This is a genomic window from Paenibacillus sp. J22R67 (assembly GCF_059692175.1).
The window spans coordinates 286,056-343,726 of sequence record NZ_JCAUAX010000001.1 but is presented as its reverse complement, the minus strand read 5'-3'; the positions used below and the strand labels follow the sequence as shown (position 1 = coordinate 343,726).

Below are 57,671 nucleotides of genomic sequence, written 5' to 3'. Positions count from 1 at the left end.
GCGTCCATTCCCAGGCGATCCACGCGCTATCTTGAAAAATGCGCTTAAACAAGCGGAAGAACTTGGTTACACAGCGATGAATGTTGGTCCTGAACCTGAGTTTTTCTTGTTCAAAACCGATGAAAAAGGCAATCCAACGACAGAACTGAACGATCAAGGCGGATACTTTGATTTGGCTCCGATGGATCTTGGTGAGAACTGCCGTCGCGATATCGTGCTAACGCTTGAAGAGATGGGCTTTGAGATTGAAGCTTCTCACCATGAAGTGGCTCCAGGTCAGCATGAAATCGACTTCAAATATGCGGATGCGATTAAAGCGGCTGATCAGATTCAAACGTTTAAACTTGTTGTCAAAACCGTAGCAAGACAGCATGGTCTACATGCTTCCTTCATGCCTAAACCATTGTTCGGCATGAACGGTTCAGGCATGCACTGTCACCAATCTTTATTCAAAGGTGATACTAATGCGTTCTACGATGAGTCTGACAAGTTAGGTTTAAGTAATGTTGCAAGACATTATATGGCAGGTGTGCTTCGCCATGCACGTTCTTTTGCAGCGATTACGAACCCAACAGTTAACTCCTATAAACGTCTCGTTCCTGGTTACGAAGCACCTTGTTACGTAGCATGGTCTGCGAGCAACCGTAGTCCGATGATTCGTATCCCGGCTTCCCGCGGCTTGAGCACGCGCGTTGAAGTTCGTAATCCGGATCCGGCTGCGAACCCATACTTGGCGCTTGCGGTCATGCTTGCAGCTGGTCTGGATGGCATCAAAAACAAAATGCAGCTGCCTCCTCCAACGGATCGCAACATTTATGTGATGACGGAAGAGGAAAGAGAAAACCAAGGCATTCCAAGCTTGCCACTGAACTTGAAACAAGCTTTGGACGAGTTGCTGCGTGATGATGTGATCTGCGATACACTTGGCGAACATGCTTTGGCCCATTTCTATGAGCTTAAAGAAATCGAGTGGGATATGTACCGCACACAAGTTCACCAATGGGAAAGAGATCAATATCTGTCCCTATACTAGGATGTTCAGAAGCATTTGAAAACTAGATACGAAAGCCCGTCATGATTCAGGACTTCCTGAACTGATGGGCTTTTTCATGCGAAGGAGTAAGAACTCATATGGATAACTTTTTAGTCAACTTAGAGAAATATGCTGAACTCGTTGTTAAAATTGGCGTTAATTTGACCAAAGGTCAAGACCTTATGATCGAGTCACCAATTGAATGCTTGGACTTGACGCGCCTAATCGTTAAGAAAGCCTATGAAGCTGGAGCGAACTATGTTCAGGTCAACTGGCAGGATGACTTCTTGACACGTGCCCGGTTAGAAACGGCTCATGATGATGCTCTCGACTACTACCCAGTGTGGTACACAGATATGCTTGAGCGTTTTGTTGAGAATGGCGGTGCATTGCTGAATATTAAAGTGCCAGATCCTGATTTGTACGCCGGTATTGACCCCAGCGTAATTTCCAGAGCTTCCAAAGCGATGGCAACAGCTCGTTCCAAGTATCAAAATTATGTAAGAACAAGTACGTTCAGCTGGTGCTTGATTAAGGCTCCGACTGCGGCTTGGGCTTCCAAAGTGTACGCAGATTTTCCTGAAGAAGAGCGAGTGGATGCAATGTGGGACGCTATTTTCCGGTTCAATCGTGTATACGAAAATGATCCAGTTAGCGCGTGGCGTGCACATATTGAGCAGTTGAAACGCGTTCGCAAGGTGCTGAACGATAAGCAATATGCAGCGCTGCAATATCGGGCTGCAGGAACTGATTTGCGCGTAGAGCTGCCAGATGGCCACATTTGGCTAGGCGGGGATAAGGCGAACGCAAGCGGGATTCGCTTTGTTGCGAATATGCCGACGGAAGAAGTGTTTACGATGCCCAAACGGACAGGCGTTAACGGGACGGTATCTAGTACGAAACCGCTCAATGTGAACGGAGCATTGGTTGATAAGTTTTCGTTCAAGTTCGAGGACGGTAAGGTCGTGGATTATAAGGCAGAAGTGGGCTACGAGCATTTGACGAGATTATTGGAAATGGACGAGGGTGCTCGTTATTTAGGCGAAGTTGCACTTGTTCCTTATGATTCGCCGATATCTAATGTGAATCGAATTTTCTACAATACAGGCATTGATGAGAATGCTTCCTGTCACCTTGCTTTGGGCAGCTGTTATCCGATAAATATGAAGGATGGGGCTACTTTATCCAATGAAGAGCTGAAAGTAAGAGGCGGGAACACAAGCTTAATCCATGTGGACTTCATGATCGGGACGGCTGACCTGGAGATTGACGGTGTGCTGCAGGATGGCAGTTTGGAGCCTATTTTCCGTGAAGGTAACTGGGCGCTAGCGTTTTAGTGTCAGCGTGAGCAGAATTAAGCCTTTGAGCAGTAAAAAAAACCGAGGGACGAATTGTCCTTCGGTTTTTTGTCTTTCTAGGGAACTATAGCCCCTTATTTACTGAAAACGCACATTATCCTATCGTGAGGGGAACTACAGTTCGCTATTTTGTTGATTTAACTGGAAAAACGAGCCAAGGAGATCAAATAAGGGCCTGTAGTTCTTCTTCTGAATAAAACAGCTTGTTTTTCTCTAAATAGAGTATTCCAGTTCCCATTAATTAACCTTAGCTGGATTTGCGGGTGCAGATAAGATCGAATAAGGACCATCAGGATTCACCTGACGGTCCTTATTAGTCTTACATATCACGGAATAGTCCGATAACACGGCCGAGAATCGTAACATTCTTCAGTAGGATCGGTTTCAAAGCGGAGTTTTCCGGTTGAAGACGGATATGATCCTTCTCTTTGTAAAAGCGTTTGACCGTAGCTTCATCGTCTTCTGTCATTGCTACAACGATGTCTCCGTTGTTCGCTGTTTGCTGTTGTTTGACGATGACATAATCGCCGTTATGTATGCCAGCTTCGATCATACTGTCACCCATGACGCTTAGCATGAACACGTTGTTATCGCCAACCATACTGACAGGAAGCGGGAAGTAGTCTTCAATGTTCTCAGTCGCCGTAATTGGCACCCCAGCGGTAACTTTACCTACGAGCGGAACGCGTGCAACGGAAACTGCGAAATGGGTTTCAGCACCGTCTAAGCCAAGGATCTCGATGGCACGAGGCTTTGTTGGGTCTCGACGAATTAACCCTTTCTTCTCAAGACGCTCCAAATGCCCGTGAACGGTTGAACTGGAGGCTAGTCCGACAGCCTCGCCGATTTCACGTACAGAAGGCGGGTAGCCCTTATCTTTCACTTCGTTCTTAATGTATTCTAAAATAGCTTGTTGACGCTGTGAAATCTTACTCAATAGTTATCACTCCAATGCTGGGAATCATTACCCAAAGTATAACATAGAACCCGAGTTCGTACAAACATAAGTTCGAATAAATCGTTGACACAAACATGTGTTCGTGTTAATCTAATAACAGAACAAATGTTTGGGGGATGATTATTCATGTATATGGCCTACTCACACACTAACAATTCACGCACACCTCATAGATCAACTACGGCATCCAAAGGGATCGCAACTAAATCACGTTATACGAAAGCTATCGTTAGGTTTCTATTCATTGCTTTAATTCTGGGGACAGTGTTCTCTTTTGGTGCCATGGTACAAGCTTATGCGGCAGCATCTTCCCCGACGAGCAGTTTGTCAAATCACGCTGAGACTAAGACAATTGTTCCGGCGCAAGTCGTCATTCAAGAAGGCGATACGCTATGGGACATTGCAGCAACTCATAAGAAAAGCAGAGAGAACATTCGTTCCTATATAGATAAAATTAAGACGAAGAATCATTTAACTACGAGCTCTTTGAATGAAGGACAGGTTTTGTTGCTCCCTTAATCATTACTTTCCTATGAAATGGAAATAGACTTTGAGAGGCTAGGAATTGTTCCTATGCCTCTTTTTGCTGTTTTCTTGACATTCCACTAGAGGGATGGCAAAGTAGTACTCATATTGAATTTTTGAACTAGGAGGGTCATTATGAGTGACAGTATGGAAAAAAATATCGAGCGCATTAATGAGCTTGCTCGTAAAGCCAAAACGGTTGGTTTAACAGATGCAGAAATCGATGAACGAAATGAATTGAGAAAAAAATATATTGAGGCGTTCCGAGGCAATCTTAAAGTTCAACTTGATTCCATCAAGTTCACGGACGAAGAGTAGTTGCTTTTCACATAGAAACAACATTCAAAGGGGAAATGAATGATGACGCTCAAGGCTGTACTTTTTGATTTAGACGATACACTTCTATGGGATGACCGCAGTGTACAAGAAGCTTTTGAAGCAACTTGTGCCGAAGCAGCCAAACACGCGGATGTAAATCCGGAGGAGCTGGAAGCCGCTGTTCGTAAAGAAGCCCGTGCTTTATACGAATCTTATGAAACTTTTTCATTCACCAAAATGATCGGCATTAACCCGTTTGAAGGACTGTGGGCTAATTTCACACAAGGTGAAAATGAGAATTTTCGCAAATTGGAAAAATTAGCGCCAGGCTATCGCACGGAATCGTGGACCCGCGGGCTTCGCGCGTTAGGCGTAGAAGATTCAGAGCTTGGTTATAAGCTCGGTGAGCTTTTTCCTGCAGAACGCCGCAACCGACCATATGTGTATGAAGAAACGTTCCGTGTGCTAGATGCCTTGAAGGGAAACTACAAGCTGCTTCTACTAACAAATGGATCCCCTGATCTTCAAAAAGAAAAATTAGCTGGCGTACCAGCCATTTCGTCCTATTTTGATCATATTGTTATTTCTGGAGAATTTGGAGTAGGTAAACCGAATGTTTCAATTTTCCATCATGCGCTGGAGCTTCTGGGAATTCATCCGGAAGAAGGAATCATGATCGGTGATAAATTGACAACGGATATTCTTGGTTCCGGACGTGTAGGTATGCGCAATATTTGGATCAATCATCATGGTCTGCAAAGTGGAGATGAGATTGTTCCGGCTAATGAGGTATCGCGCTTAGAGGAAGTTTTACCGATTATCGCTAATGCTTAATGCAGCATAACGAGAAAGCCCAACGGCTGTTAGGACGAGAAGTCCTTCGCTGTTGGGCTTTTGTCTAAATAAGGAATTAAGCTTTGATGAAAGCAGGATCATCCACGTTGTATGCAACCCATCCATCTTTTTCAATGAAAAGGCGAACAGCAACGATTTGGCGATTATCCATCAAAGTGAAGAAGTGGTTCGTGTTCTCAGGAACCGAGATAACATCCCCCGGTTCAAGTTCAACATCGAAATAGCCGATTTCTTCGGATTTAATGATGAAGATACCTTTTCCAGAAACGATTGCGCGAATTTCATCTTCCGTGTGTGTATGAACTTGCTCAAATTTCTTAAGCAGATCTTCGATACTCGGAGTCGCATCGGAAAGGGAGATAACATCCCAAATTTCGTAACCGCGTCTAGCCGCTAAATCACGGATTTCGGACTCATAAGTGCTAATGATTTGAGCTTTCTCTTCATCACTAAGCACGAATTTCTCGCGAAGTGCCTCAGGAAGTTTGTTCGCATCCCAGTGTTCATATACAACTTGTTGGCTATCCAAGAAGGCTTTGACTTGCTCTTCGCCTTCGATTCGTTCGTTGGTATTGCGAATTCTAATTTGTGCCATGCAGCATCCCTCTTTCTTAGTAAATATACTTGTATTATAGTGGAAATGATGTGCGCTGTCGATGCAAGATCATAAGATTACCCGATAAAACCTATAGGTATTTATGATAATTCAAATTCTTTTCATAGAAGCCGTATTCTGTTACACTAAATCTTAACATAATTTGTCGATTATTTATTATTTATCGCTTTAGGATAAGTTGAAAGGGAGTCAATTCATGTCTAAACCACCGATTCAAGAGCAGCTAAAGAAAAAGATCATGATCCTCGATGGCGCCATGGGTACCATGATTCAGCAAGAGAATTTAACCGCTGAAGATTTCGGAGGCGATGATTTAGATGGCTGTAATGAAATTCTATGCGTAACTCGCCCAGATGTGATTCGTAAGATTCATGAAGCTTATTTCGCCGCAGGCGCGGATATGATAGAAACGAACACGTTCGGAACCACAAGTGTAGTACTTGCAGAGTATGATTTGCAAGACCGTCACCGCGAGTTGAACCTCGCTGCAGCCAAGTTGGCTATCGAAGCAGCAAACAAATATTCAACACCAGAATGGCCACGATATGTCGTAGGGGCAATGGGGCCAACGACCAAAACCTTATCCGTGACTGGGGGCGTTACGTTCGACCAGCTGGAGGAGAGCTACTACGAGCAAGCTTTAGCATTATGTGAAGCTGGTGTTGACGCGATTCTACTGGAAACATCACAAGATACACTTAACGTAAAAGCGGGAAGCATTGGTATTCGCAGAGCTTTCGAAACGTTGGGCTTTGAGCTTCCGATTATGATTTCGGGAACGATTGAACCAATGGGAACAACCCTGGCCGGGCAAAATATCGAGTCGTTCTATATTTCACTTGAACATTTGAAACCCATTTCAATGGGATTGAACTGTGCAACGGGTCCTGAATTTATGAGGGATCACATTCGAACGCTGTCGGGAATTGCAGAAACCGCAATCAGCTGTTATCCGAACGCTGGATTGCCAGATGAGAATGGTCATTATCATGAATCGCCAGAATCCTTGGCTAAGAAAATGGCCGGTTTTGCCGAGCAGGGTTGGCTCAATATTGCTGGTGGATGCTGTGGAACAACACCCGAACACATTCGTGCCATGGCAGAAACACTTAGCGAATACAAACCAAGAACGGAATATGGTACACATTTACCTGCTGTCTCGGGGATTGAAACTTTATTTATCGAACCTGAAAACCGTCCAATCATGGTCGGCGAACGAACGAATATTTCGGGATCGCGTAAATTCAAGCGCTTGATTAAAGAAGGCAAATTTGAAGAAGGTTCAGAGATTGCTCGTAATCAAGTGAAAAACGGTGCACACGTCATCGATATCAATTTACAGGATACGGATATTGATGAGGCTTACGCGGTAGAAGAGTTCATGCAGCAGGTGGTCAAAAAGGTGAAAGTTCCTTTGATGATTGATTCTACGTATGATCACATTATCGAGCTTGGGCTTAAATACTCGCAAGGTAAAGCGATTATTAACTCCATTAACCTGGAGGACGGCGAAGTGAAATTCGCTGGGATTTTACCTCTGATTCATCGATATGGGGCTGCCGTTGTTTGTATTCTTATTGATGAACGGGGCCAGGCGGTCTCGCGTGAAGCGAAGCTTGAAGTGGCAACTCGTTCTTATGAGCTATTGACAGGGAAATACGGGATGAATCCCGAGGATATCATTTTTGATCCGAATATGTTCCCTGTAGGATCGGGGGATCCTCAGTATATTGGTTCTGCTGTGGAAACGATCGAAGGAATTAAACTGATTAAAGAGAAATATCCAAGAGCCAAAACCATTCTCGGTTTGAGCAATATTTCATTCGGATTGCCGGATGCTGGGCGTGAAGTGTTGAACTCGGTTTACTTGTACCATTGTACGAAAGCGGGTCTCGATTATGCGATTGTGAACACAGAGAAGTTGGAGCGTTATGCCTCTATTTCGGAGGAAGAGCGTCAACTGGCTGAGGAACTGATTTACAATACAAATGACGAGACTTTGGCGAAATTTGTCGCCCATTTCCGTGAGAAGAAGGTCGAGAAGAAGGAGAAGATCTCCAATCTGTCCTTGGAAGAACGACTTGGTTCTTATGTGGTAGAAGGGACGAAGGAAGGGCTAATTCCAGATCTAGAGATTGCGCTGAAAACATATTCGCCTCTTGAAGTAATCAATGGACCGCTAATGAGAGGGATGGAAGAAGTAGGCCGCCTCTTCAATGGTAATGAATTGATCGTTGCGGAAGTACTTCAAAGTGCTGAGGTCATGAAAGCCTCCGTTAATTATCTGGAACCCTTTATGGAGAAATCCGAAACAGCTGTCAAAGGTAAAATCATCTTGGCTACCGTCAAAGGCGATGTGCATGATATCGGTAAAAATCTAGTCGAAATTATCCTGTCGAATAATGGCTATAAGATTATAAACCTTGGGATAAAAGTACCGCCAGATCAAATTGTTGATGCACAGCGCAGAGAGAATGCAGATGCGATCGGCTTATCCGGTCTATTGGTTAAATCCGCACAGCAAATGGTCATTACCGCACAGGATTTGCGTACTGCAGGTGTAGATGTGCCGATCCTTGTAGGTGGCGCCGCGCTGACACGTAAATTCACCAAAACACGTATTCAACCGGAATACGAAGGGGCAGTGCTCTACGCGAAAGATGCCATGGACGGTCTGGATATTGCCAACCGACTAAGCGATCCTGAGCAGCGTAAACGTCTTATTCAGGAACTAAGAGAAAGTCTGGAATCTGATGTCATGGATACAGGCAAGAAGGAAGAGAAACAGCCTCAGCTAACGCGTGTGAGTTCGTCTGCTGTGTCCAAGGATTTGCCTGTGCAAATGCCGCAAGATACGGATCGTCATATCATGAGAGATTACCCAATTAGTCATCTTATGCCATATGTGAACATGCAAATGCTGCTCGGCCACCATCTAGGCCTCAAAGGGAAAGTTGAGGCACTGCTTAGCGACAAGGATACGAAGGCCCTTCAGCTTAAAGATACGGTCGATTCCATTCTGTATGCTGCTCAAAATGACGGCATCATTAAAGCTCATGGGATGTATCGCTTCTTCCCAGCGCAATCAAGCGGAAACGATGTAATCGTCTACGACCCGCAAGATCACAGCAAAGTTCTTGAAACCTTCACGTTCCCGCGTCAAGACAAAGAGCCGTATCTGTGTCTAGCTGACTATCTGAAGTCCGTAGAGAGCGGGCAGATGGATTATGTGGGCTTCCTGCTTGTGACAGCTGGGCATGATATCAATGAGCTGGCTAAGGATTGGCGCGACAAAGGGGATTACTTGAAATCTCATGCGCTGCAGGCGACAGCATTGGAAGTTGCCGAAGGCTTTGCAGAACGAATCCACCATATTATGAGGGATGTTTGGGGGATCGCGGATCGCGTTGATATGACCATGCAAGAGAGATTTGGAGCCAAATACGTCGGACAACGATTCTCCTTCGGTTATCCGGCGTGTCCTAATCTCGAGGATCAAGCCAAGTTGTTCAATCTTTTGAAACCAGAAGATATTGGCGTGGAACTGACAGAGTCGTTCATGATGGAGCCGGAAGCATCGGTTTCAGCAATCGTGTTTGCCCACAAAGAAGCGCGTTATTTCAATGTAGGCTAAGAAAAAAATATTGCATAAAGCGAGGCAGCTTGCCCGGACACGATGTTCGGCAGTGTCCTCGCTTTCGGTGTTACCAACAGTGATTTTCAGAGAGATTGGGGTTTTAGATCGTGGAACTATATTTTTTGGGAACAGGGGCAGGCATGCCTTCCAAGCAACGCAATGTCACATCGATTGCTCTTAACTTACTGGATGAACGGGGTACTTTTTGGTTATTTGACTGTGGAGAAGGCACTCAGCAGCAGATTATGAACTCTCCCGTGAAACTCGGGCGTACGGAGATGCTGTTCATCACCCATTTGCATGGGGACCATTTATACGGATTGCCAGGACTGTTAACAAGCCGCTCATATCTGGGAGGGGATACACCGCTTACATTGTTTGGCCCGCCAGGGCTTAAACGATTTGTTGATACGGCTCTGGAAGTTAGCGGCGCGCATCTGACCTACCTACTAAAGATTGTGGAAATCGTGGAAGAGGGACCTCTTTTCGAAGATGAAACATTTAAGGTTGAAACTGCGCGTTTGGAGCATCGAATTGAAAGCTTTGGTTTTCGGGTTATTGAGAAGGATCAACCCGGCAAGCTGATGCTTGATAAGTTGACAGCGCTCGGCATTCCAGCCGGTCCGATCTATGGTAAGCTCAAGCAAGGGCAAACGGTTCAGCTCGAGGACGGGAGCACGCTGCATGGCGCCGATTTCCTTGGTGCGCCGATTCCCGGACGCATCGTCGTTATTCTCGGCGATACCCGTTACTGCAGCGGGGCTCAGCTTTTGGCACGAGACGCCGATGTGCTAGTGCATGAGGCGACATTCGCTATGGATAAGCAGGAATTAGCTTATTCTTTTGATCATGCCACTTCTACAGATGCGGCGAGAATTGCTCAGGAAGCTGGAGCGAATGCGCTAATTATGACGCACATTAGTTCTCGCTACCAAGGAGACGCTGTGCTAGAACTGCTGCAAGAAGCTCAGCATCATCACAGCAACAGTCATATTGCCAGAGATTTTTGGAGCTTTGAAGTGCCGCGCAAAGGATAACATGTATGGAAAGAGACTATCTCGGAAGGTCAGAAATGACTGGACGGATAGTCTATTTACTATGAAGTTGGTCGTGTCCATATATTGGAAGAAGTCATTTTCGTAATTCTTGCTCATACACTATCCAAAAGGTGTGTAGACTGAGGTGACGAAATGGGGATTGCAGCAGCAGAAATACTGCTTTCTATCTTTATGTCCTCGATTTTTTATGTTATGTTAAGGGAAATAAGAAATGCTTATAAAGACTCTGGTTGAACTTGTTTTTGAGCGGAAAAGGAGAAAATATGCTTGGTTTTGCAATTTTACTAGCTTTTAATTTCATAGGGTATGTGATCCAAATGGGCCTGCACCTGCCGCTACCTGGCAACGTGATCGGGCTCATGCTATTTACAGCAGCCTTATTCGCTAAGCTTGTTAAACTTGAATGGGTGGAAGAAGCCGCGTCGCTGCTGACTAGGCATATGATGCTTTTTTTTATCCCCTATACGGTTGGTATTCTCTTGTTCCTACCCATCATTGGGGCGAATTTAGTTGCCATTTGTGGTGGAATCGTTGGCGCGACAGCGGTCGTTCTGATCGTAACCGGATGGATATCATCTAAGCTAGGGAAGGAAGGGGAAAAATATGGCGGGTAATATGCTGCAGCACCCCTTATTCGGTTTATCGTTAAGTGTTCTGATTTATGCATTCGCTAATGTCATGTATCAGCGATGGCGATTTATGCATCCGCTTTTTGTATGCACAGGACTTATTATTCTTATTCTAGTTGGTTTTCGAATACCTTTTGAGGACTTTAAACGTGGGGCGGATGTACTGACCCTTCTGCTTGGACCAGCAACCGTTGCACTAGGTGTTCCGTTGTATAAATACAGATCCTTGATTCGCTCCAATTTAAAGCGTGTCATGCTTAGTGTATTGGCAGGATCAATCACTGGAATAGGTTCGAGTGCAGCTATAGTAGGACTCTTAGGCGGCAGCCAATCAATTATTCTTAGCATGCTGCCCAAGTCAGTTAGCTCGCCAATCTCGATTGAAATAGCTACGCGGTTAGGGGCGATTCCAGAGCTTACTGCCGTTTTAACGACGATGACGGGTCTGTTTGGCAGCATGTTTGGCACACGTTTGTTGAACTGGCTGAAGATTAGAGATGACATCTCTATAGGGATTGCTTTAGGGACGGCTGCGCATGGCATCGGGACGGCTAAAGTCGTCAAAGATTCGGAGCAGCAGGGCGGTTTTGCCGGACTGTCTATGGCGCTCTGTGGCATTATGACGTCCATTTTATTCATACCTATTTATTACTGGCTCAAATAGTATTACATGCGTTAAACCGTTTTTCGTCGAAGTGACGAAAGCGGTTTTTTTCATTTTCCAAACATTACAAATTTTTTACAATACGAAAATGAACCCATAATAAACCTCTGTTACGATGGGAAAGTGAGAATCCAGTGGAAAGGCGTGAGGAAGATGAGTGGACCCCTTCTGAATACGGCGCCTCAACAGGCCAAACTAGTCGTTAGGCTTGCAAGCAGCGCAGATGAAATTGAGCAGGCCATGAGACTAAGGTATCAGGTTTTCGTAGAAGAAGAGAAAAACATGCGAATGCTCAATGAGGAGGGTCTTGAAAAAGACGCTTATGATGCGTACTGCGATCATCTCATTGTGAAAGATTTGGACACGGATCAGGTTGTTGGTACATACCGTCTGCTGCCAGGAGATCGTGCCCTTCAAGGCATCGGCTTTTATTCGGAAACCGAATTTAATTTAGCGGCATATGCTGCGTATAAAGAACAGACGCTTGAGTTAGGCCGCAGCTGTATTGCACCGGAGTATCGCGGCGGTAAAGCGATTCAGCTTCTATGGGAAGGAATTGCCGGTTATATTACGGAGCGGAATTATACCCATTTAATTGGCTGCGCTAGCGTACATATGAGTAATTTAGAAGATTTAAACCTAATTTATACGATGCTGCTTCAAAAACAGGTCATTACAAATAGGTATGGCATTGAACCATTATCCACCCACCGGATACCCGGACTTGCTCGATTAGAAGTTGAATGCAATGAGAAAGATGTGTTTCGCAAGCTGCCCCCACTTATGAAGGGCTATCAATGGCTCGGTGCTGAAATTGGCGGAGATCCGGCGTATGATGAGCTATTTGAGACCGTTGACTTTTTTATTATTTTGGAAAAAGAGCGGGTTACTAGGCGGTATAAACGTCATTTTCTAACAACGTAGGCAAGGAGGATTTGCTTTGTATGATTGGATCGCCAAACTAACTTCAGATGAACAAAAGCTGGCGCGTACCGAACGAATGCTGCGAATTATTCCGCTTTGGGTTTTGCATATGGTGTGTACGTTTGTTTCTTTTGCTGGTCATGTTGCTTTGCGCAATAACTTAGTAAGACGTGTGGAACATAATATGGCCGATTTGCTTGATGGTTTGCCAAAGGGTGCAATTCGTGCGATTTCTAAGAGTTATATGCAAAATGTTGTGTTTACGCTTGTTGAGATTCTTTTCTTGTCTACGCGCTTGTTAAAATTGCAAAACCATAATTTTGATGTTCAGGGTGAGGAGAATCTTCACGCTGCCGAAAGTCGATCGGACGGAAAAGGGTTCATCGTCTATACACCGCACATTGGCAACTTTTTCTATTACTACTGGTATTTGACCCGAAAATATGATTGTCTGACTGTCGCATCAGCAGGCAGTCCGGAGCTTAGACCGCTTTATTATAAATTTGCTGCCATGGGCTGCAAGGGACTGGATTATGACAGCGTCCCTCCTTTGGAGCTGTATCGGACCTTAAAGAAGCATTTGCAGCACGGCGGTGTCGTGTTTCTGCTCGGAGACTTCTGGCGCTCCTCGTTTCCTTTATCCCGGTTCTTCGGGAGATTGACTCGCACGCCTGAAGGTGCGGCGATGCTTGCTCATGATTTGCGAATTCCAATTGTACCGTTTTACGGGCATCGCATCCGCGGATTTAACCATAGGCTCATCTTTGGTTCACCGCTTGAACTGCAAGCTGAGCTCCCGGGACGTATCGCACGCGCCGAGTCGAATCTGGTGCTGAATGGGTTCATGGAGCGGGCTATACGTGAGCAACCGGGCTCTTGGTTCTATTGGTTCAATGTACATGAACGTTGGGAAGAGATTTCTGTCACAAATGCCGATCAAACGACATCATCTGAAGTGGGATAACACACACATATGACAAAGGACGGGTGATTGACACATGGACACAGGAAGCCATTTATTGTTCGGCGTCACCTTAGCAGGTCTTGCTTGTTTGGAGCCTGTCGTATCGCAAGATCCGAATTTGACCCATGCAATTCTGGCCGGGACGCTCATTGGTTCGCATGCCCCTGATTTTGACACGATTGCAAGAATCAAAGGGTATACGAACTATTTGCGTGTTCATCGAGGAATTACCCATTCCTTGCCGGCATTATTTATTTGGCCAATTGTGCTCAGTTTGCCTCTTGCAGCTATGTTTGGGGTATGGGATCATTTGTTTAGTTTGTATGTGTGGACTTTGTTGGCCGTTGTTTTTCATGTGTTCCTGGACTTATTTAATGTATATGGTGTGCAGTGTTTCCGGCCATTTTCTTCCAAATGGCATCATCTCGATACCCTCTGTCTCTACGAGCCTTTCCTGTTCATCCTGCACACCGCTGGCGTACTTATTTGGATATTCGTCTGGCACGGCAGTGGGGGGCTTCATATCGGGGAGATGTTCGCGCTGATTTATGTAGCGACCTTCTTTTACATCGCTATTAGGAGTGAGCAGCGGAAACGATTTATTACGTTGGTGAAAAAGGAACTGAATCTGGAAAATGGGATATGTCATCTTATTCCTAGTCTCAGTTGGTTTCGTTGGCAATTCGTCATTGAGAGCGATACGCAGTTTTACTTGGGTGAAATTCGGGATGGTTCTGTCGTGATTGAAGTGGAATATAGCAAAATCGACTATAACCAGGAACAGTCACACCCGATTGTGCAAGCTACCCTGACTACGGATGGCGTTCGTGCCTTCCTGCACTTCGCGCAGCGCATCCACGTGTGCTGGACTGAGAAAACGGACGGCTATGAAGTACAGTGGCGCGATGTCCGCTTCTGGCATCAACGAAAGCTGCCGTTCGGGGTGAACGTCCAACTGGATCGGGACATGAATGTTGTCAGCGACACGCTGGGATGGGATAAAAAGGCGTGGGACCCACCCTACGTCTAAGGTTGAGAAAAGCCTAAGAAGCCTTGCTCCTATAAGGGAGTGAGGCTTTTTTGACATTTTGAGAAAGAGACACAATTTGAGCCCTGATTGTCATTTTTTATGCAGGGAAATCGATGGTTGGAGTCGAAAATATGGTACAATAGTCCTATATTATAGGTCTTAATAAAATTGAAATTTTAATCCTAGGAGCACAAGAGATGAATAGAAGAGAGCCCCGTGAAGAGGGATTTACGCTGATTGAGGTTTTGGCTGCGACGGTGATATTGTCTGTGGCTTCCATGGCGATGATGGCATTTTTCATCAACGCGATGTCCTATAACAAAGGGAATCAGAATAAGACGGTGATGGTGAATTTGGCGAGGAATGCCTTGTTTTATATGGAGAAGCAGAACTATGCAACGATTCATAATTATTTTATTGATTCTACAACGAGTGAGCCAAAGAGTAGTAACCCTGCAATTTCTCCCAAAAACTGCAGTACTAGAAATATTTGTTCAACTAACGATCTGCAAAATTTATTTCTGAACCCGAATATGAAGCTTTGGGACGTGCTTAATCCAAAGGTAAACGATATAGACTATCAAATATCAGTGTCTTATCAGGATGAAATTACAGATGAGTTGAAAAATGATCCTGTAAAAAAAGGGATGGCGAATTATTTGCTACCTATTCGTGTTGAAGTGAGTGTCAAAGATAACAACGTGAATAACGGTAGGAATAAACCTGTCATTGTGGAGGGCTATATCGCAAATGAGACGATTCGTTAACAGAATTAAAGAGCAAAAGGGTTACTCGTTGATCGAACTCATTGCTGCGTTAAGTATTTTCTCTTTAATAGCTGGTTCCATTTATGGGGTCATTAATTTTGGTTTCAAGGCTTATGATCGAGTAAATGTCGAGAATTCTCTACGTGATGAAGGCGATATTATTATGTCGGCGATTATGAGCGAATTTTATACACAAGGACCTGAAACCATTGAGAACTTCAGCTCGAGCAATGAAACTGAAAATGGTATTTTGATGCATATAAAAACAGAGGATAAGTCAGGTGTACATGTTTCAGCACGTCATGTGGTTATTGATAATACGGACCATAAAGTGTATATCTATAACGATCAGAAGACGTCTAGCAGTGCCGTGGAATTAAAATCTCAAGTTATGAGTGATTCGATAATACATATTAATAGCTGTACGAATGGATGTACGAACGGGCTTATCAATGTCACATTGGAATTGAGTCAGACTTCTAAAGGAAGAGATCACAAGCTCAAGCTGCAAAGTCAGTTCGGTTTCTAAGGAGGAATAACATGTTTCGCGAGGAACGCGGTTCAGCATTGCTGTTAGTTTTATTCATGGTTCTTATTTTTTCGATACTAGGTTTGGCTGTTTTGAGTGCAAGCATTGGCGGGGCGACAAGAACGGAGACGAAGCAAAAGGATGTTCAAAGTCTGCATTTGGCAGAGAAGGCATTGAATGAAGCAGCAGCTTATATCATGTCAGATTTTCAAAGTCAGGATGGCGTTAATATTGATGAAGTTCAACAGAGGTTAGATGACATTAAAGTTCAGTTGAACGGAAGATCGATTAGCACTTCGCTTGATATAGATGTTGGTGCGGCTAGAGGGGAAATACATAATATTTCGTTCAAAAAAAATGATAAAGATGACAGCTCATTAAATTATGAGATTACGATTGAAGCTGAAGCTACGGTCAATAATGTCACGCGTCGACTTACTCAGGTTCTTACGCTAGACACGTTTCCAGACTCTCTGAAATATGCGATGGGCTCGGAAGGTAATGTGCTGATTAACGGTTCGCCTTACATCATCGGTGATATTTATGCAGGAGAGACTTTAAAGGTCAAAAACGAAGCAGAATACTTGTATCTTGGTACGCCTTTATATCAATCGACGAAATTCCCGAAATTGGAGGGGAACGCGTACGTTCAAAAGAGTGCAACTGGTGACGGGTTAAATGCTTATTACTGTGAATCTGTAAGTTCTACTTTTTCTCAAACTAGTCCGCAATGTGATACGATTGAAAACGTCGGCAACGGTAATAGCGATTATAAAAGCATTAGTGAAGAAGAAGGAGATGGAGTAAAAACAATCAAAGATGTGCTGACTAGCACGGATTCAGCAAATATACATGTCAAAGATCAGAGTAAATTTGCAGGAATTGAGGTAAACGAAGCATTTGTGGATAAAATGGTCCAGGCCATCGGGAAAGACACGGCAGCTCCGGATGTGCAAAGAACGAATGTGAAGACGGCGATGGCTTCACGAAACAGTCTGACTGACTATTTGCGTCCTTGGATGGATATTATTGAGCCGCTGCCTGAAGTAGCACCTGACCCTGCAGATGCTGCGGCGTATGCCGCTTACGAGACAAAGAAGAGCAATCTTGCTGGCTTATTTTCATCTGAGCTTGAGAATACCATGCTGTATAATGGCAATTTAACGATAGATGGTGGCGATATTTTCAGTCAACTGCTTTACACGGAGAGCAGTAAACATCCAACGAAACTAAATTTAAATAAAAGTAGCTGGATCATCGTGAACGGTGATTTAACCATTAATAATACTAGTTTAGACAAAAGCAGCATTGACATTAGGGCTAATATACTAGTGACAGGAAACTTATCCATTCATAACACAGTTAATATGGATTCTACGATTTACACGTTGGGCAAAACTGAGATCGTAGATGCTTCTATTTTAGGATTGGATAAAAAGGAATTAGTTCTTATTTCTAAAGGAGCCATTGATATATATCGTGTGAATTCGTTTCGTGATATTAAAGAACCTTTTAAGTATAATTCGAATGAGCCAGGAAACCCGCCGGTGGTGACACATGGCGATAATCCACCTATATTAAATGCTTTTTTCTACACAGACAGCGATGCCACGATATATGGAGTAGGTTCTGTATTTTGGGTTTACGGCGGATTTTTCGCTAAAGGGAACCTTACTGTCAATGCGATCCGAGGGAAAGCTACAGGCCAGGTAGAAAGCATTGAGATGGAAGATCAAACGCAAATCGCCTCGGAGAATCAATCTCGTCTTATTATTGACTATAACAGTCAGATTTTTGAGAATCAGAAGGTTGGTTTGCCTCGTGTTTCTAAGGTAGGCTTGACCGTAGGGAAGAAAAAGCAAGTGACGAAGTTTGCTTCGTAAGATGGGTAACGCAAGAGGCTGTCCCCAAAAATTTGGGACAGCCTCTTCAGCGTCCCTGCGCGTATGAGCTGCTCACGGCGTATAACGATGTTTTACATCGTTATACGCACCTACCACATGCTAATCCCATACTACAACGATGTTTTACATCGTTGCATGAGAGTCACTCGTGCGCATCCGAGCTGCGCAGAGCGTATAACGATGTTTTACATCGTTATTGCAGCCACCAAGTGCTAATCCTATACTGCAATGATGTTTTTTATCGTTGCATAAGCGTCACTCGTACGCAACCGAGCTGCGTAGGCACTCTCAGAGATTAAAAAAAGAGGATGCCCCTCGCCATTTTCATGGGTTTAGGGACATCCCCTTAGATTTTAATACCTGTCGTCAAACTCGATGACGTTCACGGTAATTTCATCTTTCACATTTTCATCGTCTTTATTCGTAACCGTTATTGTTGTTGACCCTTGCTTGAGGCCGGTTACCTCGCCATTTGAGTTAACATCAGCTATTTCAGAACGACTGCTTTTCCATTGTAACTGAGCATTCAAGTCAGCAATCCATTCTGCTTTCCACTTTGATGGTGTAACCGTTAGATATTTGAGTAAGTCAAATGTTCTCCGAGCAGCTGTACCCTTTGTATATAAAGTGATTGTGGAACTAGGGAGTTCCAACTTCGTCAAATCCTGTTTCACGTCAACAACCTTGGCTGCTGTTTTGGAAGGAAAGCCAGGACCGCCTGCTACGTCGACCTTGATATGGATTTTGCCTTTCTTGATGCCTTTAAGTACTACAGTTTGGTTGACATCACCGCCAACAATGGTAGCTTCACCATTTTCTCCTGCTTCATTGATTAAGGACCATTTAAATCCATTGTTTAATGCATTAGAAGGATTCAAGGCAGCTTTCAATACAACGGACTCACCTTTGTCCATTGAGATTACAGCGGTGTCGCTCTCAACACCGTCCGTAATTCTTACAATGGATAATGATTCCACTGAGACGCTAAAGCGTTGGGTATACGTAATATTTTTATCAGTCAGAATACTGACCGTTCCTGTTACTAAACCAACGTTTTTACCTGTAAATACTCTGGAATCTTCTGCTGACTTCGTTACATTTGCAAAAGATTGATTAGGATTATCTAACGCCCAAGCGAAAGTCTTAGCATTCTGATGTGATGATCGCAACCATGCTCTAAGGGTTGTTGTTCCGTCAATATTCACGACGCGATCTCCTTTAAATTCTACACTCGGTTGAGCAACTGTGACCGTAGCGGATGCAATGACACTTTGATCAGCTATCGAAATAATCTTTACTTGCGTTGATCCTTCTGATATTGCCTGATAATTACCCGAGTTATCTACCGTTAGTACACTCTCATTCGTTGACTTCCAGATTACATCGGAAGTCAGTTCTAACGGAGGATTAATGGATGGCGACAGGCTGCCAGTTTGACCGACGTCTACGATTTGATCATTCAGTTGTAGTGAAATGACAGTTACTTTAAAGCTAGCATCGTAGGAACTGCCTTGGTTAGCGTCCATATGCACTGTGCCGTTAATGATGCCAGGCTGTTTTCCTGTTAGAGTTCTCGTTGGACTTCCAGCTGCGCCGGCAAAATCAGCCTTCAATTTATCCTCTTCTGAAACATTCCACGTCGTATAAGTTGGCGATTCATTGACGGAACTTAGAAGCACTTGAAGTGTGATTGGTTGACCACCAATAAAGAGTTTATCAGGCCCGCTAACAGAAATTGAAGGCCTAATGACTGTAATCGTCGCTGTGTCGGATTTATTCGTGCCGTCCGTCGTTGTTGCTGTAATTGTTGCTGTACCAACAGATACGCCTCGAATATTTCCGTTTGAGTCGACTGTCACAACATTTGGATTGTTCGACTCCCATGTAAGTACTTTAATACTTGCATTCGTTGGTGTAAATGTAGGTGTTAGTCCAAATGTTTGATCCACACGAATCGTAGCATTATCAATGCTTACAGAAGTTACAGGAACCGCTGTAACGTTAACACTGAAATTTTGAGAATAAGTACTACCCTTATTTGTTGTTATCGTAACTGAGCCATTCACAGTTCCAGCTTTAACGCCTGTTAATACTCGTTTGTGGTCACCATCTGTTACAAAGCTGGCTTTATCCTGATCAGGTGAACTCCAAGAAATGGTAGCTACAGTTTCATTGATTGTTGAGAAAATAGCTTCTAACGTGATCTTTTCTCCAATATTAACCGATGTTGGTCCATTCACTGTCAATGAAGGTTTAATTACGGTAACGGTCGCGTTAGATGTTAGATTGGAACCGTCTGTAGAATTAATGGTAATTTTAGCTGTACCTTCTGCTAATCCTTTGATGTTACCTGAACTGTCTACTGTAACCAGGTCTGATCGATCTGTACTCCAGGTCAAATTGGGATAATCAGCATCAGACGGTGCATAATTTGAATTTAATTTAACGGTTTCGCCGACTCGAATACTGGCGTTTCCTAAGTTTATTGATGTTAAAGGTGTGAATATTTTTACTGTGTAATCTTTGGAATAGGTATTCCCTTTATCTGTTACAACTGTAGCCGTTACGGTAACGGTCCCTTTTTGCACACCATGTAAAATCCCTGTAAATTTATCGCTTACGGTAAAGTTCGCTTTACTCGAATTTGAAGAACTCCATCTGACAGAAGTTACGTTCTCATTCACGGTCACAAGTGCTGCTTGTAAAGAGATATCTGCTCCAACGGCCACCTCAGTCGGTCCTGTAATATTTAAACCAGGTTGGATAACAGAAACGACGGAGGACGCATTAAGTCCGCTTCCATCTTTTGCAACAGCCGTGATTTTTGCTGTTCCAGCATTGACACCCCGAATTTCACCACTTGCATTGACCGTAACAATTGATGACGCATCAGTAGTCCAAGCGAAGTCTTCATTCCTTTGATAGGTAGCATCGATTGGCAATACCTTTGGAATCAGTTTGGAAGTATCACCTTTTGCGATTGTGAGGTTATCCAAATTCAAGGCAGTTAATTTCGTGAATGCGGTTATCACCTTATTAGAGAAGAGAACACTTTGATCACTTGAAGCAAAATCGTTGTATTTTAGATTGGCATTAGATAACGAGTAGTCTCCAGCTTTCGTTGGTTTGACAACGATGGTGAATGTGGAGCTGTTTGCTACAAATTGATTGCCTTCCCTGCGGTATGGAATATTGGCAATATTTCCTTCAAGAGTAAAGCCACTTGTTAATGTGCCAGTTTTCGTGAAACCTGTAGGAACTGTAACAAGCTCTAGGTTTGCTGGGAAAATTTCTTTATAATGCAGACCTGTAATTGTTAAATCATTTAGGTTAGTTGCCGCACTGTACGCTTTAGCTGTTGGATTAATTGAGTAATTCACAGTCACAGGACTATTAACTTCAATTTTTTCAGCTGACACCGTACGGTCTGGCGTTAATCCAGTAGAGGTAATGACTTTAACAGCAACTTCTTTTGTTTCAAGAGCGCCTGCGGCGTCTTTGGTTGAGACAGAGATTGTCAAATCGCCGCCACTTACAGATAGAGGATTTGCAAATGTTTTGGTAATTGTCTCACCTTTATTTGTTTCTGTATCCGCTAAAACTTTGTCAGCTTGATTATTACCTGAACTGTCTTTGTAATTGAAAGTAATGGATGAGGTAACTTTTTTATCATTTAAATCCAAATCATCGGGTTTGAAGCTGACAGAAATTGAGCTATTAGCCGAGATGTAGTTCTTGGATGCTTCATTGAAAGCTACTGGAGATATGATATCCAAAGTAGGCTTATGATTTGAACCGATGAAAGCTCTGTACATGGTGTTTACAAACAGTTTCTGTTCCCAATCTGGGAAGGAGCTGTTTTTGGTTGTGTTTACGAAATTGTGTCCTGTCCCTGAATAAGTTACATTTCCTTTGGAATAGGTATAATAATGATTCCAACTATCTTCAACGTCACGAGGACTGCCATTGATGTTGTACCAAGGAATAACCTTGGGATCATTCAGGTTTAGTCTGAAATACTGATCATGGGTTGTTGCCACTGATGGTGTCATTTCACTTATAAAGAAAGGAAACTCAGTTAATAAACCTTCATTTATTTTTACTGTGGATGTCGAAGTGTTAGGAGCATTGAGTCCCATATTCGTCATTGGCCCAATTTGGCCTGTATCAGCTTGAAATTTATTGATCCAAGTTGAATTCCCTTGGTAAACCGTGTCATGGGTGAACATGACGCCCTGACCTGTGGCAATGAATGATTTAACTGCATCTGCTGCTGTCTCAGAAATATTGGCAGTTCCGTTATAAGAATCGTTAAAACCGAAGATCAGCATATCGTATTTACTATTTAATGTCTTGTATTCAGTAGAGTTAAATGTGTTGAAGTCAACGACTGAAATGTTGATATTATAATCATCAGAATGCAAATAATTTTGTTTTAAGTTTGATTCTAGAAGTAGACTACTCGTCTGATTACTCGACTGTGAATTTGGAATAACTTGAAGCACCTTGATGGATGGCGGTTGATCTTGATATCGAAATACGCCAGACTCTGAATCCTTTAATTTCCCAGTACTGGTCTGATCAACAAGCTCAAGACGCCAGTAGTAGAGCCCTGAGTAGCCTTTGGGGAGTGTAAAGCTTACTGTATTGTTGGTAATAGAAGTTACTGGAACAGTTTGTACTAAATTGGAGGCATCGAATTTTAATACACTATCGACGCCCAAATATAAATTAGCCACTAAATTGCGCTGACCGATGTTTCTAACATTAGATACATTAAAATGATAAGTCAGGGTATCGCCAGCTTTATATTTGTTGTTACGGTTTGCAGTTAGTGTGTAGTCCGTGGGTTTGCTCGTCAGATTAAGTTGTGGACGAACATTCGCATTGACTAGCAAGTTAGTTTTATTAATAAACGCATCTAAGCTACTGATATCACCATCACTTACAAAAATAACATTGCTTTTAGGTGTTGTCGTTCTGTAAGGATTGAATAAGTTGTAGAGATTGCCTGGATTAGTTACCCAACTACTACCGTTTAAGTATCCTTGGTATAAAGCACCACGGTCCTTCGAATCATCGCTATAAACGATAACAGGAAGGCCTTTATTTATGTATTTATCCATAATTTCAGCCGCTTTAATAGAAGTAATATCATTCTCTAGGAAACGAGTATCGTGATTGCTACCTGTCTCTGAGGTCGGATTAAACAAACTTTTTCCAAAGTAAATGGCATCATATTTACCATCAAATTCATCACGGAGCGCTACAAATTTTTTCATACTGATCGTTTCTAACTGAATACTGGTATTCGTACCTAGTTTGGCTTTTAAATCTGATGTGAGTGTTTTCTCGTTAGAAGACTTCTCCAGATCCTTGATCTCTAGAATTTTCAATGGCTTGGTGAGATCAAAGTAGGAAATTTGAAACTTTGTAAGCGAAGAGGTGGAGCTGTTTTGTTCTGAGTTTATTTCATTACTGCTATCATCTTCTAAACTGATAAAGTAATCCTTTAGGTTACCTACTGGCTTGAACGATACAGTGGCATCAGAATTTGTAACCATCCTGAACTTTTGATTATCGCTAATTGTTTGAGATGAAGCTTTCAGCGTATCCTGTCTACCAGATCCAATAGTCACATATTTGGAGTTTGCTCTTGATTTCAAAGCATAGACGCTATCCCCCTGATCAACCAAGTCAAACAAATTGGATACCCATGGGTTCGTTTTATTGGCATAAAGTGAAGCATTGTTGCTCGTATCTGTTGTAATGAACTTGTTGTTATTCATAGATTTCAGTGCCACGGTTACGGTATCTCCGGCAGCCGCTTGAACTGTCTGGTTCGTTAGATCTGTGAATCCGAACCATGATATTGCCATGGATGCGATCAGTATTATACTGATCTTTTTTTGTATGGCTGAAAACATACATTTCTCTCCTCCCGTACTATAAAGTAATATTTAGTATATGAGACTATTTTACTACTTTTTGGACCTATAAATATACAGTTTGTGTATATGATATCGAAAATATTTTAGGAAAGTATAAGGAAAATGACGAAAAATACATAATTTTAATGATTTTTTTTAAGAGGATTATCCGAGGTAGGAAGCGAATTGTAACGTTAGAGGTAGTTTGGAACTAGATAACTCAGCGAATCGACATAAATCGATAAGAAAGTTATTCTAAAATGGTTCTCGATGTTGTATAATGATTTTTATCTTGTTTGAATTAGGTATTTAGTCCTATAATTTTTCCGGGGCGAAATCGGTAATGGAGTTGATAAGGAAATGGCTCTTGTTAGGAAAAGATTGGGTGATTTGCTAGTAGAGAGCGGGATTATTTCAGAAACTCAGCTCCAAGAGGCACTTAAGGAACAGAGTAAAACGAAACAGAAGCTTGGGGACCTGCTGATTACGCAAGGGTATATTACAGAGCAGCAATTAATTGAGGTTCTGGAGTTTCAACTAGGTATCCCTCATGTGAGTTTGTTCAAATATCAGATTGATCCCGAAATAACCAAGATCATCCCTGAAAGCATGGCTAGACGCTACCAGGCCATCCCCCTTCACAAAGAAGGCGGGAAGTTGATGGTTGCTATGGCAGATCCGCTGGATTACTTTGCAATTGAAGAAATGAGAATGAGCACAGGGTATCGTATAGAACCGGCAATTACGAGCAGGGATGAACTGCAGCGTGCAATTGCCCGTCATTATGGACTTCAAGATTCAATGAGCCAAATGATGACAGATATGCCGACGACCGAAGATATCAAGGAAACCGAAATTACGGACGAGGATTCTCCAATCGTAAGGTTGGTTAATCAAATGATACAGCAAGCGGTTCAGTTGAAAGTTTCAGATATACACGTTGATCCAGGTGAGACGAACTTGGTCATTCGTTACCGGGTTGACGGTCATCTAAGAACTGAACGTATGATTCCAAAGCAAATGCAAGGCTTCATTACTGCACGGCTGAAAATTATGGCTAAACTGAACATCGCTGAACGAAGATTGCCTCAAGACGGTAGAATCAAAATGCAAGTGGATTATAAGCATGTTGATATCCGTGTTTCCTCTCTGCCTACCATTCATGGTGAGAAAATAGTTTTACGTATTCTAGACTTATCTACTGGCGTAAAGCCGATTGAGCAGCTAGGGTTCGGGGAGCGTAACATGGGTGTTTTTCGTGAGATGATTGAGCAGCCTTATGGAATATTGCTTATTACAGGTCCTACCGGCAGCGGAAAAACAACAACGCTTTATTCTGCACTTAGTCATTTGAATCAAGAGAATGCCAACATTATTACGATTGAAGATCCCGTAGAGTACCAGTTAGAAGGCATTAATCAAGTGCATGTGAATCCTACTATTGGCCTTAGCTTCGCAGCTGGTCTTCGCTCCATTTTGCGGCAGGACCCGAATATCGTCATGGTTGGGGAGATTAGGGACTCAGAAACGGCAGAAATTGCAATCCGTGCATCATTGACTGGACACCTTGTACTGTCAACTCTACATACCAATGATTCCGTGAGTACGATTACTCGTTTTCGGGATATGGGGATAGAGCCGTATTTGATTGCTTCGTCACTGATTGGTGTTGTTGCTCAAAGGCTTGTTCGTAGAATTTGTCATGAGTGCAAAGTGGTTTACACACCGACGGAACAAGAGCGGATCTTCATGAATAACAGAGGGATACATGCCGAAAAGCTTCACAAAGGCAATGGATGCGGCAACTGTAATCGTACCGGATATCGCGGAAGGTTAGCCATCCACGAGATTCTCGTCGTGAACGATACCATGCGTCAGTTAATTAGTAACAAAGCATCTGTTCAGGAAATGCGGGATGCTGCACTAGAGCATGGGCTCATTCAACTCATGGATGACGGGATTCAGAAAGTACGACAAGGTATTACGACGCTGCAAGAGGTTATCAGAGAAACGGTTGCTTATTAACGAGAAAGGAGGTGTGGGAAATGTCAATTTCGTTAGAGCGGATCGTAAGTTTATTAAAAATTGCACACGAGTCTAAGGCTTCAGATTTACATCTTTCTGTAGGTTCGCCGCCGATCATTCGCGTGCACGGCACATTACAGCAAGTTGGAAACGAATCGCTGCAAGCTGATGACACCCGCTCGATGGCAGAAGCTCTTTTGAATGCTGACCAAATTGATCGATTCAATCAAGCTGGAGAGTTAGACTTTTCGTATGAGCTTGAAGGATGTTCACGATACAGAATCAATGCCTATCGTCAAAGAGGACGCGTAAGTGTCGCCATTCGTACGATTCCAACAAAGATTCCTTCTCTTGAGCAACTTCAGCTGCCTAGTGTAATAAGTGCTTTAGCGTTGAAACCACAAGGGCTTGTCTTAGTGACCGGACCGACGGGTAGCGGCAAATCGTCAACATTGGCAGCAATGATCGATTACATCAATCGAACAGAGAAGAAACATATTGTAACGTTGGAAGATCCGATAGAGTTTCTTCATGCTCATTCGTCTTCGATTATTGACCAAAGGGAAGTAGGTAGTGACACGAAGTCCTTCTCCAATGGCTTAAGAGCGGCTTTGCGTCAAGATCCTGATGTTATTCTTGTTGGTGAAATGCGTGATCTTGAAACGATCTCAGCAGCGGTTACAGCAGCTGAAACTGGACATTTGGTCTTTGCAACCTTGCATACAACAGATGCACCGCAAACGATTGATCGCATCATCGACGCGTTCCCAGCGCATCAGCAAGGGCAAATCCGTGTGCAATTGGCAGCAGTTTTGGTCGGAGTCATCTCACAACGGTTGTTTCCCAAGCCTGGTGGTCAAGGACGGACTTGCGCTACTGAAATCATGATCAATACGCCAGCTGTAGGTAATCTCATTCGTTCAGAGAAAATTCATCAGATCAAGAGTGTTATGCAAACCGGGCGCAGCTTAGGGATGCACACGCTCGACATGTCGATTAAGGAACAGATGCAGCAGGGGCTTATTGATCCAATCGCAGCAAAAGCTTATCTTGCTGAGGGTGGTGTGATGTAATGTCAGAGTATCTGTATGAAGTAAGGGGCAGCAGTGGTAAGCAGCTAAAAGGTAAAATTTCTGCCTCTGATAAATCGACTGCGGTTGAGGAGCTTCGAAAGAAAGGCTATATCGTTCTCTCTGTAAAAGAAGAGCAGTTTAAAGCCCTTAAAACGGAGATTTACATCGGTAATCCGGTGAAAACGATACATTTTATCGTGTACTGTCGGCAGTTTGCGACTTTGATCAGGGCTGGGGTCAATATTGTGGAAGCTACATCGATTTTGGCTGCACAAACTGAGAGTAAGCCGCTTCGCAAGGCGCTAGTGCAGGTTGCTTCGAATATTTCGAAGGGTGTTTCTTTCTCTAGCTCGATCTCCGAGCATAAAAAGATTTTCCCACCAATGTTTGTAAACATGGTTCGAGCTGGGGAAGAGACGGGTGACTTGGAAGGCACGTTGGAACGGCTTGCGAAGTTTTTTGAGAAGGAGCATGTGACTCGGGAGAAGATTAAGTCGGCGATGACTTATCCAGCAACGGTTGGTGGATTGTCTATTGTTGCGGTAATTTATCTTTTAAAGTCTGTTGTGCCTCAGTTTGTAACCACGTTCGAGTCTTTGCATGCGGAACTGCCTTTTATTACTAGAGTTGTACTGAAATTAAGTTATAGTATTCAACATCAGTGGTTTTTTTGGTTGGTTACACTTTTAGTAACTTTAGTTTTTTATCAAGTTGTCAAAAAAAATGAAAAAGGAGCTTATTTATTAGACTACTTGAAGTTGAAATTACCAATATTCGGTAAACTCAAACAAAAAGGATCTGTAGCATTAATGACCAGAACCTTATCTTCATTGTATTCTAGTTCAGTTCCTGTACTACAGTCTCTCGCAATTGTTGAAGAAGTAGTTGGTAATAGAGTGATTGGTGGGTTTATTAAAAAATCTGCAGAATCACTACGACAAGGAAATCCCCTTTCAGAACCGCTTAAGCAAGCGTGGGTGTTCCCACCTCTGGTAACACAGATGATCGCGATAGGTGAAGAGACTGGGGCTCTTGATCAAATGCTGGAAAAGGTTGCAGATTTCTATGAAATGGACGTTGAGAACACAGTAGATCGATTGAAATCATTGTTAGAACCAATTTTGTTGGTTCTATTGTCGGGGTTAGTAGGATCAATTGTTGCAGCAATAATGCTCCCGATGTTTAGTCTTTATTCAAATCTTGGTTAATAAAAATTCGGAGGTAGAAAATGATGATCGTGAAAATGATGAACCGTCTTAAAAAGGAAGAAAAAGGTTTTACATTAATAGAATTACTAGCAGTTATTGTTATTTTAGCTGTTATTGCTGCTATCGCAGTTCCAATGATCTTAAATATAATCAGTAGTCAGAAAAGTAAAGCAGATGCTGCAATGTTCCACCAAGTTTATGAGGCTTCGAGATTGTATATAACAGCTGAAAAGCAAGGTGAGATGCCTGCAGTTGTTAAGTTTAACACAGAGTTGCAAACCAAGAATTACTTGGAAGGAAACTTAGCAATGCCTAGTAGCGGGAAAAAGATCTCTGTAGGTAAAGTTGAATATGATCCAACTTCGAAACAACTTACAGGTGTAACATTAACAACGACTGATGGGACTTTCTATTTAGCTGCTGAAGGTGTAATGGCAAGTGCTGGACCAATCGTGGATAAAACAGCAACAGCACCTTATACTACTGAAACTCCATAATTGCTCCCCCAAAAAGGAATCGGTCCATTCCGATTCCTTTTTTAAAATCAAAGAAAGCGACCCAGACCTATGACGCTCCTCATCGCAATTTATATTTTAATAATCGGCCTCGTACTCGGTTCGTTCTTCAACGTAGTTGCGCTGCGAGTACCCGCAAAACAATCCGTCATCAACCCGCCATCGGCCTGTCCGAAATGCGGGACAAAGCTGAAATCCAGGGATCTCATTCCGGTGATCAGCTATCTTTTTACCAGAGGCAAGTGCAGGCATTGTCATACGAAAGTTTCTATTCTATATCCCTTAGGGGAGCTTGCAACAGGGGTGCTGTTTTTATGGGTTTATGTGCATTTTGGCATAACGGTAGAATCTTTAATCGCTTTAACATTAGTAAGTCTTTTAGTTATCATCACAATTTCCGATTTGTCCTATATGCTTATACCCAATAAAATTTTGCTGGTTTTCTTTCCAGTTTTAGCAGTTTTGAGAATCGTTTTTCCCGGAGATCAGGTTTGGTGGAGTTATGTGCTAGGTGCTGTAATCGGGGGCGGTGTCATTGTATTGATAGCAGTTCTTTCGCGCGGCGGTATGGGAATGGGGGATGCCAAACTTCTAGTAGTCTGTGGAGCAGTCTTAGGCTTATCTCATATTATGGTCGCATTTGTTTTGGCATGTATGATCGGTAGTCTGATAGGTGGATTGCTGCTTCTGCTAAAAATCACCAAGAGAAAACAACCGATACCATTTGGCCCGTCATTGGCGCTGGGCATTATGATTTCATACGGTTATGGATCGGATATGATAAAAGCTTACCTAACATTACTCGGATAGCAGGGTGTGATTAATATGTTCGGCTTAGGTACTAAGCGAATCGGGATTACGGTAGATCAAACGGGAGTCCGGTATGTTACTGTCAAAAAGAAAAAGGCGTGGGAAGTTGGAGCGAGTGGTTTCCTTCCCATCCCGCAAGGGATTATTATTGAAGATCAAATTGTCAATTCGGAATCTCTGAGCCTTCAGGTCAAACAATGGGTAAAAGCGGAGAAGCTGAGGGGTGCTTCTGCGACCATAGCCATTCCGACATCGCAAATTATCATTCGTAAAATGCGAATTCCAAGTATTAAGCCACAGGAACTGCGTCAACTGGTAGAGCTTGAAGTAGAGACTGCGTTGCGTCTGCCTTTTGAAGACCCTGTCTATGATTATATTAAGGTAAGCCACGATGATGAAAGTACGTTAGTTCTCGTGTTTGCAGCTCCCAAAAAGCTGATTATGAGCTATGTAAAAGTGTTTGAGGATGCCGGTGTGCACGTGAAAGCGGCTGAGATATCTGCCACTGCTTTAGTAAGAGCGATTTCGTCGCAGCAGGAGGAGTTTTTTGAGGAATCCATGTTGGTTTCCTTAGATCGTGGCACTCTGGAAGTGTACATGCTGCAGAATGGTAATCCCATTTTTATGCGTACGATTACGCTTGTGGAACACGATACAACTGTTGATGATGAACTAACACCCGACCAGATTGGGGAGATTATTGCTGAAATTTCTAGGATGCTGAGTTTCTATCAATATAGTATTCAAGAAGGGAAAAGCCGAATTTCTCATATTATTGTAACGGGTGCGAATCGAGGCAGAATTCAGCTTCATATGGAGCTTGAGCAGGCGCTCTCTGAGCTAAAGGTGGAGAAGGTCGACTTTGATGTATACGCAAATGGACGGACAAAAGATTTTAGTGCTAACGATTATCGTGTCGCGATCGGGGTCGCTTTGTTTTCCAAGCAAAAAGCGCAAATTAACTTGCTGCCGCATCGGAAAACAGAGACGAAAATTAAGTTTTTATTAGCCATTATCGGCATGATCGTGTGGGTTGCTTGTGCGGCTTTGATAGGCACGAACTATTTGGATAATCAAAAAATGTTGACTCAAAACGCGTCAAGACTTACTGCTCTCAATGCTCAAAAATCAGCTGCAGAAGCGAAATTAACGTCAAAGCCGGCAAATCAGGGGGATCCTGCGGCCTTTATTACAATGACGAGGGCAAACCGCAAAGATGTTGTAGCCATGATCGGCGATATCAAGAAACCGCTGCCGGTTGATGCTCAAATAAGTACAATCTCCTACTCATCAGAATCACAGATGACATTAACTGTTATTTTTGCGAAAATGGAGGATTCGGCTCGCTACTTGTTTGATTTGCGCAAGTTGTCTTTTGGTGAAAATACCATGCTTCAGTCGATTACCGAGACGACAGTTGGTACTACGAATGCAGCCGTGAATGCCCAGGCACCAGCAGACCCAACGAGTCCTGTTGTGGACAATCCGACTATAATTACTGCTAAGCAATATACCGTTAATTACTCAATAACCTTCAAGAAAGCCACGGCAACAAAAGAAGCGGGAACTAAGGGAACAATAGAAGCGAAAGGAGAGGAGCTTACGAATGTCCAGCAAAAATAATACCAGGTCTCTTCTTCTTTTCCTTGCGGTCCTGCTGTTTCTAGGCCTTTTTGCTTTCTACTATTTCTTGCAGCTGCCGTCTACCAATAAGATCAAAGCACAAGAAAATGAAATGGCTATTGTGGAAAAACAGGTTCAGCTTCTTACGAAAAAATTAAGTGAGAAGAAAGAGGATGTCGGTCCGTCTCTAAAAGACATTCAAGCTGCCCTTCCCTTGTGGGACAATACCGAACAGCTGACGCTTGATTTAAATCAGATTAAAACGAGCTCAAAAGTTAATTTCAACTCAATTTCCTATGCGGTGAATGATAAGAGCACACAAACGCAGCAAACAGATGCAAACAGTAAAAACCCGTACCCGAATGTCAGGGAAGTCAGAGTGACAACTTCAGTAGCAGGGACGTTTAATGAAGTTACTGATGCCATTACACAGCTGCAAGCTTTACCTCGCTTAATTCGTGTGGATACGGTAAACTTTGGAAATCTTCCTAAGGATTTATCACGAAAACTGACCGTAAATCTCACGTTCACGGCTTATTTTGACCCATCGTATAAATCAAGAGTAGAGAAGGTCGAACTTCCCTATTAATAAAAAAACACCTCATTCCATAATCGGAATGAAGTGTTTTTTTGGGTTATAGCGTTTGACCAAATGATCCTTCAAATAATAATTCGCTTACTGGACGGCGAGTTGAAGGAGCTTCACGCTCTTGAAAACGTTCTGGCAAAGCATCTACAGGACCCCGATAGCCAATTGCAATTACGGCATGCGTTTGGTAATCCTCAGGAATTTGTAGGGTTTCACGTGCTTGGTTATGATCAAAACCACCCATTGCATGTGTAACTAATCCTTGGTTGTTAGCTTCTAGCGCAAGGTATCCCCATGCTGCTCCTGCATCGAAAGCGTGACTCGGGGAGTTATTCCCGTTAGAGGTTTTGGTATAGGAAATGACTAAAGCAAGGACAGGTGCTTTTTCACACCATTCCCGGTTTGCCGGGGCAATAAAGCTGTGGAATTTGGCTAGCTGCTCTTCTGTGCGGGCAACAATAAACCGCCATGGTTGGATATTACTGCCGGATGGCGCCCAACGTGCTGCTTCAAACAAGCTAAGGAGTACATCTTCGGAAACCTCTTGATTCGTGAATGAGCGAGGTGACCAACGGGTCAGGAATTGTGGATTGATCTCGTGATCCGGTTGGCGATTGGATTCGACTTCGACGGGTAAAGATGCTGTCATGATGAATTCCTCCTTATTTATATACTATTCCTAATTTTACCTGATTTCTTGCTACAATACGAGTTTTAGAAAATAACCGCGTGCGGTATGTGTTTTCCCTATTATGGCAAAGCTAGAAGTTGTGAAATAAAGTACCGAGAGAGGTGCGAGGAACCGTGAATTTTACTAGTCATGATGTTGTGATCATTGAAAGAGCTTTGAGAATTGCGATGAAACATGATTTGGAAGAGCACCGTTCTAGAGATTATCAGGAAGTTTTGTTGAAAATGAAAGAAAGTGCTATCCAAGCCTTTCAAGTCAACGCCCCCGTTGCGATAGCTGATCACGAAGGGATTCGGTATGATTACGATGATTCATCCGATCTCATGTAGACATACGAACGTATATTCTGTAAAATGGAAGAAACGATATTGGTAAGGAGATTCGACGTATGAATCCTTTAACAGGCAAGGTTTCTTCCATGAACGAAATGATCGATTGGCTGCGCAAGCAACAGGACATCATGTCGCAAGTTACATATTGGCACACCATACCCCCGCGTGATCCGAAGCTGGCTGATTTTCCAGTGGGATTGCACGAGGGTATTCGGGTTGCACTTCAACATAAGCATATTAACCAGTTATATACGCATCAAGCGGAGTCATTCCGTCAGGTAACGGCCGGTCATCATGTGGTCACAGTGACGCCAACGGCCTCAGGTAAAACGCTTTGCTACAATCTTCCGGTTTTGCAGAAGATTTTGGAGAACGATGCTTCTCGTGCGCTCTACTTATTCCCTACGAAGGCGCTAGCGCAGGATCAGGTTGCCGAGCTGCAGGAAATGGTAGATTTCATGGAAGTAGATATCAAAACTCATACGTATGACGGAGATACGCCGCCAACGGTCAGACAGGCGATTCGTAATGCGGGACACATTGTCGTGACGAATCCGGATATGCTGCATTCCGCGATACTCCCTCATCATACCAAGTGGGTGAAGCTATTTGAGAACTTGAACTACATTGTGATCGATGAGGTGCATTCTTATCGTGGTGTTTTTGGCAGTCATGTAGCCAATGTGATTCGCAGGCTGAAGCGGATTTGCAGATTCTATGGGTCGAAGCCGCAATTTATTTGCGCATCAGCGACGATTGATAATCCGAAGGAGCATGCGGAGCGACTTATTGGCGAAAGCGTAGCGCTGATCGACAATAACGGAGCGCCGGCAGGCGAGAAGCACTTTGTTTTTTATAATCCACCAGTGGTGAACCAGCAGCTGGGGATTCGTAGAAGCTCCGTCTTGGAGACGCGCAAGATAGCAGGCACGCTGCTGCGAAGTGGAATCCAGACGATTGTTTTTGCAAGAAGCCGCGTGCGCGTGGAGATTTTGCTGACCTATCTGCAGGAGCTCGTGACTCACGAGCTGGGCAGCAAATCGATCCGCGGCTACCGCGGCGGGTATCTCCCGAAGCTTCGCCGGGAGATCGAGAAAGGTTTACGCAGCGGAGAAATTCGCGGCGTTGTGAGCACGAACGCGCTGGAGTTGGGCATCGACATTGGCCAGCTGCAAGCGTGCGTGCTCAATGGCTATCCAGGCACGATAGCCAGCACTTGGCAGCAGTCCGGGCGTGCCGGACGGCGGCAGGAGACCTCGCTGACGGTTCTCGTCGCGAGCAGCAATCCGCTGGATCAATACTTGATCCAGAATCCGCATTATTTCTTCGAGCGCCCGCCAGAGCAGGCGCGTATTCATCCTGACAATTTGATCATCCTCGTGGATCATGTGAAGTGTGCCGCTTATGAGCTTCCTTTTGAAGCGAATGAGAAGTTTGGCGATGAGTCGCTGACAGACGTTCTAGAGTATTTAACTGAAGAGCAGGTGCTTCATCAGGTGAATGACCGCTGGTACTGGATGGAGCAGTCATTTCCGGCACATAACATTTCCTTGCGGTCGGCAGCACAAGAAAATTTCATTATTATCGATATGACCAATGCGAATCGAGTGATTGGGGAATGTGATCGTTTCAGCGCGCCTACCCTTATTCACGAAGAGGCGATTTATATACATGAAGGCGTCCAATTTCAAGTAGAGAAACTGGATTATGAAGAGAAGAAGGCTTTTGTCCGCCAGGTTGATGTGGACTATTTCACGGATGCCAGCTTGGCGGTGCAGCTGAAAGTGCTGCATGTGAACCGTGAAGGGCAGAGCGGCGGCTTACTGCGGCAGCTAGGCGAGGTTACAGTAAATGCGCAGCCAACGATTTTTAAGAAAATCAGGCTTAGAACGCACGAGAACATAGGTTCTGGTCCCATCCGTTTACCGGAAGAGGAGCTGCATACCAGTTCTTACTGGTTCACCTTTGATGAAGAAATGGCAGCAGGCCGTTCAGCCAACGACATGCAATATGCATTGCTAGGTATTGCGAATGTCTTGTCACACCTTGCACCGCTTTATTTGATGTGCGATCCGATGGATATCCGAGTTGTCCCGCAGGTTAAGGCGGTGCATAACAAGCTGCCGACGGTGTTTTTCTATGACCGCTACCCTGGCGGCGTAGGGTTAAGTGACCGCTTGTATGAGGTGCACGGTCAGCTCATGGATCAAGCGCGCAGCCTCATCCAAAATTGCGGCTGCATCAGCGGTTGTCCGGCCTGCGTCGGGCCGATCGAAGAAGTGGGCTTGCTTGGGAAGAAGCTCGCTCTGGAGCTGCTGGCGCAGCTCGATGGCGGTGCCCGATGAGCGGGCTCCGCGAAAGACTCGGCCGCCTGCGGGGTCCCGGGACGGCGCAGACCGCTCCGCCGTCCGTGCCTGCGGCAGACGACGAATGGGCACAGCTCGGCGCTCATATTGAGATGAGCCCAGGAGGCTCGTTCGTCATGCGGCGCCGTGTGTACGGCACAGACAGCGTGCACGGCAAGTATCGGCTGCGGGAGCTGGCCGATTACGCGCAGCAGCTGGTCTGCTTTCACGACCGCGACGCTGCCGTCCGGCATGACGCGCTGCTTTTCTTTGACACCGAGACGACGGGGCTCGGTGTTGGCGCGGGCAACGTGCCGTTCATGGTCGGCATCGGCTATTACACCGGAGAGCTGTTTACGGTGGAACAGCTGCTTATTCGCAATCCAGCGGAAGAGCAAGCTATGCTTGTGTATTTGCAAGAGCTGCTCGACCGCTTCACCCATATAGTTTCCTACAATGGACGGACATTTGACTGGCCTATCTTGAAGAATCGATATGTACTAAACAGGCTCAAGCTCGACGATTCGAAGCTTTTGCAGTTAGATTTGCTATACCCTTCAAGAAGCTTATGGCGTAATACACTGCCTTCTTGCCGTCTGAGCAAGGTCGAAGAGAGCCGACTAGGCTTTGAGCGCGTGGACGATGTGCCTGGCTCTATGGCGCCTGCCCTTTATTTTCAGTACTTAGCAGAGAAGAATCCATCTGTCTTGCATGGCGTGTTCGTTCATAATGAGCATGATATTGTCACATTGGCGGCTTTAGCCATTCATTTTTCCAAGCTGCTCAGCGGAGAAATAGAACCAGTATCATCATCTGCGACTATGGAACTTGAAGGTGAGCCTGTAATCGAATTGGAAGAGCTGTATCGAACGGGTCTTTGGCTAGATAAAATGGACCGTTCTGCACGTGCGGAGTCGTTCTTTGAAGATTTATTTTCGAGGTTAATGAATGACCCCAAACCAGCAAATTCAACCGAACATGAATCGGCTATTCTCCAGCTAGCTGTCTTTTACAAGAAAAAAGGTGATTATTCGCGTGCTGTTGATCTGTGGAAACGATGGATTGATATCAAGAATGCAAGCCTCGCGCTGCAATTGGAGCCTTATTTGGAGCTGGCCATGTACTATGAGCATCGGGAGAGGAATTTGGCTCAGGCAATTTTTTATGCGGAGGAGGCTTGGGCCAAACTATGGCGCAGGCGCTCCTTGCACCGTGGCGATCGGAAGCAGGATGAGATTGAGCAAGCTTTAGAGAAGCGCATCAACCGCCTGAAAAATAAAGTGAGAAAAACCGAGAACACGGTTGTTCGTGAACGATCCCTTCCAAGAGACGGAGAGTCAACAACGAAAACCAAAACTCGCAAGATGAAGCCGATATACGCGAGTGAGGGATTAATCTAGATCTTTCTCGCAGCCGTTTACTTTCCCTATCATTTGGATATACAAGGTAGAAAAAGGCAAGGAGAATTTGTCATGCCCGAGCTACCGGAGATGGAGACCTATCGTCAGCAGTTATCGAGACTGATCCAGAACTCGCCAATCACAGGAGCGGAAGTTACGCGTCCCAAATCTTTGAATGTAGATCCGGAACTCTTTATCCGTAAGCTGACCGGCAATCGAATTGTACGAATTGAGCGCAGAGCCAAGCACTTGCTATTTCTTTTAGGATCCGGTGAAGTATTGCTGCTGCATTTAATGCTTGGGGGCTGGATGTTTTATGGGACGGAGGAGGAGAAACCGGACCGAACATCACAGGTGGTTATCCATTTTGGCTTGCAGCACTTATACTTCATTGGATTGCGGTTAGGATATTTACACATGCATGCCATACCTGATGCTGAGAAGGTCTTAAGTAAATTAGGACCTGAACCTTTGGAGCCGAGTTTTACATTTGCCCGATTTCAGAGTCTGCTCAAAGGGAAAAATGGCAATCTGAAAATGACATTAGTCGATCAATCTTTTTTATCAGGAATTGGGAACTGTTACTCAGATGAGATCTGCTTTATGGCTGGTATCTTGCCTCTACGTAAGCTGCCATCCCTAACAAGTGAGGAGCAGAACCAATTATTTCAGTCTATGCGTACAGTTCTTCTCGAAGCTATTCAGTATGGCGGCTATATCGATGAACCATTATTTGTCGGAGATCGGCTGACAGGGCAATTTGATGCAAAATGCCGTGTATATGACCGTGAAGGCGAACCCTGCTTACGTTGTGGTCATCCACTAATGAAGACAGAAGTTTCTAGTCGCAAATGCTTTTATTGTGCAAACTGTCAATCGTGAAAGGGCTGAGGGGTCATGTATGTTGGTGCCCATGTAAGTACACGGGGCGGATATAGCGGAGCAGCCAAAGCGGCACTAGCGATGGGAGCTAAAGCTTTTCAATATTTCCCGATGAATCCGAGGAGCTTATCTACGAAAATAGTAAATGTGCGGGATTCTGCATCCTGTGCCGAGTTTTGCCGTGAGCACGATATGCTTTCAATTGGACATGCACCTTATCCGCTCAATCCTGCGGCAGATGCTGCTGAGCGCGATTTAATGGTAGGCCTGATAAAGAACGGACTCGAGATCACGGAAGCATGCGGATCCGTTGGTCTGGTGGTGCATTTTGGGAAATATGTAGGAAAAGACCCGTTACAAGGTTATAAAAATATAATACAATGTTTGAATAGCGCCACTCAAGGCTATGAGGGGGCGTCTTTCATTTTGCTTGAGAATCAAGCTGGTGAAGGTTCTCAGCTTGGTCTTACATTGGAAGAAATGGTTCAGGTGCGGAAACTATGTCAGCGTCCAGAGAAAATTGGCTTCTGTTTGGATACGTGCCATGCTTTTGCCAGTGGTTTATGGTCAAGCCATGGATGGGCTGAGCTGCTAGCCAGAGGCGAAGTTCTTGATTATTTCCCTCATTTGAAAGCCGTTCATTTGAATGATTCCCTTCATCCTTTTGGCTCGCGTAGAGATCGTCATGCGAATATTGGAGCGGGATATATCGGTCTTGATAACTTTGGGCAGATGCTGTCTTCTTCCTTTTTAAGGCATATTCCGGTTGTTCTCGAAACGGCAAAAGGGAGCAATGGTACGCACTCTGAGGAAATTGCTGTTGTTAGAACTTTATTCAGTAACGCTGACTGACGAATCGCATGAACAGGAAGGGAAGGAAATCCGCTCATGATTCATGTATACTTAGATGATCTGCGTCCTTGTCCCCAAGGATTTACGCTAGCTAGAAATATACAGGAATGTTTGCTGCTGCTCGAGGAATGTGACGTCGATATTTTATCGCTGGATCATGATATGGGTTGGTCTACGGAGCAAACAGGCATGGATGTTGTCATTTGGCTTGTTCAGAAGCGGAAATTCCCGCGGAAAATTTATATTCATACCTCCAGCCAGGTTGCTTGTACGGCTATGTATCAAACGCTGTACACCGCCAAACCTGATGGGATGAATCTATATCCTCACCGTATTCCGGATGATTTGCTGCTGCAAATTGCTCAAGGAACATACAAAAGTGAACTGTAATAAGAAAGGAATGTAGCCTGATATGATTCATTTATCGCATATTCATTTTATTCGAGGCGAACGACATATTTTAAATGATGTGAATGTACATATTAATCCAGGTGAACACTGGGTATTATTAGGTCGTAACGGATCAGGCAAAACTACGTTGCTCGAAATGATGAATGGGTACGAATTCCCGAGTCGGGGAACCGTAGACGTGCTGGGTAACCGTTATGGTCAATGTGATGTGAGAGAAGTCCGCAAGAGAATTGGTTATATCTCTCAGTCGCTAATGGAAAAGCTTAATCTAAGCGATCCTGTAATTGAGGTTGTCGCTACTGGTGAATATGCCTATCTCAGATTTTATCAAGAAATCCCGCAAGATGTTTTGGATCGTGCAGTGGTTATGTTGGAGCGGGTACGAATTCCTCATTTGGCTCATCAAACATTAGGCAGTTTGTCACAAGGTGAACGGAAGAAAGTGATGCTCGCCAGGGCTTTAATGATGAAGCCATCACTTCTAGTTTTGGATGAACCTGCTGCTGGCTTGGATTTATACGAGAGAGAACGCTTTTTGAGAGATGTGAATGAGCTTAGTAAACAGGACATTACAGTTGTCTATGTGACTCATCATATTGAAGAAATTATTCCGTTAATTACGCATGTTGCCATTATTGAACAAGGGGAATTAATTGCTGCTGGACCTAAGAAAGAGGTGCTGACGCCGGAAAATATCCGTAGAGCTTTTGATGTGGATATTGCTTTGGAATGGTTTCAGGATCGACCGTGGATTAAGGTTTTGGATTAAAGAAGATAAAGGATGCGGCTATGACACTAATTACGACATATATTGGCTCTTCGAATCATGGATTTGCGCAGTACGCGCAGGATGAAATCCGTAAATTATTTCCGCTGACCAAGTTTACATTGCTGGTGCCAACTGAAGTTTTTTTATTCGAAGTGCCCTCGGGTACGGAAGATGCATTAACACTAATCAAAGAGCAGGAACCCATTTTTCTTAGACATATTCAGCCAGTTTCTCAGGAATGGGAAATCACTCGAACGGAAGAGGACCTTGAACATTTAAAAGGTTGGTTAAAAAATGCACATGCGGAAGGGCTTATTCACTCCGGTGAGAAAATAGCCATCCAAGTGCGTAAAGAAGAACGGGCAGATGTACCCTATGCGCCATTTATAGTCAAAGCTGCGCTAGATGAAATCCTTGTTTCGGAAGTTCACGCTGAACCGGTAGTTCGTTATGCCGACCAAGTTATTTCGATTTATATAAATGCGAAAAAACTGTTTGTAGGACTCTCTAAGCCAGCTGACAATTTGTCTGATTGGTCAGGCGGAGCCATTCGTTTTATGAAGGAAGAGGACCAAATTTCACGCGCCAAGTTCAAGCTTTTGGAGGCGGAGCAGCGGTTTGGAATTGATTTTAGTGTGGCTAGAACCGCACTTGATATTGGTGCCGCACCAGGAGGCTGGACCTCTTTGTTATTAGAGCGCGGCTTGAAGGTTACGGCTATTGACCCTGCGGCGATGAATCCGAGGCTGCTTGGCAACCCTAATCTCAAAATTTATAAGAAAAATGCAAGCGATGTGAAGCTGCGGGATCAAGAGTTTGACTTGCTTGTTTGTGATATGAGTTGGGATCCTCGCCAGATGGGGCGTTTAGTGGCTGATTTGCTGTACTCACTGCAAAGTGGTGGCACGGCGATTATTACGGTTAAGCTGATGCACAAGAAGCCGTTCCAAACGGTTCGCGATATTTTACGAATTCTGGAGCCTTCTCTTTTCCTGATTAAAGCGAAACAGTTGTTTCACAATCGGGAGGAATTGACCCTATACTTGCAAAAGATGTAGTATTTTTGGGAAAAAATGTAGATTTTTCTTCAAGCCCCTCTTATAATCAAGGTAATTATGACTTGATGAAGGGGGCTTTTTTTATCGCAAATCCTAAGAAGAATTGGATTGGAACCTGTATCGGCGGAAGATACCGTATGGAATCTTTGCTAGGGCAGGGAGGGATGAGTCAAGTTTACTTAGCAGAAGATCTGAAATTAAAGGGGAAGAAGTGGGCTGTTAAGGAAATCCTGTCAATGGAGCAAGAGGGAGCCTCCTTCATAGAGGAAGCAGAAATATTAGCACGGCTTCATCATCCCCAACTGCCGCAGTTGGTTGATTATTTTACAACGGAAGATGGAACAGGTTTTTTGGTAATGGATTATATTCAGGGACCAACGCTGCAAGATTTATTTGAAGAAAAACGGCGGGAACTACCAACTGCCCAAATCGTCCAAATTGCTTTTCAACTATGCGATATGCTGCATTATCTCCATACCTTCCAGCCTCGCCCAATCATTTACCGGGATCTCAAGCCTTCCAATATTATGTTGAACGAGCAGTCGCAAGTTCGGTTAATTGATTTTGGCGTTGCGAGACATTTCACACAAGGCAAACAGACCGATACGATGCAAATGGGGACGATAGGATTTGCTGCTCCTGAGCAATTTATGGGCTTACAAACCGATGCGCGTTCCGATTTATACTCGCTTGGTGCTATGCTGTATTACTTATTAACGGGTGGTCAGTACGCTTACCTCACTTATAAAACTTTGGATCAATTAAGTCCAGAGCTCCCAGAAACACTTACTTCTACGGTACAATTACTCTTGCAAGAAAATCCTCAGCACCGCTGCCAATCCGCCATGGAAGTGAAGATGCGACTTCGATCCATATACCCCGATCCAGCACATACTACGAATACTCCAAATCATTCGACTACATTGCTGACAGCAGATAAATTAATTGTTGTCGGAGGTCTTTTTGCTGGTGCCGGATCGACATTTTTGGGTGTCACCTTGGCTAGAATATTAAACGCCATCCAGATTCCTAACGCTCTTGTTGAACAACCAACCATCGAACCTGACTTGTACATGCTTTTATATGGTGATCTGAAAGCTCCAGAGACCTACAAATTTGCTGCTCATTCTCTTAGGGAGCAAGATCATAGTTTAACTCCTACACCTTCATGGGATAAAGGCTTTTCGACGTGGTTTCCTATTCATCCTGATGGGTATCATGGAGATTGGCAGCCCGCAGACTCCTTTAAGCTTCTACACACAATCAAAAAGCCGATCGTAATATGGGACGTATCGACTCAGTGGGAGCATCCCTCCGTTCAAGAACTCTGCCATAGTGCAGATGAAATTGTCGTTGTTCTAGACGCTTCCCCAGGAAAATGCAATCGGCCCAGCTCGCGAGCGCATTTCGAACGGATTGATTCCTATATGCAGCGTGGGAAAAAAGTGCACTATGTTGCTAACGGCAGCATGCAAAATCACTTTCGTAAGGAATGGATGGCATCCCTTCCAGCCTCTCCGCTCTGTACGATACCTGAGCTGCCTCGGGCTGAAGTCATGCGTGCAGTTTGGAAAGGGGAGTGCATCCAGGATCGCCCTGAGGTGTTACAACAATTAATGACAGCATTGTCCCCGCTTATAAAAGACATCCTACCAGGGAATCGTTTTAATGTTAACGAAAATAAGAAGACGAAACCATCCTTATTTTCAAGATTTAAAAAGTACGGATAGCTGTTTTATTTCATGATAAGTATGATATGATGTTTCATATTTGAATAAGGTTGAAAGTAAAGGGGCAGTTAGTTATGGAACAAAGATTTGCCAGAGAATCCAGATGCTTCAAAACATCACGCATTTTCCCGACGGACGTGAATAATCACAACACGCTGTTTGGCGGAAAACTGATGTCCTACATTGATGACATTGCTTCGATTGCTGCACATAAACATTGCCGGAGATCCGTCGTAACGGCCTCAACAGATTCGGTTGACTTTTTATACCCGATCCACACTTCGGATTCTGTTTGTTTGGAATCATTTGTGACTTGGACAGGGAAAAGCTCGATGGAAGTTTTTGTGAAAGTTGTTACGGAGGATCTGAAAACTGGAGCAAGAAAAATTGCCGCGACTTCCTTCCTGACTTTTGTTGCTTTGGATGATAATAAAGTGCCGGTCGAGGTGCCTCATGTGATTCCGGAGACAGAAGAAGAGACGAAACTGCATGAGTCAGCACCGCAACGCGCTGAAATGAGACGTATTCGCAGAGTTGAAAGTAAGAGGCTGGCTGGATTTTTCACGATGAAATATCCTTGGGAATAAAAGGGTTGATTTTTCGGTAAATTGTGGTACAATTTGGATAAATTGTTAGACGAGCGGAAGCACCGCTGATTTTGGAGATTATCTCTCTGAAGTCGGCGCGTGCTTTTTTTGTTTTTCGTCAGCGAAAAGGAGGAGGATGCTTTGAAAGTGGCAACTACGATTCGCCTAGCGATCGTAATCGGGGTGATTAGTCTTGTTTTAATCGGCAGCGGTGTGTATAGCCAATTCTCTTGATTTTAAAGCGTATAGGAGGGGGTCTGGATGAAAAAATTTCAACTCTATGTATTAGATGATGATGAGGAATATGCACAGCGACTAGCTTCTTTTATTCGTGCTTCAGAGTTCGGGGAACGAATGCAGGTGAAGCTGTTTTTGAAATTAGAATTGATCTTAGAAGTTCTTGAGACTCAGCAAGCAGTAGGCGTGTTATTAATTTCGGAGACGTATTATCAGCTTCTTATGAACCGAAGAACTAGTCTTCACAAGATGATATTAAGCGAAACGATTGCGAATTCCTTGGATGCAGAAACGAAGATTCCATTTTTGTATCGGTTTCAATCCTTGCACCATTTGCTTACTCGACTTCATGCTTTCTATGCTGAAAAACTGAATGAAGAGAGCTGCAACCACGGCGTTAATAAAACCAGTGTGGTCTCCATATACAGCTCAAGCGGAAATAGTGGTAAGACCATGACTGCTATTCATCTAGCCAAGCAGCTATCTTTTCGTGGTGAACGAGTTTTTTATTTAAGCCTGGAATCCGTTAGTTCGACTTCACTTTGGCTGATGGGCGAAACAGGGCGATTTTCACAGTTGATTTACTACCTGAGAAGTTCGCCTGGATTGCTGGGGCCTAAGCTGCAATTGCTTAAATCGTTTGACCCGCAGCTACGATTTGACTATTTGTCGCCTAATGATCAGATCAGGGAAATGCAAGAAATAAGCGGAGAGCAGATTCGAGTTCTCATCGACGCACTGGTTTCCTTGAATGAATATGAGTACATCATTATAGATCTTGAAGCATCTGTTCATCCGCGAATTGTAAAAGGACTGGAGGTCAGCGATCATATCATTTGGCTTGTTCGGGATGATTTGAATGATGTTTATAAATCGAAGGTGCTTTATAAGCAATTGGGTGCGATACAGAACGTCCATTTTGTTATGAATAAGTATATAGGTGTGCAAATGAATGATTTCTCGGAGCTTGGCCGTGATATCGCTTTTAACCTTCCTTATATCCCAGAGTGGAAAAGTATAAGAACGCCAGAGCAAATGTGGGCATCCAGCTTATTTTCGGAACAGACCTATGAGATGGCTGCAGCTCTTATTATCAGCAAAAGAAATTCATCTACGAATGCTGAGGGGGCTGTAGCTTCATGAATCAAAGTCAATTTGTGGCGTTGAAACAACAAATTAAAGAAAAGCTGGATCTTTCAAGCACGGTCAGTGATGCCAAGTTGATGGAGCTTATTGAAGAAGCTATTTTTCTTGCATCAAAGGAGGAAAAGTGGACATCGAACGAAATCCATGCTTCCGTCAAGCGAATGTTTGATTCATTTCGAGGATTGGATATCCTGCAGCCGCTTATCGATGATCCATCTGTTACGGAAATTATGGTTAATGGGCATGAGCATATATTTTTCGAGCGTAGAGGAGCGGTTGAGCAATATTCTTTTGCTTTGGAAAGTGCTGAGAAGCTTGAGGATCTTATTCAGATGATTGTGTCTAAAGTGAATCGAATCGTTAATCAATCCACGCCGATTGTCGATGCCCGGCTGCAGGATGGTTCAAGGGTTAATATTGTGCTTCCACCAGCCTCCTTGAGCGGACCAACGCTGACAATTCGTAAGTTTCCAGATAAGCCGCTGCTTATGGAAGATCTGATCCAGATGGGGAGTATCTCTGCGGAGGCTGCAGAAGTTCTACAAGTGCTTGTTGAGTCTGGATACAACATTTTTATTGGAGGTGGTACAGGTTCGGGAAAAACAACTTTTCTTAATGCGCTAAGTAGCTGGATTCCTGCTCATGAACGTATTATAACGATTGAAGATTCAGCAGAGCTTCAGATACAAACTGTACCCAATTTGGTCAGAATGGAAACCAGAAACGCAAATACGGAGGGTAGAGGCGAAATCTCCATTCGTGAACTAATTCGTGCTTCTCTCCGGATGCGCCCGAATCGGATCATTGTTGGGGAAGTTCGTGGTGCCGAAGCGTTAGATATGTTGGCAGCGATGAATACAGGGCATGACGGTAGTTTGAGTACCGGGCATGGAAACACTTCAATTGATATGCTGAGCAGACTTGAAACAATGGTGTTAAGTGGCGCTTCACTGCCGATTGAAGTTATTCGCAAGCAGATCGCATCGGCACTCGACGTAATGGTTCATATCAGCCGTATGCGTGATCGAACCCGGAAGGTGACTGAAATCCATGAAGTCATTGGGATGAAGGAGGGTGAAGTTCAGCTGCATCCGCTGTTTCTATTCGAGGAGAGAGGGGATGTGACAGACTCTAAGGTTATCGGTGAGCTCACGTATACGGGCAATCCGCTTCAAAGCATGCACAAAATACGAATGGCTGGCAAAAGACTACCAACTTGGTTTTCACATTGTAAAGAAGTGTGTGAAGCCAAATGAAAATGTTATTTCTTATCCTCCTAGTGGGGACACTTAGTTGGATGATCCTGTTGTACTTGGAAAAACGCCGGCATAGCAGCAGTATTGCTGAGAAGAAAGCTAAGATTCCGGATGCGCAACATCCCCGTTCTGTCCTCACATTAGTTGATTATAATTTCTATCAGTTGAATCCTCGTGAAAAACTGGGCGCGATACTTATGCTCGCCTTGCCTGCATTTGTTGTAGGTTACATTTTCTATAAAAGCCTCGTTCTTGCTGCCGCATTTTCAGCAGTAGGACTGATGTTTCCTCGTATTCGCAAACAGCAACTCATTCAGTTACGCAAAAATAAACTGTTTGTTCAATTCAAACAAGCACTTAGTTGTTTATCCTCTTCCATGGCGGTCGGCAAGTCCATTGAAAGTGCTTTTCAAGAGGCATTAGAAGACTTAAAGCTGCTGTACCCTGATCCTGCCTGCTTAATTGTAGTTGAATTCAGCGTTATTTGCCGAAAGGTTGAGAATGGCGAGCCTATTGAAGCAGCGCTGAAGAATTTGGCAGATCGCAGTCATTTAGAGGATGTGATTGGTTTTATGGACGTCTTTCTTACCTGTAAGCGGACAGGTGGAAATTTGGTGGAGGTGATGAAGCGTACAGCAACTATCATTGGAGAAAAACTTGAAATCACGCAAGATATAAGTGTCATGATTGCACAGAAACGGTTTGAGTCGAGAGTGCTATTGTTTGCCCCAATCGTCATTGTTGCCGTACTTGCCTTTTCATCACCAGAGTATATGCAACCTCTTTATACAGGGAGCGGGATATTTATCATGAGTGCGAGCTTGTTACTGCTTGGCGGATGTTATATGCTCACTCAAAAAATCATGAATATTAAGGTGTAACATGTGGATCACCATTTTGCTCATTCTCGAAATGTTGGCAATTCTCATTATGTGGTTGTGGGGGCGCAAACGATATGCAGAGATAATTAACGCCTACCCGTATCCTTTTCGCATGAAAATACTTTTTCCATGCAGTTATTTGTTAGTTGATCGGTTGAGCTTGATGGAAAAGCTACCAGATTTCACTTCCAAAATCCACCATAATCTAATTAAACTGCACGGCAGAAGTTTATCAGCTTATGGGAGTAAATGGTTTTTTGCAGAGATGATCTCGATGAGTTTGCTTTGTGTTGTGATTGTCACGCTTTTCTCGGCTCTTGCTGGGGGAGATGCTTCCCTATTGGGCTTTGGTTGTATCGTTGCGATTGCTCTACCCTTGCTCATAGTACGAGATTTGGATGTGAAAATCAGGAGGAAACAACTCATGATGATCATGGAACTGCCTGAGGTTTTGAGCACAATCGTGCTGCTCGTCAACGCAGGCGAAACCGTTAATCGTGCATGGATTCGCTGTGTAGAGGTTCGACCTCATAAAGCGAAATCACCGCTCTACATTGAACTAGCGCAAGCTGTTCATGAGTTGGAGATGAACGTCTCATTTACAAAAGTGATGGAAGACTTTAGTAAGCGTTGTGCGCTGCATGAGGTGTCTTTGTTTACTTCGGCCCTTCTGCTCAACCATAAACGAGGAGGAAGTGATTTCGTAGCGGCACTCCATTCACTTTCCTTGGAGCTTTGGCAGCGCAGAAAATCTGTTGCCCGAACGCTAGGAGAGGAAGCCTCCTCTAAGCTCGTTTTTCCCATGGTTCTTATTTTTGTCGTGGTCATGGTGATTGTCGCCATGCCAGCACTATTGATGATGAAATAATGGAGGTTAGAAATGATGAGAAGCATGATGGAAGGGTTGAAATCCTTTTGGAAGGAAGAAGATGGTCTTGGTACTTTAGAGATTTTATTGATTGTAGCTGTGCTTGTTGCCATAGCAATTATCTTCAGAAAATGGATAGTTTCGTGGTTTCAGAAGCTGATTGGGGATGCCAATTCGGACCTCAAGGACAACAGTTCGGTAGCTCCTTGCGCGCCAAGCCCAACGACTAGCTGTGCGCCATAACCGAAGACAACGTTTTAAGGATGGTGAGCAGGGAAGCTTTACATTAGAAGCATCCCTAGTGCTACCTCTCATCCTATTTTGTACAATAACCGTCCTATTCGTTAGCTTATACGCTTATCAAAAAGTTTATCTACAGCAAATCGCTAGAGCAGCAGCCGAACGGTTAGCTTTTACTTGGGATAACAGTCACAAAGATTTGGTGACAGGAAACTTTAATCCTTCGGAGACAGATGGGCTCTACTTTCGACTTACACAAAATCATGTGTCCGATTTATTTGGAAGGCTGGTTTCGAACGATCCATCTGAGATTGCACTTCCATCGGGGGCTGCTAGCGATCTCGTAGAGAGGAAGTTGGCTAAATCCTCTGAATTGCTGCCTCAAGGTGTGACTGGTTCAGCAAAGTTTTCTAATTTCATTCTAGACCAACAAGTCGAAGTTAAGCTTCATAAAGCTTTTCAGGCATCGCCAGTTATGGACAGATGGTTCAAGTCCAATCAAACAGGTGGAAGTGCTGTCTCGCATGTTGTAGAACCAGTTGAGCTTATCCGATTAACGGATATTACACGATCTTATATGAAAACGATCAAGGATCGGATTTCTCCTCAAAAAGCAAGAGAGGCACTTGCAGAACCTACTCAAAGTGATCTGTCAGGGCCAAGTATAACGATAAAATCGGAACGGCAGGCCGCCGCTTATTTGCGATCATTGGTTAGTGGCACCGAAGTCATTTTGACAACAGAATCTGGTAAAAGCCGAATAATTGACGCGTTGGATGTGCGTGGGATTGGTCATCAAGCCTTCTATAGCCTGACAGAGGCTCAGCTTCGGATGGAGCAGCTACCTAAGGACCTCGAGCTTATTCATCAAGGAACTCAAGTGAAAGGTGTGGTGTGGCATTTTTTCAAAAAAGATGCCAGCGGCAAAGGGATGCCCTCTAATGCTTTTCGAAAAGAGCTTGAGCGGAAAGGGATAGTCGTTGTCATTCATAATTAGAATGGGGGGAGTTTTTGAAGAGATTTGTTCGATCAGAAAGAGGAGCCGTTTCCGTCTATCTGATTCTAATCATTGTGCCGGTCTTTGTATTTCAAGCGGTACTCATAGATTTTGCGAGGATTAAATTAGCGGAAAAAGAGACGGAATCAGCGGTCAAGGCCGCTACGCGCTCGGTTATGTCATCTTTTGATACAAAGCTTCAAGCGATGGGCTTATACGGTTTGGGGATTTCGCAAGAAAAGTCTGAGGAAGTTTTTCGAACCGTGTTTGCTAATAATTTGTCAGGTCAGGTATCATCAGGAGCTTTTCATTATGTGGATACTAGGCCGAAAGATCAGGGAGTACGTGTTACACCCGTTTACTCGTTAGCCAGCCATGAAATTTTTGAGCGTCAATTGCTAGAAGATATGAAAATTAAGGCACCAATTGAGTTTACGCTAGAGATTACGGATAAATTTCGGAAAACAGGGACGAAGGCTCCTTTTCAGTTTGGAAGCCAATTTTCAAAGGAAGCAGCTGAGCTAGAGAAGCTCATAGATCAGAGAGAGAAGCAGCTTGATGAAGCTTGGCAGAGCAGTGAAGAGCTATATCGTAAAACGGGTTTATCCCACACCAATTATCAATCGCGGATAGCAGAATTGGACAGTTTAGCATCGCAAATTGGTATTCATACCGTAGATGAAGTGCGAAATGAAATCGTTCAGGTGGAAAATCAGCTGCATGCTGTTCAGGCATCGATAAGAGACTTGGATATGTCCATTGCCGCGATCAGTCAAGCAGGTCCAGGTGGTATGGCTGGCATGCAAGCCATTTTGGAATCTCGTCAGGCACTAGGGACTCAAGCACAAACATTAGCTCAAAAACTAAATGATCTCCAAAATCTGCTGCAATTAATTATCAAATATGCTGCGCTCCTGGCGGTTACGAAGCTCGAGGTTCAGGCAAATACCAAAGAAATCGGGTTATTACAGCAGACAATTGAGCCGGCATTACGTACAGCAAAGCAAAGAAATGATGAAATACGTACGAAGCTTATTGGGATTACTTCACGTCCTGACTCAGGGAATGCGGTGACCAGTGCGAATGAAGTTTTCCAAAGCGTTCCTGTGCTGGGGGATGAATACTTCTATAGGTACCAAACAGCTATTGCAAGCATTACAGCATTATTTACAGCTTTTGAAGATGTGATTGACTCTGTACTGCTGTATACAGCTGAAAATACAAACAAAGCTAATCAAGCCAATGATGCTTATTGGACGGAATCGCAAGATTTTAATCAAAAGCAAAGCATTTTAGAGAGAACGAGAATGGAACAAAATGGGGCTATCTCAGCAAATAAACAGCAACAAAAAAGTAAGATTCAAACGATCTTGGATCAAGCGAAGCAATCGATCGGTGGGTGCAGCTTAGTGAATGCTCAGAGTAGTGATGTCGAGCTGTATAATCGTCTTCAAGGTTCTGGTCCACAATCATCTTCATCTCCCAAAGGTTTCTACCAAAAGTATCGTGAGGCTAATGCACAGGAAGGTGCTATCGGCAGCGAAATTGCTTATGATCTAGAGAAATCTGAGCCCGTGAGCTTTAAAGCAATGGATATGCTTGAAGCCTTCAACAATGCAGCAGAGGTCATGCGTAATGAGCTTTATGTGAATGAATATGCGCTTACAAAATTCAATTACCGAACGCTTGCTTTAGAAACGAATCAAACAGGCAATCCCAAAGTTTCTAATGAGCGGGTAGATCCAAGATCTCACGCGCTAGCAAACCAAGAGGTAGAATATTTGCTATATGGATTCTCCTCATGTCCAGCAAATATTTCATCCGCTTATGCGGAAATGTTCTCATTACGTCTTGCCATACGTACCATTGAGGCGCTCCTCGATCCTAAAAAAGAACTGCTTAATCTTGGTTCACCGCTCCTGGTACTTTTGGCTGCAGCGGCAGAGGGGGCTGTTTTGGCTTTCCAAGACATGACAAAGCTGGTGAAAGGAGAGGCTGTAGAGTTATCTGCAAAAATTGCAGCCCCAGCCGTAAGCTTGACATACAAGGATTATTTGCGAGTCTTCATGCTCATCCATAGCAATAATACAAAGCAAATGGCTAGAATGCAGGCGCTCATTGAGCTCGAAACTGGAAAGGATTTAATGCAAGCTACGACTTACATACAGGGTAATGCCTCAAGTGATATTAAGCTGTGGTTTATTCCTCAGATCATGAAACTGTTGGATGGAAGCGGGTTATTAGGCTGTAAAGTGACAGGGAATCGCTGCCAATTTGTTGGCACAGCTGCAGTAGCGTACTGAATGTTAGGAGGGGCATCATGCTACATAAGTTTTATAGCGAACAAAAGGGAGGCATCGTGGTGGAAGCGGCTTTAATACTGCCTTTCTTCCTTGCCTTTGTTGTTGGCCTTGTTATTTGTATTCAAATCGCATGTCTAGAAATGGCGCTACAAGCCGGGGTTTCTGAAGCAACTAAATCTATAGCAGGTCAACTATTCCCGGTAAGACTTCTCGTGCAAGAAGCTAAAGTGAAGTTTGAGCAGAGCGGCCCAGCAGAAATAATGAATTCAGCTATCAACCATGTTCAATCTGCACGGGAACAAGTGTCCAACGCAGAAAGTTTAGCAGATGAATATGCCGCATATATCCCTGAACCACTGCTCGAATTAGTTAAATGGGAAAAAGAGAAGCGGCTGCAAGGTGAGGAGTTCGTGACAGAAGAGAAAGATGAGCTGTATGAGCAGCAAGTTAAACCCCGCATAAATGCTGCGTTTACGCCGATTGTATACGCTTTTTGTGATCGCTCAACCGTTCAGAGGAGTAACTTTAAGGTTATCTCAGTAACACTCCCAAGTCTGTATAACGACGGTGATGCTTATTTTGGAATTGAGGCGGAAATATCGTATCAACTTCCGGTTCCGTTTCTAAGTCAAACGATTCTTTTGAAAAAGAGGGCGTTTGAGCGGGCATGGGTAGGTGCTTAAATGCCGTTTCAGATAGAGGAGGGCTTTGAATTCACTATTTATTATTAATTTTTATTTCGATTGCTTTTGTTACTGACGTACGAAGAGCGGTAATCCCCAACAAACTTACAATCTGCGGAGTGGTCATAGGAACAATGTTGAATGTGTCAGTAAGCGGATTGAACGGCTTAATCTTTTCGTTTATCGGTGCAGGAAGCGCATTTATTGCGATGTTCCTGCTTTATCTTATCGGTGCGCTTGGGGCAGGGGACGTGAAGCTATTTACTGCTATAGGAGCGATGATGGGCACAAGTTTTGTTTTCCTATTGATGCTTTATTCCATTCTCTGTGCTGCTTTTATAGGACTTATTTTAATAATGATGCACAAACAAATGGCGGCTACGGGTCAGAAACTGGTGAAGTGGCTTTATTTAATCATCGTGTTACATGATCTGAACATCGTGATGGGGATGAAACGTGATCCTAATATCAAGTTTCCGTTTATGTATGCAGTTATGCCAGCCGCCATAATGACCTGGTATTACTCTTTTATTTGAGAGGGGAGGTGAGCCCGTGATAGAGGAAATATTCGGACTGCGCTACGAATTTGTCTATCAGCATGGTCATTATATGAGACTCTTTAAAGATGATGGAGTTGGTTTGACTGCAGATGCTCTTTCAGCTTTGCAAATTAAGATGCTTGAGGCTAACACGATCCCCCATATATTGCCGATCGAAATCCAAGAGGTAGATAATCAAATAAACTTGCTTTACAGCTTATCAGCTAAGAGAATGCTTGCTCAGGTGCTTAAAGTTGAGGAACTTTCCAAGTGCCATTTCGCCAAGCTCATGTATGCGATTGTTTGTGCAGTTGATGAAAGTAAGTATTACATGCTGCATGAGAAGGGATTTGTTCTGAAAGATAATCTCATCTTTATTGGCAGCGGCTGGTCTGATGTGTTTTTGACGTATGTGCCAATAGAACAAGGTATGGACGAATGGCATGTACACAACGCAATACTAGACTTAATGAGGCAGATTTGTTCGAAGTTGAATGACGAAACAAGGAGAGATTTAGATGCTGCGTTAGAGACAATGTCGAGTATCCAAAATCTACATGATTTCAAAATAAAACTATTGAAGCTTATGGATCAGCAATCTCCCGTTCAAGAGGGACTGCCAAAGCCGATTTGGAAACAAAATACGATGATTAAGCCCCCGAACCTAATCAGCCCAGTAGAAGATCGGCCGATTCAAACGCCAATTATGGACGTGAAGCAAGATTTAAACATTGGTCAAACGGCCGCTTTTACCCCAATTACACAGATATCTCAAATAATTGTCCTTATTGGTGTCATTCTCGTAGTGGCGTTTCTCTGGCAGCATTATATATCTTCTCCATCAACAAGTACGCTGCACCTGACAGCAGGATTAACCATTTTATTAGCAGACGTATGGTTTGTATTGAAATTTCTTGGGCTGCCGCGGTACAAAGGCGTTGGAGAGAAGCAATTGCCGTTTTTTTTCGGAAAACCAGATAAGCATTCTGAAAATAAGAGAGAGTCATCAACTGTATCCAAAGTTGAACCTCCAGACATTCATAGTCATTATCAAAATTTACATATGCATACAACATTAATTCAAAATAACACTAGAAATGCAACGATTTTCCTCGGGAATCTTAAGAGCAAACCCGAAGGGCCAAGGCTCGAAATGCAAAATCAAGGCATGCCGAAATCAGTGCCAATTCTTAGTGACCATTTCACAATAGGCCGAGGAGATGACAATTTAAAAGCAAATTATGTGTTGGAAGAAGCGGGTGTTTCCAGAATACATGCTGAAATAACAAAATGTGATCAGGGCTATGTGCTGAAGGATACAGGCTCTACGAACGGAACTTCTCTCAATGGAGAGACGCTAGTTACCTATCAATCTTACTTGTTAAAAGATGGCGACGAAATTCAGATTGTGTGCCAAACAATGATTTTTCGATATTGAAAATTTAACTATTTCCTGTCTAGCTATAGCAGTGGTATAATAAGAAGTCACGAGTATGTGCGATTTTTTAACAGACAGGAGTTTAGATTTTTAAAATGAGTCTTTTAACGATAGAGGATTTGAGCCACAGTTTTGGGGATCGAACGTTATTTAAGAATGTTTCCTTCCGTCTACTGGCAGGCGAGCGTGTTGGCATAGTTGGAGCAAATGGTGTGGGGAAGTCCACATTAATGAATATATTGACCGGGAAACTATTGAAAGATACAGGGAAAGTAGAGTGGACTCCAAGAATTAAATATGGGTATTTGGATCAGCATTCGGTCTTAGCGGCCGGCAGGACGATTCGCGACATTTTGCGCGATGCGTTCCTACCTCTTTTTGAAGAAGAGAAAGCGATGATGGCCATTACCGAAAAGATGGCGGATGCCTCGCCCGAAGAACTGGAAGTTCTTCTTGAGCAGATGGGTGAGATCCAGGAACGTTTGGAAATCGGCGACTTTTACTTGCTGGACGTCAAAATTGATGAGATGGCGAATGGACTTGGCCTTAATGCAATTGGGCTAGACCGTGATGTGACGTCACTCAGCGGTGGACAGCGGACCAAAGTTCTTTTGGCCAAGCTGCTCTTGGAAAAGCCAACCGTGCTGCTTTTGGATGAGCCTACGAACTATTTGGACGTGGAACATATTGAGTGGTTAAAAATATACCTCAAAGATTATCCATATGCGTTTATGCTGATTTCACATGATACGGAATTTATGAATGAAGTCGTTAACGTGATCTATCATTTGGAGTTTACGAAGCTGACTCGTTATACGGCGAATTATGAGAAATTCCTGGACATGGCGGAAATGAACAAATCGCAACATATCGATGCTTATGAGAAGCAGCAAGAGTACATCAAAAAACAGGAAGACTTTATTGCCCGCAATAAAGCCAGGGCCTCCACCTCTACGCGTGCCAAAAGCCGTCAGAAGCAGCTGGAGAAAGTGGATCGAATTGAAAAGCCAGAAAGCGCGATGAAACCCACGTTCATATTTAAGGAATCTCGTACAAGTGGTAGAATCGTATTTGAGGCAGAAAATTTGGAAATTGGATACGACCGTCCGCTTTTACCGAAAATGAATGTGACGATTGAACGCGGCGAGAAAATTGCGATCGTTGGTTGCAACGGTGTGGGGAAATCTACGCTGCTCAAAACAATTCTAGGGAAAATCGAACCTTTCAGCGGCAAAACGTATCAAGGCGATTACTTAAGCCCAGCTTACTTTGAGCAAGAGGTTAAAGCGCCCAATATGACGCCGATTGACGACGTTTGGAATGAGTTTTCCTCGATGAATCAGAATGAAGTCAGGGGCGCTCTAGCAAGATGTGGTTTGAAAAATGAGCACATCACGCGTGCCATGAGCATGCTCAGCGGGGGAGAACAAGCCAAAGTAAGGCTTTGCAAACTGCTGATGAGAGAAAGCAACTGGTTGTTGTTCGATGAGCCAACAAACCATTTGGACGTTGTTGCCAAAGAAGAACTCCAAAGAGCTTTGATCGCGTATAAAGGAACGGTTTTGCTTGTTTGTCACGAACCGGAATTTTATGAAGGTTGGGTAACTAGGGTTTGGGATGTGGAAGAATGGTCTGCCAAAGTAGAAGTAACGAATTAACCATTTAGGAGGAAATGTCCAATGTTAACTCATGTTGTGTTTTTTAAACTCAAAGATCGTAGTCCTGAAGCTGTAGAAGTAACGAAAGCGGTTCTTACGAATATGGAAGGAAAAATTCCCGTATTGCGCCATATTGAAGTAGGGACAGATATTCTTCATTTGGAGCGTTCGTATGATATTGCTTTGATTACAAAATTCGATTCTTTAGAGGATTTAAAAGCATATGACACTCACCCTATTCATGAAGGTGTGAAGGCTCATATGAAGACAGTACTTGATGGGACTTCCATTTGCGTTGATTTTGTAAGCTAATTGGGTTTGAAAAACATAAGGGAACAGTGTAGTATCCTTAGAAGGGGTTAGCATTGCGGCTTATGCCGCTAACGCAGCTAAAATTCCTAGGCTGCACTGTTTTTTGTGTGTTTATAGGAATCTTAATAAATTATAGAAAAGGGAGGAATCCCAATTGAAATCCAAATTAAATAAAGCTTATATGACGGAAGTGCTCGAAATGCTGCTGCGTACACCAAGTCCGACAGGTTATACGCACCACATTATGAAAAAGGTAGAACAAGAAGTGAATAAGCTTGGTTATGAGCTTACATATACGAATAAGGGCTGCGGCATTGTAACGGTTCCAGGAGTCCGTAATGACCGGGTTATTGGTATTTCTGCGCACGTGGATACCCTTGGTGCGATGGTTCGTTCTATTAAAGAGAACGGCACGCTTAAGATTACTTCATTGGGCGGATTCATGATGGGCGCTATTGAGAATGAATATGTTCAAATTCATACACGTGACGAGCGTGTTTATGATGGGACGATTCTCACATCAAGGCCATCTGTACACGTTTATGAAGATGCCAGAGAGTTCAAACGCGATGAAGCCAACATGGAAGTGCGCATCGATGAGCTTGTAAAGTCCAAAAAAGAAGTTCAGGAGCTTGGCATCCGGGTTGGGGATTACATTTCCTTCGATCCACGTGTACAAGTGAAGGAAAATGGCTTCGTGAAGTCTCGTCATTTGGATGATAAAGCGAGTGTAGCTTCGTTGTTCGGTCTGCTTAGACTTATCAAAGAAGAAGGCTTGAAGCCGCTCTTTACGATAAAACTGTTTTTCTCCAATTATGAAGAGGTTGGACACGGGTCTGCCTTCATCCCAGAAGATATTACGGACTTTATTGCCGTTGATATGGGTGCGCTTGGCGATGACTTGAGCGGTAGCGAACGTGATGTCTCCATTTGCGCTAAGGATTCGTCAGGTCCTTACGACTATCAGATGACTTCCAAAATGATCGAGCTTGCCGAGAAGCTGGAAATCGGCTATGCGGTTGATATTTATCCAAGGTATGGCTCAGACGCCTCGGCCGCGCTCAAAGGTGGACGCGATATTCGCGCAGCGTTGGTAGGCCCTGGTGTTCATGCGTCACACAGCATGGAGCGGACGCATATGGATGCTGTAGTTAACACAGCAGCCCTTCTTGCAGCTTACGTCATGGAGCCTGTAGAAGCATGAATATTTTGAGTGCAGTCAATATTACCAAAACTTTTGGCGACAAAGTTTTGTTCGATGACATCAACTTCACGGTGAACGAGAAGCAGCGCATCGGTCTCATCGGCGTGAACGGCACAGGCAAGTCCACGCTGCTGAAGCTGCTAGCGGGACTGGAAACAGCGGATCGCGGCAAGCTCTTGCACGCGAACCATTTCCGAGTGGAATTCTTGCCGCAGAACCCGGAGTTCGATCCGAACTCCACAGTCCTTGAGCAAGTATTCCACGGCGACACGCCGCTCATGAAGACGCTGCGCGACTATGAGCTGGCCCTTGCTGAGCTGGAGCTTGATCCCTCCAGCGAGAAAAAGCAAGCGCGGCTGTTCACAGCCCAGTCGCGCATGGATGAACAAGGTGCCTGGGAAGCCAGCACCTTGGCCAAAACCGTGCTGATGAAGCTAGGCATCAGCGAGTTCGACAAGCCCGTCGGCCTGCTGTCCGGCGGTCAGCGCAAACGCGTCGCCATGGCGCGCGTTCTGATCCAACCCGCCGATCTGCTCATCCTGGATGAGCCGACGAACCATATCGATAACGAGACCGCTATCTGGCTCGAGGAATACCTCGGCAAGTGGCGCGGCGCGTTGCTGCTCGTTACCCATGACCGGTACTTCCTGGAGCGGGTCACGAACCGCATCCTGGAACTGGACCGGGGCAAGATCTACAGCTACGAGGGCAACTACGAGGCGTTCCTCGAGAAAAAGGCGGAGCGGATGGAGTCCGAAGCCGCCAGTGAAGATAAGCGGCAGAATCTTATGCGCCGCGAGTTGGCCTGGCTCCGTCGCGGCGCGAAGGCGCGTACGACGAAGCAGAAGGCGCGCGTGCAACGCGCCGAGGATCTGCGGGACCACAAAGTGGACGGTCCCGCAGATAAGCTAGACATGGCGCTGGCTGGCAGCCGCCTAGGCAAGAAGGTGATGGAGCTGGAAGCCGTCACCAAAGCTTTCTCAGGCGGAAAGACGCTGCTGAGCGACTTCAGCTACATCGTGATGCCGAAGGATCGCCTCGGCATCATTGGCCCTAACGGCAGCGGCAAATCGACGCTGCTGAACATGCTCGCAGGGCGCATTCAGCCCGACAGCGGCACGATCGAGACCGGCCAAACCGTGAAACTTGCGTATTACACACAAGAAACGGTTGAGATGGATGAGAAGATGCGCGTCATCGATTACATCAAGGAAGCGGCTGAACTGATCCGTACGTCGGATGGCGAAACAATTCCTGCTTCGCAAATGCTCGAACGTTTCATGTTCTCTCCCACACTGCAGTGGTCACCT

50 protein-coding genes and 1 pseudogene (2 of these 51 cut by a window edge) are annotated in these 57,671 nt (G+C 44.1%); 47 read left to right on the top strand and 4 right to left on the bottom strand.

What is annotated here, in order from left to right:
- Positions 1-1,033, top strand: the 3' portion of a protein-coding gene (gene glnA / locus AC58VC_RS01725; protein ID WP_328803597.1) for a type I glutamate--ammonia ligase. It extends 308 nt beyond the left edge of the window; 1,033 of the gene's 1,341 nt are visible here — the last part of the coding sequence; its start codon lies beyond the left edge, outside the window; the stop codon is at positions 1,031-1,033.
- Positions 1,034-1,131: 98 nt separating this feature from the next.
- Positions 1,132-2,370 carry an aminopeptidase gene (locus AC58VC_RS01720; RefSeq protein WP_497367151.1) on the top strand — a complete coding sequence of 413 codons (1,239 nt, stop codon included), beginning with the start codon at positions 1,132-1,134 and terminating at the stop codon, positions 2,368-2,370.
- Positions 2,371-2,710: 340 nt separating this feature from the next.
- On the opposite strand, the gene lexA is transcribed toward AC58VC_RS01720, so the two are convergent.
- The gene (lexA, locus tag AC58VC_RS01715; RefSeq protein ID WP_127451671.1) at positions 2,711-3,328 is read right to left on the bottom strand and encodes a transcriptional repressor LexA; all 618 of its coding nucleotides are present in this window, start codon (positions 3,326-3,328) and stop codon (positions 2,711-2,713) included.
- 147 nt (positions 3,329-3,475) lie between these two features.
- Here lexA and AC58VC_RS01710 point away from each other — a divergent pair, with 147 nt between their 5' ends.
- From AC58VC_RS01710 to AC58VC_RS01700, 3 genes are all read left to right on the top strand, one after another.
- On the top strand, positions 3,476-3,868 hold the full coding sequence (locus AC58VC_RS01710; protein WP_497367150.1) for a LysM peptidoglycan-binding domain-containing protein: 393 nt from the start codon (positions 3,476-3,478) through the stop codon (positions 3,866-3,868).
- A gap of 141 nt (positions 3,869-4,009) precedes the next feature.
- Complete coding sequence (locus AC58VC_RS01705; RefSeq protein ID WP_145655075.1) at positions 4,010-4,192, top strand: DUF896 domain-containing protein; 183 nt, start codon at positions 4,010-4,012, stop codon at positions 4,190-4,192.
- 42 nt (positions 4,193-4,234) lie between these two features.
- Complete coding sequence (locus AC58VC_RS01700; protein WP_497367149.1) at positions 4,235-5,026, top strand: HAD family hydrolase; 792 nt, start codon at positions 4,235-4,237, stop codon at positions 5,024-5,026.
- 76 nt (positions 5,027-5,102) lie between these two features.
- Here the strand turns inward: AC58VC_RS01700 and AC58VC_RS01695 are convergent, their stop codons facing one another.
- Positions 5,103-5,642 (bottom strand): 1,2-dihydroxy-3-keto-5-methylthiopentene dioxygenase, encoded by a 540-nt coding sequence (locus AC58VC_RS01695; RefSeq protein ID WP_497367148.1) that lies wholly within the window; start codon positions 5,640-5,642, stop codon positions 5,103-5,105.
- Between the two features lie 217 nt (positions 5,643-5,859).
- On the opposite strand from AC58VC_RS01695, the gene metH reads away from it, so the two are divergent.
- From metH to AC58VC_RS01645, 10 genes are all read left to right on the top strand, one after another.
- On the top strand, positions 5,860-9,297 hold the full coding sequence (gene metH, locus AC58VC_RS01690) for a methionine synthase (RefSeq protein ID WP_497367147.1): 3,438 nt from the start codon (positions 5,860-5,862) through the stop codon (positions 9,295-9,297).
- 110 nt (positions 9,298-9,407) lie between these two features.
- The gene (rnz, locus tag AC58VC_RS01685; protein ID WP_497367146.1) at positions 9,408-10,337 is read left to right on the top strand and encodes a ribonuclease Z; all 930 of its coding nucleotides are present in this window, start codon (positions 9,408-9,410) and stop codon (positions 10,335-10,337) included.
- 284 nt (positions 10,338-10,621) lie between these two features.
- Positions 10,622-10,972: a CidA/LrgA family protein gene (locus tag AC58VC_RS01680; protein WP_477500843.1), complete on the top strand. Its 351-nt coding sequence runs from the start codon at positions 10,622-10,624 to the stop codon at positions 10,970-10,972.
- Positions 10,962-11,651: an LrgB family protein gene (locus tag AC58VC_RS01675; protein ID WP_497367145.1), complete on the top strand. Its 690-nt coding sequence runs from the start codon at positions 10,962-10,964 to the stop codon at positions 11,649-11,651. The genes AC58VC_RS01680 and AC58VC_RS01675 overlap by 11 nt, the downstream gene beginning before the upstream one ends.
- 153 nt (positions 11,652-11,804) lie before the next feature.
- A complete protein-coding gene (locus tag AC58VC_RS01670; RefSeq protein ID WP_497367144.1) occupies positions 11,805-12,575 on the top strand; it encodes a GNAT family N-acetyltransferase in 771 nt (256 codons plus the stop codon).
- Between the two features lie 16 nt (positions 12,576-12,591).
- Positions 12,592-13,539 (top strand): lysophospholipid acyltransferase family protein, encoded by a 948-nt coding sequence (locus tag AC58VC_RS01665; RefSeq protein ID WP_497367143.1) that lies wholly within the window; start codon positions 12,592-12,594, stop codon positions 13,537-13,539.
- A gap of 34 nt (positions 13,540-13,573) precedes the next feature.
- Positions 13,574-14,569 carry a metal-dependent hydrolase gene (locus AC58VC_RS01660; protein WP_497367142.1) on the top strand — a complete coding sequence of 332 codons (996 nt, stop codon included), beginning with the start codon at positions 13,574-13,576 and terminating at the stop codon, positions 14,567-14,569.
- Positions 14,570-14,766: 197 nt separating this feature from the next.
- Positions 14,767-15,336, top strand: coding sequence for a type IV pilus modification PilV family protein (locus AC58VC_RS01655; protein WP_497367141.1), 570 nt, complete (start codon positions 14,767-14,769; stop codon positions 15,334-15,336).
- Positions 15,320-15,865: a PulJ/GspJ family protein gene (locus tag AC58VC_RS01650; RefSeq protein WP_497367140.1), complete on the top strand. Its 546-nt coding sequence runs from the start codon at positions 15,320-15,322 to the stop codon at positions 15,863-15,865. Before AC58VC_RS01655 ends, AC58VC_RS01650 begins: the two co-directional genes overlap by 17 nt.
- 11 nt (positions 15,866-15,876) lie before the next feature.
- Positions 15,877-17,748 carry a hypothetical protein gene (locus tag AC58VC_RS01645; RefSeq protein WP_497367139.1) on the top strand — a complete coding sequence of 624 codons (1,872 nt, stop codon included), beginning with the start codon at positions 15,877-15,879 and terminating at the stop codon, positions 17,746-17,748.
- A gap of 374 nt (positions 17,749-18,122) precedes the next feature.
- On the opposite strand, the gene AC58VC_RS01640 is transcribed toward AC58VC_RS01645, so the two are convergent.
- Positions 18,123-23,696 (bottom strand): Ig-like domain-containing protein, encoded by a 5,574-nt coding sequence (locus AC58VC_RS01640; RefSeq protein ID WP_497367138.1) that lies wholly within the window; start codon positions 23,694-23,696, stop codon positions 18,123-18,125.
- A gap of 363 nt (positions 23,697-24,059) precedes the next feature.
- On the opposite strand from AC58VC_RS01640, the gene AC58VC_RS01635 reads away from it, so the two are divergent.
- The 8 genes and pseudogenes from AC58VC_RS01635 to AC58VC_RS01600 all read left to right on the top strand — a co-directional run bounded on the left by AC58VC_RS01635 (position 24,060) and on the right by AC58VC_RS01600 (position 31,542).
- Positions 24,060-25,724 carry a GspE/PulE family protein gene (locus tag AC58VC_RS01635; protein ID WP_497367137.1) on the top strand — a complete coding sequence of 555 codons (1,665 nt, stop codon included), beginning with the start codon at positions 24,060-24,062 and terminating at the stop codon, positions 25,722-25,724.
- A gap of 20 nt (positions 25,725-25,744) precedes the next feature.
- A complete protein-coding gene (locus AC58VC_RS01630; RefSeq protein WP_497367136.1) occupies positions 25,745-26,797 on the top strand; it encodes a type IV pilus twitching motility protein PilT in 1,053 nt (350 codons plus the stop codon).
- Positions 26,797-28,005 (top strand): type II secretion system F family protein, encoded by a 1,209-nt coding sequence (locus AC58VC_RS01625; protein WP_497367135.1) that lies wholly within the window; start codon positions 26,797-26,799, stop codon positions 28,003-28,005. The genes AC58VC_RS01630 and AC58VC_RS01625 overlap by 1 nt, the downstream gene beginning before the upstream one ends.
- A gap of 20 nt (positions 28,006-28,025) precedes the next feature.
- Positions 28,026-28,502, top strand: a complete 477-nt coding sequence (locus tag AC58VC_RS01620; RefSeq protein ID WP_497367134.1) for a type II secretion system protein — start codon at positions 28,026-28,028, stop codon at positions 28,500-28,502.
- Positions 28,503-28,571: 69 nt separating this feature from the next.
- A pseudogene (locus AC58VC_RS01615) lies at positions 28,572-28,793 on the top strand (prepilin peptidase); the annotation flags it as partial.
- Positions 28,794-28,844: 51 nt separating this feature from the next.
- Positions 28,845-29,330, top strand: a complete 486-nt coding sequence (locus tag AC58VC_RS01610) for a prepilin peptidase (protein WP_497367880.1) — start codon at positions 28,845-28,847, stop codon at positions 29,328-29,330.
- 15 nt (positions 29,331-29,345) lie between these two features.
- Complete coding sequence (gene pilM, locus AC58VC_RS01605) at positions 29,346-30,953, top strand: pilus assembly protein PilM (RefSeq protein WP_497367133.1); 1,608 nt, start codon at positions 29,346-29,348, stop codon at positions 30,951-30,953.
- Positions 30,937-31,542, top strand: a complete 606-nt coding sequence (locus AC58VC_RS01600) for a hypothetical protein (RefSeq protein ID WP_497367132.1) — start codon at positions 30,937-30,939, stop codon at positions 31,540-31,542. Before pilM ends, AC58VC_RS01600 begins: the two co-directional genes overlap by 17 nt.
- 46 nt (positions 31,543-31,588) lie before the next feature.
- On the opposite strand, the gene AC58VC_RS01595 is transcribed toward AC58VC_RS01600, so the two are convergent.
- Positions 31,589-32,191 carry a nitroreductase family protein gene (locus AC58VC_RS01595; RefSeq protein ID WP_497367131.1) on the bottom strand — a complete coding sequence of 201 codons (603 nt, stop codon included), beginning with the start codon at positions 32,189-32,191 and terminating at the stop codon, positions 31,589-31,591.
- A 155-nt stretch (positions 32,192-32,346) separates the two neighbouring features.
- On the opposite strand from AC58VC_RS01595, the gene AC58VC_RS01590 reads away from it, so the two are divergent.
- The 24 genes from AC58VC_RS01590 to AC58VC_RS01475 all read left to right on the top strand — a co-directional run.
- A complete protein-coding gene (locus AC58VC_RS01590; RefSeq protein ID WP_497367130.1) occupies positions 32,347-32,562 on the top strand; it encodes a hypothetical protein in 216 nt (71 codons plus the stop codon).
- A gap of 59 nt (positions 32,563-32,621) precedes the next feature.
- Positions 32,622-34,910 carry a DEAD/DEAH box helicase gene (locus tag AC58VC_RS01585; protein WP_497367129.1) on the top strand — a complete coding sequence of 763 codons (2,289 nt, stop codon included), beginning with the start codon at positions 32,622-32,624 and terminating at the stop codon, positions 34,908-34,910.
- Positions 34,907-36,310 (top strand): ribonuclease H-like domain-containing protein, encoded by a 1,404-nt coding sequence (locus tag AC58VC_RS01580; protein WP_497367128.1) that lies wholly within the window; start codon positions 34,907-34,909, stop codon positions 36,308-36,310. The genes AC58VC_RS01585 and AC58VC_RS01580 overlap by 4 nt, the downstream gene beginning before the upstream one ends.
- A 72-nt stretch (positions 36,311-36,382) precedes the next feature.
- A complete protein-coding gene (locus AC58VC_RS01575) occupies positions 36,383-37,192 on the top strand; it encodes an Fpg/Nei family DNA glycosylase (protein WP_497367127.1) in 810 nt (269 codons plus the stop codon).
- Between the two features lie 15 nt (positions 37,193-37,207).
- Positions 37,208-38,044 (top strand): deoxyribonuclease IV, encoded by an 837-nt coding sequence (locus AC58VC_RS01570; RefSeq protein ID WP_497367126.1) that lies wholly within the window; start codon positions 37,208-37,210, stop codon positions 38,042-38,044.
- Positions 38,045-38,080: 36 nt separating this feature from the next.
- A complete protein-coding gene (locus AC58VC_RS01565) occupies positions 38,081-38,434 on the top strand; it encodes a cyclic-phosphate processing receiver domain-containing protein (RefSeq protein ID WP_497367125.1) in 354 nt (117 codons plus the stop codon).
- Between the two features lie 22 nt (positions 38,435-38,456).
- Positions 38,457-39,224 carry an ABC transporter ATP-binding protein gene (locus AC58VC_RS01560; RefSeq protein ID WP_497367124.1) on the top strand — a complete coding sequence of 256 codons (768 nt, stop codon included), beginning with the start codon at positions 38,457-38,459 and terminating at the stop codon, positions 39,222-39,224.
- A 20-nt stretch (positions 39,225-39,244) separates the two neighbouring features.
- A complete protein-coding gene (locus AC58VC_RS01555; RefSeq protein ID WP_497367123.1) occupies positions 39,245-40,282 on the top strand; it encodes an SAM-dependent methyltransferase in 1,038 nt (345 codons plus the stop codon).
- A 137-nt stretch (positions 40,283-40,419) separates the two neighbouring features.
- Positions 40,420-42,012, top strand: coding sequence for a protein kinase domain-containing protein (locus tag AC58VC_RS01550; protein ID WP_497367122.1), 1,593 nt, complete (start codon positions 40,420-40,422; stop codon positions 42,010-42,012).
- A 74-nt stretch (positions 42,013-42,086) separates the two neighbouring features.
- Positions 42,087-42,599 carry an acyl-CoA thioesterase gene (locus AC58VC_RS01545; RefSeq protein WP_497367121.1) on the top strand — a complete coding sequence of 171 codons (513 nt, stop codon included), beginning with the start codon at positions 42,087-42,089 and terminating at the stop codon, positions 42,597-42,599.
- A gap of 261 nt (positions 42,600-42,860) precedes the next feature.
- Positions 42,861-43,979, top strand: coding sequence for a P-loop NTPase family protein (locus tag AC58VC_RS01540; protein WP_497367120.1), 1,119 nt, complete (start codon positions 42,861-42,863; stop codon positions 43,977-43,979).
- The gene (locus tag AC58VC_RS01535; protein ID WP_497367119.1) at positions 43,976-45,238 is read left to right on the top strand and encodes a TadA family conjugal transfer-associated ATPase; all 1,263 of its coding nucleotides are present in this window, start codon (positions 43,976-43,978) and stop codon (positions 45,236-45,238) included. The genes AC58VC_RS01540 and AC58VC_RS01535 overlap by 4 nt, the downstream gene beginning before the upstream one ends.
- Positions 45,235-46,119 (top strand): type II secretion system F family protein, encoded by an 885-nt coding sequence (locus AC58VC_RS01530; RefSeq protein ID WP_497367118.1) that lies wholly within the window; start codon positions 45,235-45,237, stop codon positions 46,117-46,119. Before AC58VC_RS01535 ends, AC58VC_RS01530 begins: the two co-directional genes overlap by 4 nt.
- A 163-nt stretch (positions 46,120-46,282) precedes the next feature.
- Positions 46,283-46,987 (top strand): type II secretion system F family protein, encoded by a 705-nt coding sequence (locus AC58VC_RS01525; protein WP_497367117.1) that lies wholly within the window; start codon positions 46,283-46,285, stop codon positions 46,985-46,987.
- Positions 46,988-47,002: 15 nt separating this feature from the next.
- On the top strand, positions 47,003-47,230 hold the full coding sequence (locus tag AC58VC_RS01520) for a Flp1 family type IVb pilin (RefSeq protein ID WP_497367116.1): 228 nt from the start codon (positions 47,003-47,005) through the stop codon (positions 47,228-47,230).
- Positions 47,220-48,224, top strand: a complete 1,005-nt coding sequence (locus AC58VC_RS01515; RefSeq protein WP_497367115.1) for a TadE/TadG family type IV pilus assembly protein — start codon at positions 47,220-47,222, stop codon at positions 48,222-48,224. Before AC58VC_RS01520 ends, AC58VC_RS01515 begins: the two co-directional genes overlap by 11 nt.
- Positions 48,225-48,238: 14 nt before the next feature.
- Positions 48,239-50,527 (top strand): TadE/TadG family type IV pilus assembly protein, encoded by a 2,289-nt coding sequence (locus tag AC58VC_RS01510; protein WP_497367114.1) that lies wholly within the window; start codon positions 48,239-48,241, stop codon positions 50,525-50,527.
- Between the two features lie 17 nt (positions 50,528-50,544).
- The gene (locus AC58VC_RS01505; protein WP_497367113.1) at positions 50,545-51,210 is read left to right on the top strand and encodes a TadE/TadG family type IV pilus assembly protein; all 666 of its coding nucleotides are present in this window, start codon (positions 50,545-50,547) and stop codon (positions 51,208-51,210) included.
- Positions 51,211-51,239: 29 nt separating this feature from the next.
- Complete coding sequence (locus AC58VC_RS01500) at positions 51,240-51,746, top strand: A24 family peptidase (RefSeq protein ID WP_497367879.1); 507 nt, start codon at positions 51,240-51,242, stop codon at positions 51,744-51,746.
- A 16-nt stretch (positions 51,747-51,762) separates the two neighbouring features.
- Positions 51,763-53,187: a DUF6382 domain-containing protein gene (locus AC58VC_RS01495; RefSeq protein WP_497367112.1), complete on the top strand. Its 1,425-nt coding sequence runs from the start codon at positions 51,763-51,765 to the stop codon at positions 53,185-53,187.
- A 95-nt stretch (positions 53,188-53,282) separates the two neighbouring features.
- A complete protein-coding gene (locus tag AC58VC_RS01490) occupies positions 53,283-54,845 on the top strand; it encodes an ABC-F family ATP-binding cassette domain-containing protein (RefSeq protein WP_497367111.1) in 1,563 nt (520 codons plus the stop codon).
- A gap of 21 nt (positions 54,846-54,866) precedes the next feature.
- Positions 54,867-55,157 carry a Dabb family protein gene (locus AC58VC_RS01485; protein ID WP_145655012.1) on the top strand — a complete coding sequence of 97 codons (291 nt, stop codon included), beginning with the start codon at positions 54,867-54,869 and terminating at the stop codon, positions 55,155-55,157.
- 154 nt (positions 55,158-55,311) lie between these two features.
- Complete coding sequence (locus tag AC58VC_RS01480; RefSeq protein ID WP_497367110.1) at positions 55,312-56,361, top strand: M42 family metallopeptidase; 1,050 nt, start codon at positions 55,312-55,314, stop codon at positions 56,359-56,361.
- Positions 56,358-57,671 carry the 5' portion of an ABC-F family ATP-binding cassette domain-containing protein gene (locus AC58VC_RS01475; protein WP_497367109.1) on the top strand. The gene runs 645 nt beyond the window's last position, so the window shows 1,314 of its 1,959 coding nt (coding positions 1-1,314); its start codon is at positions 56,358-56,360; the stop codon falls past the right edge of the window. The genes AC58VC_RS01480 and AC58VC_RS01475 overlap by 4 nt, the downstream gene beginning before the upstream one ends.

Bases quoted from the DNA above. Each gene is read 5' to 3' on its own strand.
- AC58VC_RS01630 (WP_497367136.1), top strand. From the start codon at position 25,745: ATGTCAATTTCGTTAGAGCGGATCGTAAGTTTATTAAAAATTGCACAC.
- AC58VC_RS01560 (WP_497367124.1), top strand. From the start codon at position 38,457: ATGATTCATTTATCGCATATTCATTTTATTCGAGGCGAACGACATATT.
- AC58VC_RS01655 (WP_497367141.1), top strand. From the start codon at position 14,767: ATGAATAGAAGAGAGCCCCGTGAAGAGGGATTTACGCTGATTGAGGTT.
- AC58VC_RS01645 (WP_497367139.1), top strand. From the start codon at position 15,877: ATGTTTCGCGAGGAACGCGGTTCAGCATTGCTGTTAGTTTTATTCATG.
- metH (WP_497367147.1), top strand. From the start codon at position 5,860: ATGTCTAAACCACCGATTCAAGAGCAGCTAAAGAAAAAGATCATGATC.
- AC58VC_RS01575 (WP_497367127.1), top strand. From the start codon at position 36,383: ATGCCCGAGCTACCGGAGATGGAGACCTATCGTCAGCAGTTATCGAGA.
- AC58VC_RS01490 (WP_497367111.1), top strand. From the start codon at position 53,283: ATGAGTCTTTTAACGATAGAGGATTTGAGCCACAGTTTTGGGGATCGA.
- AC58VC_RS01695 (WP_497367148.1), bottom strand. From the start codon at position 5,642: ATGGCACAAATTAGAATTCGCAATACCAACGAACGAATCGAAGGCGAA.
- AC58VC_RS01680 (WP_477500843.1), top strand. From the start codon at position 10,622: ATGCTTGGTTTTGCAATTTTACTAGCTTTTAATTTCATAGGGTATGTG.
- AC58VC_RS01595 (WP_497367131.1), bottom strand. From the start codon at position 32,191: ATGACAGCATCTTTACCCGTCGAAGTCGAATCCAATCGCCAACCGGAT.
- AC58VC_RS01550 (WP_497367122.1), top strand. From the start codon at position 40,420: ATGGAATCTTTGCTAGGGCAGGGAGGGATGAGTCAAGTTTACTTAGCA.
- AC58VC_RS01640 (WP_497367138.1), bottom strand. From the start codon at position 23,696: ATGTTTTCAGCCATACAAAAAAAGATCAGTATAATACTGATCGCATCC.
- AC58VC_RS01540 (WP_497367120.1), top strand. From the start codon at position 42,861: ATGAAAAAATTTCAACTCTATGTATTAGATGATGATGAGGAATATGCA.
- AC58VC_RS01620 (WP_497367134.1), top strand. From the start codon at position 28,026: ATGATGATCGTGAAAATGATGAACCGTCTTAAAAAGGAAGAAAAAGGT.
- AC58VC_RS01675 (WP_497367145.1), top strand. From the start codon at position 10,962: ATGGCGGGTAATATGCTGCAGCACCCCTTATTCGGTTTATCGTTAAGT.
- AC58VC_RS01720 (WP_497367151.1), top strand. From the start codon at position 1,132: ATGGATAACTTTTTAGTCAACTTAGAGAAATATGCTGAACTCGTTGTT.
- AC58VC_RS01505 (WP_497367113.1), top strand. From the start codon at position 50,545: ATGCTACATAAGTTTTATAGCGAACAAAAGGGAGGCATCGTGGTGGAA.
- AC58VC_RS01625 (WP_497367135.1), top strand. From the start codon at position 26,797: ATGTCAGAGTATCTGTATGAAGTAAGGGGCAGCAGTGGTAAGCAGCTA.
- AC58VC_RS01485 (WP_145655012.1), top strand. From the start codon at position 54,867: ATGTTAACTCATGTTGTGTTTTTTAAACTCAAAGATCGTAGTCCTGAA.
- AC58VC_RS01660 (WP_497367142.1), top strand. From the start codon at position 13,574: ATGGACACAGGAAGCCATTTATTGTTCGGCGTCACCTTAGCAGGTCTT.
- AC58VC_RS01705 (WP_145655075.1), top strand. From the start codon at position 4,010: ATGAGTGACAGTATGGAAAAAAATATCGAGCGCATTAATGAGCTTGCT.
- AC58VC_RS01650 (WP_497367140.1), top strand. From the start codon at position 15,320: ATGAGACGATTCGTTAACAGAATTAAAGAGCAAAAGGGTTACTCGTTG.
- AC58VC_RS01525 (WP_497367117.1), top strand. From the start codon at position 46,283: ATGGAAAAGCTACCAGATTTCACTTCCAAAATCCACCATAATCTAATT.
- AC58VC_RS01700 (WP_497367149.1), top strand. From the start codon at position 4,235: ATGACGCTCAAGGCTGTACTTTTTGATTTAGACGATACACTTCTATGG.
- AC58VC_RS01600 (WP_497367132.1), top strand. From the start codon at position 30,937: ATGTCCAGCAAAAATAATACCAGGTCTCTTCTTCTTTTCCTTGCGGTC.
- AC58VC_RS01635 (WP_497367137.1), top strand. From the start codon at position 24,060: ATGGCTCTTGTTAGGAAAAGATTGGGTGATTTGCTAGTAGAGAGCGGG.
- AC58VC_RS01535 (WP_497367119.1), top strand. From the start codon at position 43,976: ATGAATCAAAGTCAATTTGTGGCGTTGAAACAACAAATTAAAGAAAAG.
- AC58VC_RS01565 (WP_497367125.1), top strand. From the start codon at position 38,081: ATGATTCATGTATACTTAGATGATCTGCGTCCTTGTCCCCAAGGATTT.
- AC58VC_RS01555 (WP_497367123.1), top strand. From the start codon at position 39,245: ATGACACTAATTACGACATATATTGGCTCTTCGAATCATGGATTTGCG.
- AC58VC_RS01670 (WP_497367144.1), top strand. From the start codon at position 11,805: ATGAGTGGACCCCTTCTGAATACGGCGCCTCAACAGGCCAAACTAGTC.
- AC58VC_RS01530 (WP_497367118.1), top strand. From the start codon at position 45,235: ATGAAAATGTTATTTCTTATCCTCCTAGTGGGGACACTTAGTTGGATG.
- AC58VC_RS01545 (WP_497367121.1), top strand. From the start codon at position 42,087: ATGGAACAAAGATTTGCCAGAGAATCCAGATGCTTCAAAACATCACGC.
- AC58VC_RS01520 (WP_497367116.1), top strand. From the start codon at position 47,003: ATGAGAAGCATGATGGAAGGGTTGAAATCCTTTTGGAAGGAAGAAGAT.
- AC58VC_RS01710 (WP_497367150.1), top strand. From the start codon at position 3,476: ATGTATATGGCCTACTCACACACTAACAATTCACGCACACCTCATAGA.
- AC58VC_RS01580 (WP_497367128.1), top strand. From the start codon at position 34,907: ATGAGCGGGCTCCGCGAAAGACTCGGCCGCCTGCGGGGTCCCGGGACG.
- AC58VC_RS01570 (WP_497367126.1), top strand. From the start codon at position 37,208: ATGTATGTTGGTGCCCATGTAAGTACACGGGGCGGATATAGCGGAGCA.
- pilM (WP_497367133.1), top strand. From the start codon at position 29,346: ATGTTCGGCTTAGGTACTAAGCGAATCGGGATTACGGTAGATCAAACG.
- AC58VC_RS01585 (WP_497367129.1), top strand. From the start codon at position 32,622: ATGAATCCTTTAACAGGCAAGGTTTCTTCCATGAACGAAATGATCGAT.